This is a genomic window from Streptomyces sp. WAC06614, assembly GCF_003949795.1.
Lineage (GTDB): Bacteria > Actinomycetota > Actinomycetes > Streptomycetales > Streptomycetaceae > Streptomyces.
In genome coordinates this window covers 1-46609 of record NZ_RPRY01000018.1, presented here as the reverse complement: position 1 = coordinate 46609, position 46609 = coordinate 1, and the positions used below count along the sequence as shown (strand labels likewise).

Genomic DNA, 46609 nt, shown 5'->3' with positions numbered 1-46609 from the left:
GGGGCGGGCTCGTCGGTCGGCATGGCTCCGATTCTCGCCCCCGGCCCGCGAGCCGTTCCCGTACGGGGGCCAGAGCGCCCCGCAGCCGCCGCGGCAGGCGGAGCCGGAGCCGTACGGGGTCGGCGATCCGGCCCTCCCGGGCCGCCAGGAGGGCACGTTCGTCACGGTCGGTCAGCATCTTCGCGGTACTCCCTTGCCGATGGGGGCCAATACCGCGAGTCTGGAGTCCGATTGGCCTGGCCGGCAGAGCCAATCGGGGGAGGTTGGCATGGCGAACGGGCGAGTGGTCCATACGGCGGACAGGACGATCGGCAGCCGGCAGCTCGCCGCCCTGCTTCCGCCCCCGGTGCTGGCCCGCCCCGGCTACCGGGCCCTGGCCGAGGCGATCCGCACCCTGATCCTGGACGGCCGGGTCGCCCTGCACATCCGGCTCCCCGCCGAACGCGAGCTCGCCGAATGCCTCGGCGCCGGCCGGGCCACCGTCACGGGCGCCTACGACCTGCTGCGCGAGAGCGGCTACGCCCGCAGCCGGCGCGGCTCGGGCACCTTCACCGAACTGCCCGACGGACACCGCCCGGTCGGCGCCCACGCCCTGCTCGGCGCCGGCGGCAGCGGCGGTTTCCTGCCCGACGGGGACCCCGGCATCGACCTCGCCATCGCCGCCATGGGCGCCCCCGACGGCGCCCTCGCCGAGGCCCTGGCCCAGGCCGCGCCCCGGCTGCCGGCCGCCGCCCGTACCCCCGGCTACCTGCCCTTCGGCCTGCCCGACCTGCGGGCGGCCGTGGCCGAGCGGTTCACCCGGCGCGGCCTGCCCACCCGGCCCGAGCAGATCCTGGTCACCGCCGGCGCCCAGCAGGCCCTGACGCTGGTGGTGAGCCTGCTGTGCCGGGCCGGCGACCGGGTGGTCACCGAGAACCCGACCTACGCCAACGCCCTCGACGCCCTGCGCCACGCCCGGCTGCGCACGGCCCCCGTCGCCGTCACCGACGCCGGCTGGGACCTGGAGATCGCCGAGTCCACCCTGCGCCAGACCGTCCCGCGGCTGGCCTACGTCATCCCCGACTTCCAGAACCCCACCGGCGCCCTGATGCCCGAGGACCAGCGCCTGGCCCTGCTCGCCGCGACCCGCCGCACCGGCACCTGGCTGGTGGTGGACGAGACCCTCGCCGACATCGCCCTCGACGTGCCCGCACCCGCACCGCTGGCCGCCCTGGCCGCCCGCGGCGGCGCCGACCACGTCGTCACCATCGGCTCGCTGAGCAAGACCCACTGGGGCGGGCTCCGGGTCGGCTGGGTCCGGGCCACCGCCAAGCTCGTGGCCGAGCTGACCGCCGTACGGGCCGCCACCGACATGACCGGCTCCGTCCTGGACCAGCTCGTCGCCCTGCCGCTGCTCGACGGGCTGGAGCGGACCCTGCCGGCCCGGCTGGAGCAGCTCCGGGTGCAGCGGGCGGCCCTGATCGAGGCCCTGCAGCGGCACACCCCCGAGTGGTCGTGGACGGTGCCGCCCGGCGGGCTCTCGCTCTGGGTGGACCTCGGCGAGCCGGTCAGCTCCGCCCTGGCCGAACGCGCCGCCGCGGCCGGGGTGCACATCGGGCGCGGGGCCCGGTTCGGCGTGGACCCCGGCACCTTCGAGCACCGGCTGCGGATCCCGTACACCCTGCCGCCCGAGCGGCTGGACGAGGGCGTGCGGCGGCTGGCCGCCGCCTTCCACGACGGGGTCCCGCTGGCGCCGGCGGTGGACCGGCCGCACTGGGTCGCCTAGCCGCGGGGCGCGGGCCGCCCGGCCGCTACGGGGTGCGGATCAGGCGCCGGGCGCCCGCCGCCGCCACGGCCGCCGTACGGGACTCCACGCCGAGCTTGGCGTAGATGTGCACCAGGTGGGACTTCACCGTGGCCTGGCTCAGGAACAGCCGCTTGGAGATCTGCTGGTTCGACAGCCCGTCCGCGACGAGCTGGAGCACCTCCAGCTCCCGCTTGGTCAGCGCCTCGGCCGGGGTCCGCATCCGGTCCATCAGCCGCAGCGCCACCGCCGGGGCCAGCGCCGACTGCCCGGCCGCGGCCGTACGGACCGCCGCCGCCAGCTCCTCCGGCGGGGCGTCCTTGAGCAGGTAGCCGGAGGCCCCGGCCTCCACCGCGGCCAGGATGTCGGCATCGGTGTCGTACGTGGTCAGCACCAGCACCCGCGGACCGCCGGGCCGGGCGGTGATCGCGGCCGTGGCCTGCGAGCCGTGCATCCCGGCGCCGAACTGGAGGTCCATCAGGACCACGTCGACCTCTTCGGCGGCGGCCAGCTCCACCGCCCGCTCGGCGGTCGCGGCCTCCGCCACCACGGTGAAGCCGGGCTCGGTGTCCAGGACCGCGCGCAGGCCCGCCCGGACCACCGGGTGGTCGTCGGCGAGCAGCAGCCGGATCGTCATCGGGCCTCCTCCACGGGCAGCGGCAGGGTCACGGCCACGGCGGTGCCCTGGCCGGGGGCGGACTCCACGGTGAAGGTCCCGCCCAGGGACTCGGCGCGCGAGCGCATCGCCGGCAGGCCGAAGCCCCCGTCCGCGGCCGGGGTCCCGGCCGCGGCGACGGTGTGCGCCCGACGGGGGTCGAACCCGCGGCCGTCGTCCACGATGTCCAAGGTCACCGACGCGTCCATGAAGGTCAGGGTGATCTCGGCGCGGTCCGCCCGGGCGTGCCGCACCACGTTGGCCAGCGCCGACTGCGCGATCCGCAGCAGCGCCACCTCGTACGGGGTCGGCAGCTCGGCCGGGGTCCCGCTCAGCGAGAACCGTACGCGCGGCCCGGGCGCGCCCGCGCACAGCCGTTCCAGGGCCGCCGCGAGAGAGCCGTGCTCCAGGTCGGGCGGGGTGAGCGCCCGGACGAACCGGCGCGCCTCGGCGAGGTTCTCCTGGGCGGCCTCCCGGGCCCGCGCGATGTGCGCCAGCGCCGCCGCAGCCGCTCCGGGGCCGGGGCCGGTGCCCGGGGCGGGGTCCGCCGCCGGGCCGGGGCCCGGTGCCGCGGCGCTCGCCGTACGGTCCTCCGCCAGGGCCCGTTCGGCGGCCCGCAGCAGCAGCTGGATCGAGGACAGGCCCTGGGCGAGGGTGTCGTGGATCTCCCGGGCCAGCCGCTCCCGCTCGGCGAGGATGCCCGCGCCGCGCTCGGCGGCGGCCAGTTCCGCCCGCGTGGTGATCAGCTCCTCGATCAGCTCCCGGCGGCGCTCGCTCTCCCGGTACAGGGCCTGGTAGCCGAGCACGGTCGCGACCGCCACCGCCGCGCCCAGCAGCGGCCCGAGGAACGCCCCCGGGGTCACCGCCCCGCTGTGCCCGAGGAACCCGCCGATGGCCGCGCACGCGGTCAGCACCACGGCCGGCACGCCCCAGCGCAGCGGCAGCAGGTGCAGTTCGAGGAAGTACAGCGGGAAGGCGATCCACACGCCGTCCGGCGAGACCACCAGCAGCGCCACCCAGGCGGCGCCCACCGCGGCCAGCCACAGCGCGCCCGCCCGCGGCGAGCGGTGCACGGCCGGGGCCCGTACCCCGGCGGCGTAGACGAGGGCCACCAGCGCGGCGGTGGCCACCACCCGGCCCGCGCCGGGCGAGGAGTCGGCCAGGGCCCGCGCGGCGGCCAGGGCCAGCAGACCCAGCAGCAGCGCGTGCAGGCACAGCCGCAGGACGCGCGAGACGGGGGTGAGCGGTCGGGAGTGTCGGGGATCGAGGAGGGAAAGCATCGCCCGACCAGCGTAGGTCGGCCGCGGCCGGGCCCGGTCAACCGAAAGTTTGATGTCGGAATGCTCCCTTCGATCCGATCCTCGCTCCCGTGGCGCGATGCCCCCCGGCCGGGCCGGCGGCCAAGGTGGGGGCCATGTTCGTCGCATGGAGAGATCTACGGTTCGCCAAGGGCCGCTTCGCCCTGATGGGCGCGGTCGTCGTGCTGATCACGCTGCTGGTCGGCCTGCTGTCGGGACTGACGTCCGGGCTGGCGCGGGAGAACATCTCCGCCGTCACCGGGCTGCCCGCCACCCACCTGGCCTTCGCCGCCCCGGGCGGGGACCAGAAGGTGTCCTTCACCCAGTCCCAGGTGCCCGAGAGCGCCTGGGAGGCCTGGGCCAAGCAGCCCGGGGTGCGCTCGGCGCACCCGATCGGCATCCGCACCACCAACGCCGCCGCCGGCGAGCGCACCGCGGCCGTGTCCGTCTTCGGGGTGGAGCCGGCGGCGGGCCTGGCACCGCGCGGCCTCGCCCCGGGACAGGTCGTCCTGACCGAGAAGGCCGCCGACGAGCTCGGCGGCGCCAAGGCCGGCGGCACGGTCAGGATCGGCCCGCTGGACCTCACCGTCGCCGCGGTCTCGGGCACCGCCGCCTACAGCCACACCCCCGTGGTCTGGGCCGACCTGGGCGACTGGCAGCGGATCGGCAACCCCGGCGCCACGGGGACGACGGCCACCGTGATCGCCCTCGACGCCGACGGCACGGCCGACCTGGCCGCCGGGGACAAGGCCACCGCCACCCGGGCGCAGACCCTCGACGAGGCCCTCGGCGCCATAGGCTCCTACCAGGCCGAGAACGGCTCGCTCCAGCTGATGCGCGGTTTCCTCTTCGCCATCTCCGCCCTGGTCATAGGTGCCTTCTTCACCGTCTGGACCATCCAGCGCAGCCCGGACGTGGCCGTGCTCAAGGCGCTCGGCGCCTCCACCCCGTACCTGCTCAAGGACGCGCTCGGCCAGGCCGTGGTCATGCTGGCCGCGGGAACGGGCCTGGGGACCCTGCTGGCGGCCGGGCTCGGGGCGCTGATCAGCGGCGGCGACGTGCCGTTCGTCCTGGACGCGCCCACCGTGCTGGTCCCCGCCGCGGTGATGATCGCGCTCGGCGCGGTCGGGGCCGCCCTGTCCGTCCGGCGGATCACCGCCGTCGACCCTCTGACCGCCCTCGGGAGCGCCCGATGACCCTCCTCGTCGACGACGTCACCCTCACCTACCCCGACGGCGAGAGCCGGCTGACGGCCCTGGACGGGGTCCGTCTCCAGGTGCCCGCCGGGACCCTGACGGCGGTGGTCGGACCGTCCGGCTCCGGCAAGTCCAGCCTGCTCGCGGTCGCGGCCACCCTGGTCACCCCGGACTCCGGGCGGGTCGTGGTGGCCGGCCGGGACACCGCGCGGATGGGCGCCGCGGAGAAGTCGGCGCTGCGCCGCGAGCAGATCGGCATCGTCTTCCAGCAGCCCAACCTGCTCGCCTCGCTGACCGCCGCCGAGCAGCTCCAGGTGATGGCCCACCTCTCCGGCCGGCCCGCCCGGCAGGTGCGCCGGCGGGCCCTGGAGCTGCTGGACGCGGTGGGCCTGGCGGACAAGGCCGACAAGCGTCCGCACCAGCTCTCGGGCGGCCAGCGCCAGCGGGTGAACATCGCCCGGGCCCTGGTGAACGAGCCCTCCGTGCTGCTGGTGGACGAGCCCACCAGCGCCCTGGACCACGAGCGCGGCGCGGCCGTGCTGGACCTGCTGGTCGGCCTGACCCGGGAGCGGTCCACCGCCACCGTGCTGGTCACCCACGACCGGGCGCACCTGGAGCGGATGGACCGGACGGTGACGATGACCGACGGCCGGCTCACGGACCCGGTGGCCGCCGCCTGAGGCGGCCACCGGCCACGGCGAGAGCCCGGACCCCGTGGAGGGGGTCCGGGCTCTCGCCGTACGGTGCGTTCGGGGTCAGGCCGGGTTCTGGTTGGCCAGGGCCACCGACAGCTCGGCGGCGATCTCCTGGAGGATCGGCACGATGGTCTCGGTCGCGGCCTCGGTGACCCGGCCGGCCGGGCCGGAGATGGAGATGGCGGCGGCGGTCGGCGAGTTCGGCACGGAGACCGCGAGGCAGCGGACCCCTATCTCCTGCTCGTTGTCGTCGACGGCGTAGCCGGCCTTGCGGACCTGCTCCAGGGCGTCGAGGAAGCCCTCGGGGGTGGTGATGGTCTTCTCGGTCGCCGCGGGCATGCCGGTGCGCGCCAGCAGCGCCCGTACCTCGTCGGCGGGGGTGTGGGCCAGCAGCGCCTTGCCCACACCGGTGGAGTGGGGGAGCACCCGGCGGCCGACCTCGGTGAACATGCGCATGGAGTGCTTGGAGGGCACCTGGGCGACGTAGACGATCTCGTCGCCGTCGAGCAGGGCCATGTTCGCCGTCTCGCCGGTCTCCTCGACCAGGCGGGCCAGGTACGGCCGCGCCCAGGTGCCCAGCAGCCGGGACGCGGACTCGCCGAGCCGGATCAGCCGGGGGCCGAGGGAGTACCGTCGGTTGGGCTGCTGCCGTACGTACCCGCAGGCCACGAGCGTGCGCATGAGCCGGTGGATGGTGGGCAGGGGCAGGCCGCTGGCGGCGGAGAGCTCGCTCAGGCCGACCTCGCCCCCCGCGTCCGCCATCCGTTCGAGCAGATCGAAGGCGCGCTCGAGGGACTGGACGCCACCGCTGGCAGCGGTGGTCTTGGAGGCGGCGTCGGTGGTGCTGGCGCTGGACGTCGGCACGGCGCGGTCCTTTCGGTGCTGGCAGGCAAGGGAGCAGCCTACCCGGCCCCCGGCGGCGGCCCTAGTGTCGGGTCGCTGCCGTCGTCGCCGGTCAGAGGCGGTTTGTCCGGGTGCCGGACCTGGGCCGGAGGGGGACCGGCCGGGTTGCGGTGGTGGTACCTACATTCTGTGAAGCGAAATCATAATTCCATCCTGTGGAAACATCCAAGTGCACCGGCTGTGCGTCAGCGGTCCGTCCGGGTGCTCTTGACGGGCCCCGGATCGCCATGAAGACTCCGTCAACAGAACGTTGAATTTCGCTCTGTGGAAGTAGATCGGGAGGTTCCGGGTGTCCGACGTGGCAGTGGAACTGGTACTGCGCTCGACGCGCGTCATCACCCCCGAGGGCACGCGCGCCGCCTCGGTGGCCGTCGCCGCCGGGAAGATCGCGGCCGTGCTGCCGTACGAGGCCGAGGTGCCCGCCGGCGCCCGGCTGCAGGACTTCGGTGACGACGTGCTGCTCCCCGGTCTGGTCGACACCCACGTCCACGTGAACGACCCGGGCCGTACCGAGTGGGAAGGCTTCTGGACGGCCACCCGCGCAGCCGCGGCCGGCGGGATCACCACGATCCTCGACATGCCGCTCAACTCCCTGCCGCCCACCACCACCGTGGACCACCTGCGGATCAAGCAGGACGTGGCCCGCGAGAAGGCCCATGTGGACGTCGGCTTCTGGGGCGGCGCCCTGCCGGACAACGTCAAGGACCTGCACCCGCTGCACGACGCCGGCGTCTTCGGCTTCAAGTGCTTCCTGTCGCCCTCGGGCGTCGACGAGTTCCCCGAGCTCGACCAGGAGCAGCTCGCCGCGTCCCTCGCGGAGATCAGCGGCTTCGGCGGGCTGATGATCGTCCACGCCGAGGACCCGCACCACCTGGACTCCGCGCCGTCCGTACCGGGCCCGAAGTACGCCGACTTCCTCGCCTCCCGCCCGCGCGACGCCGAGAACACCGCGATCGAGAACCTGATCGCCCAGGCCAAGCGGCTGGACGCCCGCGTCCACGTGCTGCACCTGTCCTCCAGCGACGCGCTGCCGCTGATCGCCGCCGCGAAGGCCGAGGGCGTACGGATCACCGTCGAGTCCTGCCCGCACTACCTCACCCTGACCGCCGAGGAAGTGCCCGACGGCGCCAGCGAGTTCAAGTGCTGCCCGCCCATCCGCGAGGCCGCCAACCAGGACCTGCTCTGGGACGCGCTGGCCGACGGCACGATCGACTGCATCGTCTCCGACCACTCGCCGTCCACGGCGGACCTCAAGACCAGCGACTTCTCCACCGCCTGGGGCGGCATCTCCTCCCTCCAGCTCGGCCTGCCCGCCATCTGGACCGAGGCGCGCCGGCGCGGGCGCTCCCTGGAGGACGTCGTCGGCTGGATGTCCACCGCCCCCGCCCGCCTCGCGGGCCTGACGCAGAAGGGCGCCATCGAGGCCGGCCGCGACGCCGACTTCGCGGTCCTGGCGCCCGACGAGACCTTCACCGTGGACCCGGCCGAGCTCCACCACCGCAACCAGGTCACGGCCTACGCCGGCCGGACGCTGTACGGCGTCGTGAAGTCCACCTGGCTGCGCGGTACGCAGATCGCCGACCACGGCACCCCGTCCGAGCCCAGCGGCCTCCTCCTCGAAAGGCAGAACTGACAGTGCCGATCCCTTCCTTCACCGGCAACGCGAACCCGTACGGGGGCGGCGACCCGTACGCCGACTACCGCACGGCCGAGTTCCCGTTCTCGCACTTCGCGAACCTCGCCGCCCGTGAGCTCGGCGCCGGTGTGATCGCCGCCAACGACGAGTTCTTCGCCCAGCGCGAGAACCTGCTCGTCGCCGAGGCCGCACACTTCGACCCCGAGCACTTCGGCCACAAGGGCAAGGTCATGGACGGCTGGGAGACCCGCCGCCGGCGCGGTGTCTCCGCCGAGCAGCCCTGGCCGACCGCGGAGGACCACGACTGGGCCCTGGTACGCCTGGGCGCCCCCGGCGTCATCCGCGGCATCGTGGTCGACACCGCCCACTTCCGCGGCAACATGCCGCAGGCCGTGTCCGTCGAGGGGACCAACTGGGAGGGCGCCCTCGCGCCCACCCCCGAGGAGCTCCTCGGCGACGACGTGAAGTGGACGACCCTCGTCCCGCGCACCCCCGTCGGCGGCCACGCGGCCAACGGCTTCGAGGTGACCGTCGAGCAGCGCTTCACCCACCTGCGCGTCAACCAGCACCCCGACGGCGGCATCGCCCGCCTGCGCGTCCACGGCGAGGTCCTGCCGGACCCGCAGTGGCTCGCGGCCCTCGGCTCCTTCGACGTGGTGGCGCTGGAGAACGGCGGCGCCGTCCAGGACGCCTCCAACCGCTTCTACTCCCCGCCGACCAACACCATCAACCCGGGCCGCTCCCGCAAGATGGACGACGGCTGGGAGACCGCCCGCCGCCGTGACCGGGGCAACGACTGGATCCGCTACCAGCTCGTCGCCGAGTCCGAGATCCGCGCGGTCGAGATCGACACCGCCTACCTCAAGGGCAACTCGGCCGGCTGGGCCTCGCTGTCGGTGAAGACGGGCGAGGAGGGCGAGTGGACGGAGTTCCTGCCGCGCACCCGCCTGCAGCCCGACACCAACCACCGGTTCGTGCTGGACGCTCCGGCGGTCGGCACCCACGTCCGGATCGACATCTTCCCGGACGGCGGCTTCTCCCGGCTGCGCCTGTTCGGCTCCCTGACGGAGGCCGGTACGGCCGCGCTGACCGCCCGTCACCAGGAGCTCGGCGGCTGACACCGGTCCGACGACGTCCCCGGGAACCGACATTCCCGGGGTCCGGTCACGGGCGGCGCGACACCCGCCCGTGACCCCCGCGGGTGACCGGACGCACCACCGGCCACCCCGGACAGCCCGTGGGGCCCACCGCGCGCACGCGCGCGGTGGGCCCCGTCGGCGCTGCTACGCCGCGTGCCCGCCGTCGACGGCGAACTCGGCCCCGGTGACGTACGCCGACCCGTCCCCCGCCAGGAACGCCACCACGGCGGCGACCTCCTCGGGACGACCGAACCGGCCCAGCGCCGTCATCGCGCTCTGCGGTCCGGCGAAGGGCCCGTCGGCCGGGTTCATGTCGGTGTCCACCGGGCCCGGCAGGACCAGGTTCGCGGTGATCCCCCGCTCGCCCAGCTCCCGGGCCAGGGCCCGGTTGAGCCCGCCGAGCGCCGCCTTGCTCATCGCGTAGAGCGTGCCGCCCGGGCCGGGGACCCGCTGGGCCATGCAGCTGCCGACGGTGACGATCCGGCCGCCCCGCCCCATCCGGGCGGCCGCCGCCTGCGAGGCCAGGAAGACCCCGCGCACGTTCACCGAGAGCACCCGGTCCACATCGGCCGGGGTGATCGACTCCAGGGGGCCGACGAGGCCGACGCCCGCGTTGTTGACCAGGACGTCCAGCCCGCCCAGGGCCTCGGCCGCGCGGTCCACGGCACCGGCGGCCTCCGCCGGGTCGCCGGAGTCCGCCCGGAGGGCGACGCCCCGCCGGCCGGCCGCCTCGATCGCGCGGACCACGTCCTGGGCCGCCGCCTCCCGGGACGCGTAGGTGATCGCCACATCGGCCCCGGCCTCGGCCAGCCGCACGGCGATCGCCGCGCCGATGCCCCGGCTGCCCCCCGTCACCAGTACCGCCTTGCCGTCCATCGTTCCTCCGTACGTCGAACCATCGGGTTGCGACGTCCATCCCATACGCCGGGCGCATCCGGTGCTGGCGGGAATCCGCCCCCGCGTTCGTGCGTGGCGCACCGATGAGCCGCCGCGGCTCGGGGAGTCTGCACCAGGGAAAGGCCCGCGAAGGAAACGGAAGAAGAGGAGGCGGCGCCATGGGCAAGCTGACCCTGACCACCTTTGTCACCCTCGACGGCGTGATGCAGGCCCCGGGCGGACCGCAGGAGGACCCCAGCGAGGGCTTCACCTACGGCGGCTGGCAGGTCCCGCTCCTGGACGACGAGGGCGGGGCCTGCGTGACCGAGATCTTCGACCGCGCCCGGGCCTTCCTGCTGGGCCGGCGCACCTACGAGATCTTCGCCGGCTACTGGCCCGCCCACGAGGACCCCGCCGACCCGATCGCGCACCGCCTCAACACCCTGCCCAAGTACGTGGCCTCGACCACGCTCCAGGACCCGGCCTGGGGGCCCGTCACGGTCCTGGACGGCGAACTCCAGGCCGAGGTCACCCGGGTCAAGGACGCCCTCGACGGCGAGCTCCAGGTGTGGGGCAGCGGACAACTGGCCCAGTACCTCCTCGCGCGCGACCTGATCGACGAGTTCTGCCTGTTCGTGCACCCGGTCTTCCTCGGCAAGGGTCGCCGTCTCTTCCCCACCGGCGGCCTGCCCACCGCCTGCGATCTCGTGGCCTCCCACATCACCTCGGGCGGCACGGCCGTCCTCACCTACCGGCCGTCCGGCCGGGCGACGTTCGGGTCCTTTCCGGACTGAACGCCTGTCCGAATCCCGACCCCGCCGCAGGGACGCCGTCCTACGCTGAACGCCGGACACGGGGGAAAGGGCAAGGAGACCGATGCCGAACCTGGACATCAGCAGCCACGGGGACGACTTCACGGCGGATCCGTACCCGTACTACGCCAAGTTGCGCGCGGCCGGCCCCGTGCACCGCGTCGCCCTGGAGAACGGCGACCTGGTCTGGCTGGTCGTCGGCCACGAGGCCTGCCGCGAGGCCCTCAACCACCCCGGCCTCTCCAAGGACTGGCAGGCCTCGGAGTACTTCGGCGACGTGGTCGCCAGCGCCGTCAACAACCACATGCTGGAGTCCGACCCGCCCCGGCACACCCGGCTGCGCCGGCTCGTATCCCGCGAGTTCACCGCCCGCCGGGTCGAGGCCATGCGCCCGCGCGTCCAGCAGATCACCGACGAGCTGCTCGAGGGGATGGCCGCCGAAGGTGCCCGCCGCACCGATCTGATCCGGTCGCTCGCCTTCCCGCTGCCGATGACCGTGATCTGCGAGCTGCTCGGCGTCCCCGACCTCGACCGGGAGCAGTTCCGCCGCTGGTCCAACGAGGTGGTCGCGCCCTCCAGCACGGCCGCCTCCTCCGAGGCACTGGCGGCCGTGGCGGGCTACCTCGCCGAACTGATCGAGGACAAGCGGCGCCGCCCCGGCGAGGACCTGATGAGCGCGCTGATCCGGACCAGGGACGAGGGCGGCGACCGGCTCGGCCACGAGGAACTGGTCGGCATGGCCTTCCTGCTGCTCGTCGCCGGCCACGAGACCACGGTCAACCTCATCGGCAACGGGGTGCGCGCCCTGCTCGACCATCCCGACCAGCTCGCCGCCCTGCGCGCCGACTGGGGCCTGCTCGACGGCGCCGTCGAGGAGATGCTGCGCTACGACGGCCCGGTGGAGAACTCCACCTACCGCTTCGCCCGCGAGGACACCGAGATCGCCGGGGTGCGGATCGCGGCCGGTGACGCGGTGCTGGTCTCGCTGGCCGGGGCCGGCCGCGACCCGGGCCGGTTCCCGGAACCGGACACCTTCGACATCCGGCGCGCCCCGCAGGGCCACCTCGCCTTCGGCCACGGCATCCACTTCTGCCTGGGCGCCCCGCTGGCCCGGCTGGAGGGCCGGATCGCGGTCCGCTCCCTGCTGACGCGCTTTCCCGGGCTGGCCGCGGACCCGGAGGGCGGCCGGCCGGAATGGATCCCCGGCACCCTGATCCGGGGCGCGAAGCAGCTCCCGGTGCGCTGGTAGCCGCCGGTGCCAGGACCGGACCACCTCGGCAGACCCGTCCCGGGCCCCGGCTCAGCTCCCGCCGGCCCGCGCCGCGGGGGTCGTCGGCCCGCCCGGTACGGCGTCCAGCGTGACCTCGCGCCGCTCCCGGCGGGAGGTCTCGCAGGCCTCGGCGATCCGCAGCGCGGCCAGGGCCTCCCGCCCGTCGCACGGGTTCTCGCCCTCGCCGCGGACCAGCCGGACGAACGCCGCCAGCTCCGCCTGGTACGCGGGACCGAACCGCTCCAGGAAACCGGTCCACGGCCTGCTCGCCGGGGGCGGCCCGTGCGGCTCGGTCGAGGCGATCGGCGTCCGGTCGTCCAGCCCGGCCGAGACCTGGTCCAGCTCTCCGGCCAGCTCCATCCGGACGTCGTAGCCGGCCCCGTTGCAGCGGGTGCCGGTGCAGGTCACCAGGGTCCCGTCGGTCAGCGTCAGCACCGCCGCCCCCGTGTCCACGTCCCCGGCCGCGCGGAACTGCGGCGGCCCGGCGTCCGAACCGGTCGCGTACACCCGGACGACCTCCCGCCCGGTCACCCAGCGGACCATGTCGAAGTCGTGCACCAGGCAGTCCCGGAACAGCCCGCCCGAGCCGGGCAGGTACCCGGCCGGCGGCGGCGCGGGATCGGCCGTCATCGTGCGCACGGTGTGCAGCCGGCCGAGCGCCCCGGAACGCACCAGCTCACGGGCGGTGCGGTAGCCCGCGTCGAACCGGCGCATGAAGCCCACCTGGAGCGTGCCGCCCAGCGACTCGACCTCGCGCAGCACCGCCAGGGTCCCGGCCAGGTCCGGGGCCAGCGGTTTCTCGCAGAACACCGGCAGCCCCGCCCGTACGGCCCGGACCACCAGTTCCGGGTGGCCCGCCGTCGCGCAGGCCACGACCAGCGCGTCCACCCCCCACGTGAACACCTGGTCCACGGCCGGCGCCGCGGTGGCCCCCAGCCGCTCGGCGAGCCGCGCGGCCCGCGCCGGGTCGGCGTCGGCGAGCACCAGCGAGCCGGCCTGGGGATGACGGCTGAGCGCAGCGGCGTGGAACGAGCCGATCCGGCCGGTTCCGACGATCCCGATGCGCATGCACTCAACGTGACCCCGTACGGGTCCGCTGTCAATCTGCCCGGACCTGCCCGGCCGTGCCCCGATGACCCTGCAAGGTCCACTGTGGCGGATACTGGGCGGCTGAAACCTGAAATGACCAGGTTGTGACGACGAGTGATCGGCGAAGCGAAGGGATGGCACACCGACGTGTCTAGGGTTCGGACAGGAGCGCGCTGGGCGGGGGCCGTGGTCGCCGCGGCGCTGGCCGTGTCCCTCGCGGGATGCAGCAGTACGGGCGGCAAGCGCGCCGAGGAGCGTGCGAAGGCCGCCGAGGGGCGCCCGGCCGTGTCCACCCCGCGCTGGACCTTCGCCATGATCACGCATGCGGGCGACGGGGACACGTTCTGGGACATCGTCCAGAACGGCGCCAAGGAGGCCGCGAAGAAGGACAACATCAACTTCATCTACTCCCACGACGACCAGGGCCAGGCCCAGGCCCAGCTCGTCCAGAACGCCATCGACCAGCGCGTCGACGGCATCATCGTCAGCCTGGCCAAGCCCGAGGCCCTCAAGGACGTCGTCGGCAAGGCCGTCAAGGCCGGCATCCCCGTGGTCACCGTGAACTCCGGCGCCGCCCAGTCCCAGGCCTACGGCGCGCTGACCCACATCGGGCAGGACGAGGAGATCGCCGGCGAGGCCGTCGGCACCGAGCTCAACAAGCGCGGGCGCACCAAGGCGGTCTGCGTGCTGCACGAGTCCGGCAACGTCGGCCACGAGCAGCGCTGCGCCGGTGCGAAGAAGACCTTCGGCGGCGCCCTGGAGAACCTCTACGTCGAGGGCACCAACATGCCCTCGGTCCAGGCCGCGATCCAGGCCAAGCTCCAGGCCGACCCGGCCGTGGACGCCGTGGTCACGCTCGGCGCCCCGTTCGCCGCCACGGCCGTCAAGGCCAAGGACGCCGCGGGCAGCAAGGCCGAGGTCGACACGTTCGACCTGAACCCGTCCGTGCTCCAGGGCCTCAAGGCCGACCAGCTCGGCTTCGCCGTCGACCAGCAGCCCTACCTCCAGGGCTACGAGGCCGTGGACCTGCTGTGGCTCTACCGCTACAACGCCGACACCCTCGGCGGCGGCCGGCCCGTGCTGACCGGCCCGCAGATCGTCACCAAGGAGCAGGCGGCGCAGCTGGAGCCCTACATCAAGCGGGTGACCCGGTGACCGCGGCCGGCGTACCGGCCGACGAACGCCTCGCCCCCACCCATCTGGTGCGCCGCCTGCTCGGCCGGCCGGAGCTCGGGGCCGTCGTGGGCGCCGTGGCCGTCTTCGTGTTCTTCTCCTTCGCCGCCGACAGCTTCCTGCGGGCCGCGAGCCTGAGCACCATCCTCTACTCCGCCTCCACCATCGGGATCATGGCCGTCCCGGTGGCGCTGCTGATGATCGGCGGCGAGTTCGACCTCTCGGCGGGGGTGATGGTCACCACCTCGGCGCTGTTCAGCTCGATGTTCAGCTACCAGCTCACCGCCAACGTCTGGGTCGGCGTCGCCGTCTCCCTGCTGGTCACCCTCGGCCTGGGCTTCTTCAACGGGTTCATGCTCACCCGCACCAAGCTGCCCAGCTTCATCATCACCCTCGGCACCTTCCTGATGCTGACCGGCCTGAACCTCGGCTTCACCAAGCTGATCAGCGGCGGGGTCTCCACCAAGTCCATCGGCGACATGGAGGGCTTCTCCTCGGCCCGGGCCGTGTTCGCCTCCCAGTGGGACGTCGGCGGGGTCACCCTGAAGGTCACCGTCCTGTGGTGGCTGGCCCTGGTCGCCGTCGCCACCTGGATCCTGCTGCGCACCCGCGCCGGCAACTGGATCTTCGCCGTGGGCGGCAACGACGCCGCGGCCCGCGCGGTCGGCGTCCCCGTGGTCAAGACCCGGATCGGCCTCTACATGGGCGTCGGCCTGTGCGCCTGGATCTCCGGCCAGCACATCCTGTTCAGCTACGACGTCGTCCAGTCGGGCGAAGGCGTCGGCAACGAGTTCCTCTACATCATCGCGGCCGTCATCGGCGGCTGTCTGATGACCGGCGGCTACGGCTCCGCGATCGGCTCCGCCGTGGGCGCCTTCATCTTCGGCATGACCAGCAACGGCATCGTGTACGCCCAGTGGAACCCGGACTGGTTCAAGTTCTTCCTCGGCGCGATGCTGCTGCTGGCCACCCTGCTCAACGCATGGGTGCGCAGGCGGGCGGAGGAGACCCGATGACGGCGCTCGTGAAGCTGACCGACGTCAGCAAGTACTACGGCAACATCCGCGCCCTGGAAGGGGTCTCCCTGGAGGTCTCGGCCGGGGAGATCACCTGTGTCCTCGGCGACAACGGCGCCGGCAAGTCCACCCTGATCAAGATCATCGCCGGCCTCCACCAGCACGACGAGGGCACCTTCGAGATCGAGGGCGAGGAGACCGTCCTCGCCAACCCCCGCGCCGCCCTGGACCGCGGCATCGCCACCGTCTACCAGGACCTGGCCGTGGTCCCGCTGATGCCGGTCTGGCGCAACTTCTTCCTCGGCTCCGAGCCCACCACCGGCCGCGGCCCCTTCCGCCGCCTGGACGTGGCCCGCATGCGCGGGACCACCCGGTCCGAGCTGCTGCGCATGGGCATCGACCTGCGCGACGTCGACCAGCCCATCGGCACCCTCTCCGGCGGCGAACGCCAGTGCGTGGCCATCGCCCGCGCCGTGTACTTCGGCGCCAAGGTGCTGGTCCTGGACGAGCCCACGGCCGCGCTCGGGGTGAAGCAGTCGGGGGTGGTGCTCAAGTACGTCGCCGCCGCCCGCGACGCCGGCCTCGGCGTGGTCCTCATCACCCACAACCCGCACCACGCCCACCTGGTCGGCGACCGTTTCGTGCTGCTCAAGCGCGGGACCATGGCCGGCAGCCACACCCGGGACTCGATCACCCTGGACGAGCTGACGCGCCAGATGGCCGGCGGCTCCGAGCTCGACGAGCTGAGCCACGAACTGGCCCGGGTGGCACAATCGCCCCAGGACACCCCGCCCGCCGCCCGGGGCCACCGGCCCGGGGCCACCGACCGCACCCGTAGGGACGACACGACTCGATGAGCACGTACCGGGACTTCACGCTCGCCCGCCGGGGCTCGGCGCGCGGCACCGTCCTGCGGACGACCATCGGGACCCGTGAGCGCCGCTCGCACCTGACGGCCCCGCGGGTCCCGACCGTCGGCATCGACATCGGCGGCACCAAGGTGATGGCCGGCGTGGTCGACGCCGACGGGGTCATCCTGGAGAAGCTGCGCACCGAGACCCCGGACAAGTCCAAGAGCCCGAAGGTGGTCGAGGACACCATCGTCGAGCTGGTCCTCGACCTCTCCGACCGGCACGACGTCCACGCCGTGGGCATCGGCGCGGCCGGCTGGGTCGACGCCGACCGCTCCCGGGTGCTCTTCGCCCCCCACCTGGCCTGGCGCGACGAGCCGCTGCGCGACGCCCTGCAGTCCCGGCTCGCGGTCCCGGTCATGGTGGACAACGATGCCAACACCGCCGCCTGGGCCGAGTGGCGCTTCGGCGCCGGCCGGGGCGAGGACCACCTGGTCATGATCACCCTGGGTACCGGCATCGGCGGGGCCATCCTGGAGGACGGCCAGGTCAAGCGGGGCCGGTTCGGCGTCGCCGGGGAGTTCGGCCACATGCAGGTGGTCCCCGGCGGACACCGCTGCCCCTGCGGCAACCGCGGCTGCTGGGAGCAGTACAGCTCCGGCAACGCCCTGGTCCGCGAGGCCAAGGAGCTGGCGCTGGCGGACTCGCCGGTCGCCCACAACATTCTCGCCCGGGTCGGCGGCACCATCCCGGAGATCACCGGGCCGCTGATCACCGAGCTGGCCCGTGAGGGCGACGCCATGTGCGTGGAGCTGCTGGAGGACATCGGTCAGTGGCTGGGCGTCGGCATCGCCAACCTGGCCGCCGCCCTCGACCCGTCCTGCTTCGTCATCGGCGGCGGCGTCAGCGCCGCCGACGACCTCCTGATCGGCCCGGCCCGGGACGCCTTCCGCCGCCATCTCACCGGCCGCGGCTACCGCCCCGAGGCCCGGATCGCCAAGGCGCAGCTGGGCCCCGAGGCGGGCATGGTCGGCGCCGCGGACCTGGCGCGGCTGGTCGCCCGGCGCTTCCGGCGGGCCAAGCGGCGGCGCGTCGAGCGGTACGAGCGGTACGCTCAACTGGGCCGGCGCGACATCCCCGGCCGCCCCGAGGACCAGGAACCGCAGTGAACCCGCCCCCCACCCTGCCCCGCCAGGCGTCCGCCTCCGACGGCGACAGCGCCGGCCCGCCCCCCGAGGACCGCCGGCACGTCGTCCGGCGCCGCTGGCTGACCGCGATCATCATCGTGCTGCTGATCGGCGTACCGGCCGGCTACCTCTTCGTCTCCGCCCAGCAGAGCCGGGAGAGCGGGCGCGACAAGGCGGCCAAGGTGGGGGCCACGCACGTCCGGCCCGGCTGGCCCTCGCGGGTGCAGCGCAGCATCTACGAGGTGCCGATCCCGGACAAGGCCTGGCGGGTGGGGTACCTGGAGACCAACAACTGGCACACCAGCCGGCTCTACGTGCAGTTCGCCGTGACCCCGGCGGACCTCGACGCCTTCCTCGCCTCCTACGGCGTCGCCCGCGACGACCTGACCCGCGGGGTCACCGTCAGCCCCCGGGACACCGAGGTGGCCGGCTGGCACTGGGACACCAAGAACGCCTGGTACGGCACCACGCACGACCAGCCCGACCCCCGGCCCGCCCAGGACATCACGGTGGACCTCAGCGATCCCGAGCACCCGAAGGTCTACGTGGTGTCCACGGCCACGCCGTAGCCTTGGATCATGAAGCTCACCAAGCGGCTCCACTCCTGTGTCCAGCTGGAGAAGGACGGGCGCGTCCTCGTCGTCGACCCCGGCGTGTTCAGCGAGCCGGACGCCGGTCTCGGCGCGGACGTCCTGCTGGTCACCCACGAGCACCCCGACCACTTCGACGAGGGCCGGCTGCGGGCCGCCCTCGACGCGAACCCGGCCGCCGGGCTGTGGACCCTGCGCAGCGTCGCGGACCGGCTCTCCGCCGCCTACCCGGGCCGGGTGCACACCGTCGGCCACGGTGACGCCTTCACCGCCGCCGGCTTCGAGGTGCAGGTGCACGGCGAGCTGCACGCGGTGATCCACCCCGACATGCCGCGCGTGACCAACGTCGGCTTCCTGGTCGAGCGTTCCCTCTTCCACCCCGGGGACGCGCTGACCGTGCCGGACGCACCGGTGGAGACGCTGATGCTCCCCGTGCACGCGCCGTGGAGCAAGGTCGGCGAGGTGATCGACTACGTCCGCGAGGTCAAGCCGGCCCGTGCGATCGACATCCACGACGCCTACCTCGCCGACATCGCCCGGCCGATCTACGACCACTCCCTGGAGCTGCTGGGCGGGGCCCCGCACGCCCGGCTGGCCGCGGGGGAGGCCGCCGACGTCTGACGCCACCGGCCAGCGGCGTCCGGCCGCGGGGCGCCGCGGCTGTCGGTGCCGGGCGGTAGGTTGGAGGACATGCGTATCGCCACGTTCAACGTCAACTCCATCACCGCCCGGCTGCCCCGTCTGCTCACCTGGCTGGAGTCCTCCGGCACGGACGTCCTGTGCATGCAGGAGACCAAGTGCTCCGCCGAGCAGTTCCCCCACGACGCGCTGCGCGAGCTGGGCTACGAGGCCGCGGTCAATGCCACCGGCCGGTGGAACGGCGTGGCCCTGCTGTCCCGGGTCGGCCTGGAGGACGTGGTCACGGGCCTGCCCGGCGGGCCCGACTACGAGGGCGTGCAGGAGCCCCGCGCGATCTCGGCCACCTGTGGCGGGGTGCGCCTGTGGTCGGTCTACGTGCCCAACGGCCGCGAGGTCGAGCACGATCACTACGGCTACAAGCTGGACTGGTTCAAGGCGCTGACCGCGGCCGTCGCCGAGGACGCGGCGGGGGAGCGGCCCTTCGCGGTGCTCGGTGACTACAACGTGGCCCCCACCGACGAGGACGTGTTCGACCCGGCCGTGTTCGCCGGCCTGACCCATGTCACCCCGGCCGAGCGGGCCGCGCTGGAGGCCCTGCGCGCCGCCGGCCTCCAGGACGTGGTGCCCCGCCCGCTGAAGTACGACCGCCCGTACACGTACTGGGACTACCGCCAGCTCGCCTTCCCCAAGAACCGGGGCATGCGCATCGACCTGGTGTACGGCAACCAGGCGTTCGCCGCCGCGGTCAAGGACGCGTACGTCGACCGGGAGGAGCGCAAGGGCAAGGGGGCCTCCGACCACGCGCCGGTCGTTGTCGATCTGGACGTGTGATGCCACGCTGGACGGTATGAACATCCCCTTCCTGGACAACTGGCTGCACCGGCACGAGACAGGACAGGGCGCGGCGCTGGCCGCCGCGCTGGCGGACGATCCCGAGGGCGTCGCGGAGATGTTCGCGGAGTGCGAGATGCTACGGGTCCAGGCCCGCGCGGCCGGGCTGGAACTCGACGGGACCCCGGCCTCGTTGGAGGCCCTGGACCAGCTCATGCCGCGTTGGCGCCGGGACCCGGAGGCGGCGCCCTGGCTGGGCAACGACGCCGGTTTCTACCTGGGCACGGTGGTGGTCCGGACCGTGCCGGGTGCCCACTGGCAGGTCTGGCCCAACGGTCAGCCGGTGATCGTCCTGGCGTCGGGCCGCGAGCTGAACGTGGTGGAGTCGGGGGTGTCCTGGGCGATGACCGGGTCCCCCGAGCTCTCCCAGGCCTATGCCGAGGCGTCCGAGGGCTGATCGTCTTTATGTCCCTTTTAGGCGTGTCGAGGTGAAGTGCCCTTCCGGGCTGGATAGTTTGCGCTGACTCGACACGAGCTACAAGTGGGGCAGCGTATGGCCGTCGATCCGTTGATCGAGCTCCGGAACGTCAACAAGCACTACGGGCAGCTGCACGTCCTGAAGGACATCGACCTCACCGTCGACCGTGGCGAGGTCGTGGTGATCATCGGCCCCTCCGGCTCCGGCAAGTCCACGCTGTGCCGGACGATCAACCGGCTGGAGACCGTCGAGTCGGGCACCATCCTGCTCGACGGCCGGCCGCTGCCGGCCGAGGGCAAGGAGCTCGCGGCCCTGCGCGCCGAGGTCGGGATGGTCTTCCAGTCCTTCAACCTCTTCGCGCACAAGACCGTCCTGGCCAATGTCTCCCTCGCCCAGATCAAGGTCAGGAAGCGCGGCCGGGAGGAGGCGGACAAGCGCTCCCGCGAGCTGCTCCAGCGGGTGGGCCTGGCCGACCAGGCCGAGAAGTACCCCGCCCAGCTCTCCGGCGGCCAGCAGCAGCGCGTGGCCATCGCCCGCGCCCTGGCCATGAACCCCAAGGCGCTGCTCTTCGACGAGCCCACCTCCGCCCTCGACCCCGAGATGATCAACGAGGTGCTGGAGGTCATGCAGCAGCTCGCCCGGGAGGGGATGACCATGGTCGTGGTCACCCACGAGATGGGCTTCGCCCGCTCCGCCGCCCACCGCGTGGTCTTCATGGCCGACGGCAGGATCGTCGAGGACCGCACGCCCGAGGCCTTCTTCACCGCTCCCGAGAGCGAGCGGGCCAAGGACTTCCTGTCCAAGATCCTCAAGCACTAGAGGGGCGCCGCGCCATGCACCACCTCCGCGGCGTCCGCCGCATCCTCGCGCTCGTCCTGCTGCTGCTCCTGGGCCTGGCCGTGGCCGGCTGCGGCAAGCCCGGCAGCCCGCCGGTCAAGGGCCCCCAGCCCGAGGACCTGCCGACGTACCACGTCGCCACCGGCTTCACCCTGCCCGACTCGCCCACCTGGGAGCGGGCGAGGAAGCGCGGCCGGCTGATCATCGGGGTCAAGGAGGACCAGCCCTATCTCGGGGAGAAGGACCCGGCCTCCGGCCGCTACTCCGGCTTCGACATCGAGATCGCCAAGATGCTGGCGGCCTCCCTCGGCTTCGACCCCGCCACCCAGGTCGAGTTCCGCACGATCGCCTCCGCCAACCGCGAGACGGCCCTGCAGAACGGCCAGATCGACTACTACGTCGGCACCTACACCATCAACGACAAGCGCAAGAAGCAGGTCGGCTTCGCCGGTCCCTACTACCTGGCCGGCCAGTCCCTGCTGGTCCGCAAGGACGAGAAGGACATCAAGGGCCCCGAGGACCTCAAGGGCAAGAAGGTCTGCTCGGCCACCGGCTCCACCCCGTACCAGCGGATGCAGCAGGAGCACCCGGAGGCGGTGCTGGTCTCCTACGACACCTACAGCGTGTGCGTGGACAACCTGCTCACGTACCAGGTCGACGCCGTCACCACCGACGACACCATCCTCCTCGGCTACGCCGCCAAGGTGCCCGACGCGCTCAAGGTGGTGGGCAAGCCCTTCTCCACCGAGCCCTACGGCATCGGCGTGCCCCGCGGGGACACCGCCCTGCGCCTCGCCCTCGACGACGCCCTCGCCGCGCACGAGAAGAACGGCGACTGGAAGAAGGCCTACGACGCCACGCTCGGGCTGTCCGGCAACCCGGCCCCGCAACCGCCCGCCATCGACCGCTACCCGGCGAGCTGAGGGGAGCCCGTACCCGCATGTACGTCCTGACCGAGAACTTCCCGCTGTACTGGCAGGGCTTCCTCGGCACGGTCGAACTGACCGTGTACGCCTCCCTGCTCGCCCTCGTCCTGGGCTTCGTCATGGCCTCCTTCCGGGTCGCCCCCATCGGCTCCCTGCGGGTCCTCGGCACCGTCTGGGTGACCGTGCTGCGCAACACCCCGCTGACCCTGCTGTTCTTCGCGGTCGTGCTGGGCCTGCCCCGCTTCGGCCTGGTCCTGCCCTTCGAGCTGTTCGCCGTGCTGGCCCTGGGCTGCTACACCTCGGCCTTCATCTGCGAGGCGCTGCGCGCGGGCATCAACACCGTGCCCAAGGGGCAGGGCGAGGCGGCCCGGTCGCTGGGGCTGTCCTTCACCCAGACCCTGGGCGACGTGGTGCTCCCGCAGGCCTTCCGCTCGGTCATCCCGCCGATCGGCTCGACCCTGATCGCGCTCGCCAAGAACTCCGCCATCGCGGGCGCCTTCAGCGTCACCGAGCTGCTGGGCACCTACAAGACCCTCAACGAGCTGGGCTACAACATCGTCTGGACCTTCGTCTGGATCGCGGTGGGCTACCTGATCATCACCCTGTCCATCAGCGCGCTGTTCAACGTGCTGGAGAAGCGCTACGGAGTCGCCCGGTGACCGTCCACTCCCTGCACGGGGACCTCCGGTCGACCGCGCTCTACGACCTCCCCGGGCCCCGGGCCCGCCGCCGCCACCTGCTCTACGGGCTCGTCTCGACCGTGCTGGTCCTGGCCCTGGCCGGCTGGATCGTCTACCTGCTCGTCGACACCGGGCAGTTCGCCGCCGCCAAGTGGAACCCGTTCACCTACGAGGGCATCCAGCGGCTGCTGCTGCACGGCCTGGGCAACACCCTCAAGGCCTTCGCCTACGCCTCGGTGCTCTCGCTGGTGCTCGGGGCGGTGCTGGCCACGGGGCGGCTCTCGGTGCACCGGCCGGTGCGCTGGCTGGCCACGCTGTTCGTGGAGTTCTTCCGTGCCATGCCGGTGCTGGTGATGATCTTCTTCATCTTCGTGGCGCTGAAGGTCCAGCCGCTGCCCGCCCTGGTCGCGGGGCTGACCCTGTACAACGGCTCGGTGCTGGCAGAGGTCTTCCGCACCGGCATCAACGCCGTGGACCGGGGCCAGCGCGAGGCCGCGTACGCGCTCGGCATGCGCAAGACCCAGGTGATGAGCTTCGTGCTGGCCCCGCAGGCGGTCCGGGCGATGCTGCCGGCGATCATCAGCCAGCTCGTGGTGGCGCTCAAGGACACCTCGCTCGGCTTCCTGATCACCTACGAGGAGTTCCTGCACGCCGGCAAGCTGATCGCCTCGAACCTCGACTACGACCTGCCCTTCATCCCCGTGGTCATGGTGATCGCGCCGATCTACATCGGCATGTGCATGCTGCTGTCCTGGTTCGCGACCTGGGTGGCGCGCAGAGAACGGCGCAGCCTGAAGACCAGGGCGGTGGAGGTCGCCCCGGCCGAACCCGGGACGGTGCTGCCGGGACAGCTGTAGCCGCACCGAGCGGCCCCACCCGGCAGCAGCCGGAGATCACTGCTCGCGCAGCGGCACCGAGAGGTACGAGGGATCGGCGCGCGGCGAGGAGAAGGTCAGCTGTGCGCCGGTGGGGTTGTGCTCGATGTACAGGGGGTCCACGGTGTCGATCACCAGGGCGAGCCGGTGTCCGGCCGGCACGTCGTACGCCGTGGAGAACAGCTCCAGGTCCACCCCGAAGGCCTGCCCCGGGGCCTTGCCGTGGAAGGTGTACGGGGCGTTGCTGACCAGCTTGCCGATACCGAGGGGGCCGACGTCGTAGAGGTAGGCGACGAAGGTGCCGTCGCCGTGGGTGGGGGTGACGGTGGTGTGCAGCGTCACCGTGCCGCGGATCCGGCGCGCCGCGTCGTACCGTTCGGACTGCCAGACGGCGGCGAAGGCCCGCGGCAGCAGCGGGACGGACGCGGTCGGCGGGGCCTTGACGAACTGGTCGAGGGCGGCGGACAGCAGCAGGACGCCGCCGTTGGCGCCGGAGTCGACGTTCGCCCAGAGGTGCTCGGAGTCGTTCAGCGCCAGCTTCTCGGTGCCGGCCGCGCCGACCGACTTCCAGTCCGGGTAGCCCTCGTAGCCGTCGGAGGTGCGGGACTTGAGCTGAACCGGCTGCTCGCGGTCGATGCCGTTGGCCACGCCCCCCAGGTGGTGGTCGAACCAGCGGCGGGCGTTGGTCCAGGTGTCGTCGGGCAGGCCGAAGAGGCCCAGGCCCTCGGCGGTGGCGTGGTCGCCGGGGCGGAACTCCAGCCGCTTGGGGCCGGTCAGCCGCTCGTAGAAGGCCGCGTACTGGTTGGGCGGGAAGATGGTGTCGCCCCAGGCGTTGCCGAGCATCACGGCCGCGCCGCCCGCGTTGATCCGGTCGACCTGCGCGGCCGGGGAGCGCAGCCGGCCCCAGGCGATCATCTCGTCCTCCTTGTCCAGCCGGGAGGCGAGGAAGTCGCCCAGCACCTGACGGAGTTCGGGGCCGGGCCGGCCGGTCAGGGCGCCGGAGACGCCGAGCAGGCCGGCGGCCTGGAGGTGCTGGGTGCGCCCGGAGTAGATCGACTCGATCAGGTCCGCCCAGCCGCTCAGGGCGACCACGGCCTTGATCCGGTGGTCCTGCCCGGCCGCCTGGAGGCTGATCCCGGCGCCGTAGCTGACCCCGCCGACGCCGATCCGGGCGGGGTCGGCCGGGGTCCGGGCCAGGGCCCAGTCGATGACGGCGGAGACGTCGGCGACGTCCGGGGGCCCGGCCACCTCGATCTGCCCGCCGGAGAGCCAGAACCCCCGCGAGGTGTAACTGACCACGACGTAGCCGGAGTCGGCGAGCTGCTTGGCCTGGGCGACGTACTCGATCTGCGGCATCGCCCAGCTCGTGGGCAGGACGATCAGCGGGTAGGTCCGGCCGGGAGCGGCACCGGCCGGGGTCCAGACGTTGCCCTTGAGGGTGATGCCGCCGGAGCCGGGGATGTCGTGGAAGGTGATGCCGGAGGCCTGCCCGGCCTGCCCGGCCTGCTCCGTCTGCTCGGCCGGCGGCGTCGCCGCCCGGGCCTGGTGGGGGGCCAGGCCCAGGGTGGCGACGGCGAGTACGGCTGCCACGGCCGCGGCGGTGGTGGTGCGGTCCATCGGTCGCTCCTCGTGTGCGCCGGGTCGAGAAAGTGACCCGACGGTAACGGGAGGGACTTACCGCAGGTAACCCATCGGTAAGTTACGCGGTGGTAACGATCCTGGGCGGGCTCAGCCGGTCTGCGGGGCGCCGTTCAGGGCGCTCTTGGCCTTCCACTGGTCCCAGGTCAGGTTCCACTCGCCGTAGCCGTTGCCGATCTCCGCCTGGCCCTTGGAGCCCTCGCCGGTCACCTCGACCAGGTCCCCGATCTGGGCCTCGGCGAACAGCTCCTTGGCGTCGGCGTCGCTCATCCCGACGCAGCCCGAGCTGGAGTTGACGCGGCCGAAGTTGCCGGTGTTCCAGGGGGCGGCATGGATGTACATGCCGGACCAGGTCACCCGCATCGAGTAGTCGACCATCTTGTCGTAGGAGTCGCCCAGGCCCACCGTCTGGGAGTCCATCCGGATGGTGCCCTCCTTGGTCATCAGCACCATCTTCCCGGACCAGGAGGCCTTCTTGCCGCCGGGCGTACCCGCCGACACCGGGATCGTCCGGACCGTCCTGCCGTCCTCGACCACCGACATCTTCTTGGTGTCGAGGTCGACCTCCAGCCGGCGGTCCTTGCCTATCTTGAACTCGGTGTTGTAGTCGCGGGCGAACAGGCCGCTGCCCGAGTCCACGCCGTTCAGGTTCATCTGCACCTTCACCTCGGTGCCCGGCTTCCAGTACTCCTTGGGCCGCCAGTCCACCCGGTCGTTGCCGGTGTAGTCCTTGAACCAGCCCCAGGAGCCCTCGGTGTTGTTCGAGGTGGTCACCTTGAGCTGCTTCTCCACCTCGGCCTTGTTCTTCACCGGGTTGTCGAAGACCAGGGAGATCGGCTGGGCGATGCCCACCGTGCCACCGCTGGCCTTGCCCGGGACGATCGTGACCTTGTTCACCTTGTCCGCGGCCGTCGTCCTGAACTGCGTCGAGGCGCTCTGGCTGTCGGTGTTCTGCGCCTCGACCTTGTACTCGGAACCCGGCGCCGCATTGCGCTCGGAGGTCCAGGTGCGACCGTCGTCGGATATCTTGCCCGGCAGCTCACCGCCCTTGGCGTCGGTCACCTTGACCTGTGCGAGCTTGCCGTCGGCGAGGGTCACCTTCACGGGCTCGCCGGCCTTGACCTGGTCGCCCGCGAGGTTCACCGAGATGGCCATGTCCTTCTTCTTCGCCTCACCGCCCTTGGCGTCACCACCGCCCGGGCTCCCCGAACCGCCCGAGCAGGCGGTCAGGGCGGCGGCCAGCAACGCCGCGCCCGCCACGGCGGCATGGCGGCGGCCCGCCTGAAGGGACCGGCGACGCGGACGTGCGGTACGGCGTGTGCGGCTCAACGAAAACCCTCCCGAGTAATGACCGTTCGCAAAGGAGGATGCGAACGCCTCGACCTTAGGTTGCGTTCCGCGCCCGAAAACATGGCAACGGGGCTTGTGACGAGTACCGCAGCGAAACGGTCATCGTCCGGTCACAAACGCCGCTCGGCTTGGTCATCGTCCGCTGTGAAACTCCTGGTCATTCCCGTTCGGAACCATCGGAAGGTCTCCATGCCGTGTGTGCGCTGCTCGTGAACCCCGCCCCCCAGGACCAGGCCCCGGACCCCAGCCGGCCGGGGCGGCTCACCGTGCGCACGCTGACCGCGGAGGACTGGCTGGACTTCCTCGGCCGGCACCGCGGGGCGAGTTTCCTGCAATACCCGTCCTGGGCCGGAGTGAAGGACCTCTGGCGCTCGGAAAGGGTCGGATGGCACGTGCCCGGCGGTGAACTCGTCGGCGGCGCTCTCGTTCTCTACCGCCAATTTCCGGGCACCCGCAAATACTTCGCCTATCTCCCGGAAGGCCCCGTCGCCGACTGGTCCGACCCCGATCTCGACCGCTGGCTGGACCCCCTGCTGCGGCACCTGCGCGCGGCCGGCGCCTTCGCCGTCCGCATCGGCCCCTCCCCGGTCTACCGCCGCTGGGACGCGGCCACCCTCAAGGCCGCCACCGGCCCCGGCCGACAGCTCTCCGACGTTCTCGCCACCGAGGTCGACCCCCTGGGCGCCGCCCTCGCCGACCGGCTGCGCAGCCGCGGCTGGACCCGTTGCGGCGGCGAGTCCGACGGCGACGCCCAGCCCCGGCACGTCTTCCGCGTCCCGCTGACCGGCCGCACCCTGGACGACCTGTGGTCGGGCCTGAACCAGGAATGGCGCCGCAACGTCCGCAAGGCCGCCAAGGCCGGCGTGGAGACCGCCATCGGCACCGCCGCCGACCTGCCCGAGTTCTACCGGCTGCTGTGCCTGACCGAGGAGCGCGACGGCTTCCGGCTCGGCCGGTCCCTGGCGTACTACCAGCAGCAGTACGAGGTGCTGAACGCCGAACAGCCCGGCCGGATGCGGCTCTACCTGGCACGCCACGAGGGCGAGATCCTCGCCGCCCACACCATGATCGTGGCCGGCGCCCGGGTCTGGTACCAGACCGGCGCCTCCGCCGACCACCGCCGCGAGGTGCGCCCCAGCAACGCCCTGCAGTGGCGCATGCTCAAGGACGCCCACGCCCTCGGCGCCGACGAGTACGACATGCGCGGGGTACCCTCCACACTCGACCCCGCCGAACGCTCCTTCGGACTGCTGCGCTGGAAGCTCGGTACCGGTGGAGACGTCGTGGAAACGCTCGGCGAGTGGGAGACACCGATGCACGGATACGCCAACCAGACCCTCTACAAGGCCTTCCAGGCGTACCTGGCCCGCCGGTGAGCGCCACCGCCACCGCCCCGGACACCTCGGAGCAGCCCTCCGGGACGGCACCGCGGAAGCCCTCCGTGCTGCGCAGCGGCGCCCTCATGGCCGCCGGCTCGATCGTCTCCCGCGCCACCGGCTTCCTGCGCTCCGCGGTGGTCGTCGCCGCCCTCGGCACCGGACTGCTCGGCGACACCTACGCGGTGGCCAACACCGTCCCCAACATCCTGTACATGCTTCTCATCGGCGGCGCCCTCAACGCCGTCTTCGTCCCCGAACTGGTCCGCGCCGCCAAGGAGCACGCCGACGGCGGCCGGGCGTACACCGACCGGCTGCTGACCGCCTGCACCGCCGCCCTGCTCGTGCTCACGGCCACCGCGGTCCTCGCCGCCCCGCTGATCGTCGAGGCGTACACCCCCTACGACGGTGCCCGCGCGAGCACCACGGTGGCGCTGGCCCGCTACTGCCTGCCACAGATCCTCTTCTACGGGCTGTTCACCCTGCTCGGCCAAGTGCTCAACGCGCGCGGCCGGTTCGGCGCGATGATGTGGACCCCGGTCCTGAACAACCTCGTCGTCATCGCCGTCTTCGGACTCTTCCTCCACGTCGCCCACGGCTCGCCCGACGGTCTGACCGCCTCCGGCACGGCCCTGCTCGGCATCGGCACCACCACCGGCATCGTCGTCCAGGCCCTCGCCCTGGTCCCCTCGCTGCGCGCCGCCGGATTCCGCTGGCGGCCCCGCTTCGACTGGCACGGCAGCGGCCTGGCCCGGCCGCTGCGCAACGCGGGCTGGCTGGTGCTGCTCGTCCTGACCAACCAGATCGCCTACTGGGTGGTGACCCGGCTGTCCACCACCACCGGGGAGCACGCCGCCGCGGCCGGCGTGGCCGGCGGCGCGGGCTACACCGCCTACAGCAACGCCTACCAGCTGTGGATCGTCCCCCAAGGGATCGTCACCGTCTCGCTGGTCACCGCCCTGATGCCGCGGATGAGCGCCGCCGCCACCGACGGCGACCTCGCCGCCGTCCGCCGCGACGTCTCCTCCGCCCTGCGCACCAGCGCCGCCCTGGTGCTGCCCGCCGCCTGCGTCTTCGCCGCCCTCGCCCCCTGGGTGACCGGCAGCGTCTACGGGTACGGGCGCACGGGCGCGGCCGACGTCACCGTCATGGCCGGGATGCTCGCGGCCTTCGCGCCGGGCCTGGTCGCCTTCTCCGCCCAGTACGTCCTCTCCCGCGCCTTCTACGCCCTCTCCGACACCCGGACCCCGTTCTTCCTGAACCTCGTCGTCGCCGGCCTCAACGCGGGCCTGTCCGCCACCGCGTACCTGGTGCTGCCCCCGCGCTGGGCCGTCACCGGCATGGCCGCGGCCTCCTCCGTCGCCTTCACCGCGGGCGCCGCCCTCACCGCGTACACCCTGGCCCGGCGGCTGGGCCCGCGCGCGGCCGCCACCCGCGCCGAGCGCCGGGCCACCGCCCTGCGCACCCACCTGCGCCTGCTGCTCGCCTGTCTGCCCGCCGGGGCGGCCGGTCACCTGGCCGCCCGGGCCGCCGCGCCCGCCGGGGACTTCGCCGCGGTGGGCGCGGGAACCGCCGCCCTGCTGTTGATCGTCGTCCTCCTCGCCCGGCCCCTGCGGCTGACCGAGATCACCGACCTGCTGGACTCCCTGCGCCGCCGCGCCGGCCGATAGACGCATCGGCCGATAGGGGGAGGAAAGCCCTGGAACCACCTGGAATACTGACCCGATGCCACGCGTACTGCTGATCGAGGACGACCCCTCCGTACGGGAAGGGGTCTGTCTGGGCCTGCGCCGCCGTGGCCATGACGTGCGCGCCGCCGAGACCGGCGAGGAGGGCCTGGAGCTGCTCGCGGCCGTCCGGCCCGACCTCGTCCTGCTGGACCTGATGCTGCCCGGCATCAACGGCGTGCAGGTCTGCCGGCGCATCCGCGAGACCAGCCAGGTCCCGATCATCATGCTCACCGCACGCGGCGACGACTTCGACATCGTCGTGGGCCTGGAGGCCGGCGCCGACGACTACATCGTCAAACCCGCCCGCACCGAGGTCATCGAGGCCCGCATCAAGGCCGTCCTGCGCCGCCTCGCCACCCCGGTGGGCCGGCCCGAGATCGAGTTCCACGGCGAACTCGCCGTCGACCGGGCGGGCCTGACCGTCGCCCGCAACGGCGAGCGGGTGGCCCTGGCCCCCAGCGAGATCAAGCTGCTGCTGCACCTGTCCGCCTCCCCGGAACAGGTCTTCAGCCGCCAGCAGCTCCTGGAGTACGTCTGGGAGCACAGCTACCACGCCGACGCCCGCCTGGTGGACGCCTGCGTCCGCCGGCTGCGCAGCAAGATCGGCGACCCGGCCGGCAACCCCCGCTACATACAGACCGTGCGGGGCTTCGGCTACCGCTTCGGCCCGCTGTGAGCCGGGCCCGGTGACCCCGTGAGACGCATCAGGGCGATATCCCCGTGGGGCCTGCGCACCCGACTGATCGCCGCGTTCCTGCTGGTCGCGGCGATCAGCGCGGTCGGCACGGCGGCCCTGACCTACCGGCAGGCGCGCACCGCCATCCTCACCCAGAGCCAGGACACCGCCGTCGCGAGCCTGCGGGACCAGGTGGGGGAGCAGCACCTCCAACTGCCCATGGACCAGCAGCAGCTCGAACGCGTGGTGATGGAGCTCGGCAAGCGCGGCAAACCGCACGCCTGGCAGATCTACGGCGAGTACGGCAGCCTGCGCGCCGGATCCAACACCGACGGGCCGGCCGCTTCCCCGCTCATCACCGACGACATGCGCAGCCGCCTGGGCGGCGTACCGCACGGGGCCTTCCAGCGGGTCATCGGCCAGAGCGGCGCGCCGTACGTGGTCGTCGGGATGCCCGCCACCTTCGTGCAGAACGGCGTGGGGCAGCCCACCGGCGTCGTCTTCTACGCCGTCATGCCCCTGGTCACCGAGCAGCAGACGGTCAAACTGCTGGTCGATGCCGCCCGCAACGGAGCCCTGCCGGGGCTGGCCATCGCCGTGGTGCCCGCCCTGCTGGCCGCGCGCAGCGTGCTGCGCCCCGTACGGGACCTGCGCAAGGCCGCCCAGCGGATGGGCCGGGGCGAGCTGGACGCCCGGATCGAGGTCCGCGGCGCGGACGAACTCGCCGGGCTCGCCCGCACCTTCAACGAGACCGCCGGGGCGCTGGAGCACTCCGTCGAGGAGCTCCGGCAGGCCGAGGCCCGGGCCCGGCGGTTCGCCTCCGACGTCTCGCACGAGCTGCGCACCCCGCTGGCCGGCATGCTGGCCGTCACCGAGGTGCTGGACGAGGACGCCGGGCAGCTCGACCCGGACACCGCCCGCGCCCTGCGGCTCATCAGCAGCGAGACCGGCAAACTCGCCGTCCTCGTCGAGGACCTGATGGAGATCTCCCGCTTCGACGCACGCGCCGCCGAACTCAACCTGGACGACGTCGATCTCGCCGAGGCCGTCCGCAAGACCCTCGAACGCCGGCGCTGGGACGACGACCGGGTGGTCACCGACCTGCCCGACGGAGTCCGGGCCCGGCTGGACTCGCGCCGCTTCGACGTGGTGCTCGCCAACCTCGTCGGCAACGCCCTCAAGCACGGCGGCGCCCCGGTCCGGGTGTCCGTACGCACCGAGACCCGGGTCGGCGGCGACTGGCTGACCCTCCAGGTCGCCGACAGCGGCCCCGGCATCGCCCCCGAGGTGCTGCCGCACATCTTCGACCGCTTCTACAAGGCCGACGCGGCCCGCACCCGGTCCGCCGGCTCCGGACTCGGGCTCGCGATCACCAGGGAGAACGTCCACCTGCACGGCGGGACCGTCCGCGCGGCCGCCGCGCCGGCCGGCGGCGCCGTGTTCACGGTGGAGATGCCGCTGGAGGCCGGGGCATGAGGACTGCCGTGCGTACGTGGCGCACCGGGGCCGGTGCGGCCGCCGTGCTCGCCCTGGGCGGGGTGCTGCTCACCGCGGGCTGCGGCATCAAACCCACCGGAGTGGTCGAGAGCGGCCAGCCGGCGCAGGTCCCCGTGGTCATGTCCCCCTACGCCACCCAGGTGTACTTCCTCTCGCCCACCGGAGGACTGGTGCCCGTGCCGGAGTCCGGCTACCCGCCGTCCCCGCCGGTGGACGTCCTCGGGCGGCTGCTGCGCGGGCCCGGCGAGGCCGCACGCGCCGCCGGGCTGCACACCGAGCTGCCCGCGCTCACCGGGCCCCAGGAGGGCGGTCCGGCCTGGAGCGCCGGGCCCCAGGTGGGCGGTCCGTCCTGGAGCGTGGAGTACGACGGGAACGCCGAGGTGACGGTCCGGGTGCCGTTCGCGGTGCGCCCGCTGAGCACCGGCGCCCGGCTGCAGCTCGTGTGCACCGCGGCCCACACCACCGGCCGCTCCGCCTTCGACGTGGAGGTCACCCTCCTCGGCCCGGACGGCGCCCTCCCCGCCGCCCACTGCCCCAGGGGATGACCCCGGCGGGGCGGCCCCGCGCGGCCTTGCGGGGGGCGGACCCCGGCCGTCACTGTGGCCGCATGGACCGCACCGTGGACGTGCCCGACGTGTTCGACCCCCGGCTGTACGCCGAGGGACTGCCGCACGAGCGGTACCGGGTGCTGCGCGACCGGCACCCGGTCGCCTGGCAGGACGAGCCGGAGCTGCTCGGCTGGCCCGCCGGTCCCGGTTTCTGGGCGGTGACGCGGCACGCCGACGTGGTCCGGGTGCTGCGCGACCACCGCACGTACTCCTCGTACGTGGGCGCCACCCAGATCCGCGACCCCGACCCGGCCGACCTGCCGTTCATCCGCCGCACCATGCTCAACCAGGACCCTCCGGCCCACGGCCGGCTGCGCCGGCTGGCCGCCCGGGCCTTCACCCCCGCCCGGGTCGACGCCTTCGCCGGCCGGGTCCGCGAGCGGGCCCGGACGCTGCTGGCCGGTGCCCGCGACGGCGCCGAGGACGGCGTCGCCGACCTCGTGCGCACGGTCACCGACGAGTACGCCCTGCTGAACCTCACCGACCTGCTGGGCGTCCCGGCGGCCGACCGGGGCCTGCTGCTGGACTGGACCGTCCGGATCATCGGCTACCAGGACCCCGAGGACGCCCCCGCACCGGCCCGCGGCCCCGACGGCAGGCCGCTGAACCCCCGCTCCCCGGCCCTGCTCGGCGAGATGTTCGGCTACGCCCGCGAGCTGGCCGCGGCCAAGCTCCGCACCCCCGGCGAGGACCTGATGACCGCCCTGGCCCACGCCGGGCTCGCCGACGGCGAGCTGGAGATGTTCTTCTTCCTGCTCACCGTCGCCGGCAACGACACCGTCCGCAGCGCCGCTCCCGGCGGCCTGCTCGCCCTGGCCGAGCACCCGGACGTCTACCGGGAGTTCGCCGCCGGCCGGCACACCGTGGACGGCGCCGTGGAGGAGCTCCTGCGCGTCCACCCGCCCGTGCTCAGCTTCCGCCGGACCGCCGCCACCGACACCGAACTGGCCGGCCGGCCGATCCGCGCCGGGGACAAGGTGGTCGTCTTCCACGCCGCCGCCAACCACGACGAACGGGTCTTCCCCGACCCCGGACGCCTGGACCTGGCCCGCAGCCCCAACCCGCACGTCTCGTTCGGCGACGGCCCGCACGTCTGCCTCGGCGCCCATTTCGCCCGGCTCCAGCTGCGGATCCTGCACCAGGAGTGGCGGGCCGCCATGCCCGCCCCGGAGCTGGCCGGACCACCCCGCAGGCTGGTGTCCAACTTCATCAACGGCGTCACACGGCTGCCGCTGCGGGTGTCCGCGCCGCGGCCGTGACATCGGCCACCAGCTCGGTCACGTCCGGCCCGTAGGCCCGGGAGTTGACCACCTTGAGCACCAGGGCGAACGGCCGGTCCTTGTACGTGGCGGCCAGCCGCTCGTGGTGCCGGGCCAGGTACCGGGCGGCGGCCTGGTTGCTCACCGCGGTCTGCCCGGCCAGCAGGAACACCGGCCGGGCGCCCTCCCGGGTCGTCAGCCGGGCCAGCAGCACGTGCTCCACGGTGCCCTTGTCCCAGCGGTACGTCTCCCCGCCCACCGTGATCGCCCCCCGCTCCGGGCCCGGCTCGCTCCCGGTGTCGACGCGCACCCCCGGCAGCATCGAACTCAGATGGGCGGCGGTACGGGCGTTGGAGGCCGGGCCGCCGACACAGAACTCGCCGCGCTCGCCGAAGCCCTGCCGGGCGTCCTCGTGGGTGACGATCTGCACGGACGCACCACAGTCCTTGATCAGCGCGGAGATCTCCAGCAGCGCGAACGCGTCGTTGCGGTGCACCGACCGCTCGGACTCACCCATGTGCCGGCCCACCACGAACAGACAGTCCGAGCCGGTCGGCAACCCGAAGAACGCCTGCTTGCGGCGGAGTTTGCGGCGCCACAGATACGTCCGGCCGAACCAGCCGAAGCCGCCGCTCACGGCGGTGGCTATCACCCCGAGCACGATGTTGCGCACGTCGTCGTTCATGCGGCGGATCGTATCGGCGTCGACGCGCCGCTGACGTGGGCGGTGCGGTGAAGTTACAGTGCCGCTTCCAGCTCCCGAGAAGGTCCTCGCCCGGAGGTACGGATGCGTCGTCCCGCCGCACGTCAGTTAGCCCTCGTCGCGCTCGTCGGGGCGCTCGTGTCCACCGGCGCCGCCGCCCCGCCCTCGGACGCCGCCCGGACCCCAGCCAAGGAGCCCGTCGCCGCCGGCTACGGCGGGGCCGTCGCCAGCGTCGACGCCGACGCCTCCGCGGCCGGCATCGCGGTGCTGCGCTCCGGCGGGAACGCCGTGGACGCCGCGATCGCCACCGCCGCCGCACTGGGCGTCACCGAGCCCTACTCCGCCGGCATCGGCGGGGGCGGCTACTTCGTCTACTACGACGCGGCCACCCGTCGGGTGCACACCGTGGACGGCCGCGAGACCGCGCCCGCCTCCGCCACCGAGACCCTCTTCCAGGAGAACGGCGTCCCCATCCCGTTCGCCGAAGGCATGACCAGCGGCCGTTCCGTCGGTGTCCCCGGTACGCCGGCCACCTGGCGCACCGCCCTGGACGCCTGGGGCTCGCAGCCCCTGGACCGGCTGCTGCGGCCCGCCGTGAAGCTGGCCCGGGACGGCTTCACCGTCGACGCCACCTTCCGTGCGCAGACCCAGGCCAACCAGGACCGGTTCAAGGACTTCCCGGACACCGCCAAGCTGTTCCTGCCGGGCGGTCAGCTCCCCGTCGTGGGCTCCACGTTCAAGAATCCCGACCTCGCCGACACCTACACCGAGCTGGCCCGCAAGGGCACCGCCGCCCTCTACCGGGGACCCATCGCCGACGACATCGTCCGCGCGGTCCGCACGCCCCCGGTGGACCCGGCCGCCACCCGCCTCGTCCGGCCGGGCGACCTGACCGCCGCCGACCTGCGGGCGTACTCCACCAAGCGGCAGGAGCCCACCCGGGTCGGCTACCGCGGCCTGGACGTCTACAGCATGGCCCCGTCCTCCTCGGGCGGCACCACCGTCGGCGAGGCCCTCAACATCCTGGAGGGCACCGACCTGTCGCAGCTCTCCGAGGCGCAGTACCTGCACCGGTTCATCGAGGCGTCCCGGATCTCCTTCGCCGACCGGGGCCGCTGGGTCGGTGACCCGGCCGCCCAGGACGTGCCCACCCGGCAGCTGCTCTCCCAGGCGTTCGCCGACAGCCGCGCCTGCCTGATCTCCCCGGACAAGGCGCTGACCAGCCCGGTCGCCCCCGGCGACCCGCGCCACCCGGCGCCCTGCGCCACCGGCGGGCAGGCCGCCCCCACCACCTACGAGGGCGAGAACACCACCCACCTCACGGTCGCCGACCGCTGGGGCAACGTGGTCTCCTACACCCTCACCATCGAATCCACCGGCGGCAGCGCCATCACCGTCCCCGGCCGGGGCTTCCTGCTCAACAACGAGCTGACCGACTTCTCCTTCGCCCCGGCCGCCCCCGGCGTGCCGGACCCGAACCTGCCCGGACCGGGCAAGCGGCCCCGCTCGTCGATGTCGCCGACGATCGTCCTGGAGCACGGCCGGCCCGTGCTCGCGGTCGGCTCGCCGGGCGGCGCCACCATCATCACCACGGTGCTCCAGACGCTGACCGGCCACCTCGACCGCGGCCTGCCCCTGGTCGAGGCGATCGCCGCGCCGCGGGCCAGCCAGCGCAACCAGACCACCACCGAGCTGGAGCCGGGGCTGTGGAACAGCCCGCTGCGCGGCCAACTGGAGGCCCTGGGCCAGGGCTTCCGGCAGAACCCCGAGATCGGCGCCGCCACCGGCGTCCAGCGGCTCCCGGACGGGCGCTGGCTGGCCGCCGCCGAGAAGACCCGCCGGGGCGGGGGCTCGGCCATGGTGGTGCACCCGTACGGCAGGCCGTAGTGGGTGGGCGTTCCCGGGGGTGCGGCCGGCCCGCCGCGGCCCCCGGGCGGCGCCCTCAGGGCAGCGGGACGCCGCGGGCGCTGACCCAGAGCTCGTACCACTCCTCGTGGGTCAGCTCCGGCTCCCGTACGGCCGCGTCCCGGCAGGCGCGGATGCGCTCCGGGCGGGTGGTGCCGACGACCGGGGCGATGCCCGCCGGGTGACGCATCAGCCACCACAGCAGCACCGTCTCGGGCGTGGTGCCCTTCTGCCCGGCCAGACTCGCCACGAGGGCGGCGGTGGCGTGCTCGGCCTGCGTCCGCTGCCGCCCGGTGAACCGGCCCTGGGCCAGCGCGCCCCACGCCTGGAGGCGTATGCCGTGCTCGCGGCAGTGCTCCAGGGTGCCGAACGGGAACCCGTTGGCCGTGGCCTGCGCGGTGTTGAGCAGGACCCCCGCCTCGACCCAGTCGCGCCGGTGCAGGCTCATCTCCAGCTGGTTCGCCACCAGGGGCACCTCCAGCCGGGCCTGGAGCGCGGCGATCTGCGGCGCGGCCATGTTGGACACGCCGAAGTGCCGTACGAGGCCCTGCCGGTGCAGGTCGGTCAGGGCGGCCGCGATCTCGTCGGGGTCGGCCAGCGGGTCGGGGCGGTGCAGGAGCAGGACGTCGATGACGTCGGTGCGCAGCCGGGTCAGGCTCTCCTCCACCCGCTGCCTGATGCTCCCGGCCCGCAGGTCGTACCTCCCGGGGAGGGTGCCGTCGGCCAGGCGGATCCCGCACTTGGTCTGGAGCGTGATCCGCTCGCGCAGCCCCGGGGTGCGGGCCAGCACCTCGCCGAAGACCGCCTCGGACGTGCCGTGGCGGTAGATGTCGGCGTGATCGAAGGCGGTGATCCCGCTGTCCAGCGCGGCCTCGACCGCGGCCTGCGCCGCGTCGAGGTCGGCGGGACCGTACGGCTCCCCGCCCCAGCCGCCGCCCAGCCCCATGCACCCGTAGAGCACCCGCCCGGCGCCCTGCTCCTGGCCCTTGTCGTCCGTCACGGGGCCAGCCTAGGGGCGGTGGGGCGGTGGGGCCGACCGCCGCGTCCCGACGGCTTCGCGGCCGAACGGCCCAATCGGCGATGGGTTCCGCGGCGGGCGGGGGAGGGTGAGGGTGTGTCAGCACCGAACACCGTCCAACGCCTCGGCTTCGGCCTCCTCGGCTCGCTGCTCGCCGGCGGCCTGCTGCTCTCCGCCTGCGTGACCCCCGAGGGCCGCACCCACACCCGCGGCAAGGCCGTGCTGCGCCACCCGGACGGCGGCGGACCGGCCCGGCTCCGCGACCGTGCCGCGGACCGGTCGAGCCGCGCTGGAAGACCCGGATGCGGCCTGGGTGGGCCCCGGGCGCGGGGGCTAGGGTTGCGGCCATGACTCTGGAGGAACTGGGCCGCGGCAGATACGTCAGCCTCACCACGTACCGCAAGGACGGCACCCCGGTCGCCACCCCGGTGTGGGTGGTGGCCGAGGCGGGCGAGCTGTTCATCTGGACCCGCACCGACACCTGGAAGGTCAAGCGGATCCGCAACGACGCACGGGTCACCGTCGCGGCGTGCGACATCCGCGGCCGGCTGCTCCCGGGAACGCCGGTCCTGGAGGGGCGGGCGCGGCTGCTGGACGACAGCGGGCTGCGCCGGGTGCGGCAGCTGATGTCGCGGAAGTACCGGTGGCTGTTCTGGGCCGTGGACATCCCGGCCACCCTCGCCCGGCGCGGCAAGCGGCCGCACACCGCGATCGCCGTCAAGGTTTGAGGCTCCCGTAGTCCGCGCGTAACACACGTGCGGTGCAATAGCCGTCCATGGAGACGGCGATGAGCGAACTGGCCGCGTATCTACGCGGATTGACGGCGCAGCTCGACCCCGGCGCCGGGTGGTACGGCGCCTTCCTGAGCCGGGACCCGGACGGGATGCGCGCCTGCCTGGACGGCACGGCCGTGGTGCCGTGGGACGTGCTCGAATCGCTGCTCCAGGACCTGGCGGTGGTCCGGGGGGCGGACGCGGCCGCGGAGCGCACCCGGTGGGCCGCGCCGCTGCGGCGGGCGGCGGTCGCCGGGTACGACCGCCGGCCGGGCGGCGCCGAGGAACTGCACGCCCAGCTCGCGGCGGCCTCGGCGGAACGGGCCGCGGCCGAGACCGCCGTACGCGCCCTGACCGCCCGCCTCGCCGCGTCGGCCCCGCCGTGGCCGGGGGCCTCGTACGACACGGGGACGGACCCCGCGCTCCTGACCCACGAGCTCTCCTGGACCCGCGACGACCTGGCCCGCGCCACCTCCCGCTGCACCGACCTGGCCACCCGGCTGACCACCCTCGCCCGCACCCCGGCCACGCCCGGGGAGCCGGCCGCCCCCGCCGGGGGGCCGGCCGCCGCCGGGACCGCCGCCCCGCCCGAAGGCCCCCGGGGCACGGCCGAGCTGGTGGCCGAGCTGGGCGCGCTGCGCGCGCAGGGGCGCAGCGGGGAGGCGCATGCCGTGCTCTGCGAGGCCGCCGGTTGGCCCGCCCCGCGGCTGCCCGCCCTCGCGCGGGAACTGGAGCGCGGCGGATTGGCCGCGGACTGGGCGACCCTGCTGTGGGAGGCCGGTTCCCTGCCGCTGGAGCGGGTGACCGCGGCGGCCGCCGCGCTCGCCGCGGCGGGCCGGGCCCGTGACCAGCGGCTGCTGCTGCGCCAGGCCGCCGCCCGGACCGGCGACGAGATCGCCGACGCCGCCCTGGGCCTGGCCACCGTAGGGCGGGAGGCCGAGGCCGAGGCCCTGCTGGCCGCGTTCGTCCGCGACCGCACCCCGGTCGAGGCGGCCCGACTCGCCCGCCGCGCGCCCGACTGGTTCACGCCACGCCTGCTCGCCGCCGCCCACGCCGTGTCCGACGTACGGCACCGGGAGCTCCGGCACGCGCTCCGCATGGTCAAGGCCTGACCGCAACCGACCGCCAGGGGCGGGAACTTGATCGATTGGGCCAACCGTGCGCGGTGGTCTTGCCCCACGGTGTGACGGGGCTTACGGTCACGTACCTACGCATTCCGTCTACGTGCGTAGAGGCCCGGCGTCCGTCGCAAGGAGCAGCTCATGGCCCACATCGTCCGCGCCGCGCTGGTCCAGGCCACCTGGACCGGCGACACCGAATCGATGATCGCCAAACATGAGGAGCACGCCCGCAGAGCCGCTGCCCAGGGCGCGCAGATCATCGGGTTCCAGGAGGTGTTCAACGCCCCCTACTTCTGCCAGGTCCAGGAACCCGAGCACTACCGCTGGGCCGAGCCCGTTCCCGACGGCCCGACCGTGCGCCGGATGCAGGACCTCGCCCGTGAGACCGGCATGGTGATCGTCGTACCGGTCTTCGAGATCGAGAGCCAGGGCTTCTACTACAACACCGCCGCCGTGATCGACGCCGACGGCAGCTACCTGGGCAAGTACCGCAAGCACCACATCCCCCAGGTCAAGGGCTTCTGGGAGAAGTACTACTTCCGCCCGGGCAACATCGGCTGGCCGGTCTTCGACACCGCCGTCGGCAAGGTCGGCGTCTACATCTGCTACGACCGCCACTTCCCGGAGGGCTGGCGCCAGTTGGGCCTGGCCGGTGCCCAGCTCGTCTACAACCCCTCCGCCACCCACCGCGGCCTGTCCGCCCACCTGTGGCAGCTCGAACAGCCCGCCGCCGCCGTCGCCAACGAGTACTTCGTCGCCGCGATCAACCGCGTGGGCCAGGAGGAGTACGGCGACAACGACTTCTACGGCACCAGCTACTTCGTCGACCCGCGCGGCAAGTTCGTCGGCGAGGTGGCCAGCGACAAGGAGGAGGAACTCCTGGTCCGCGACCTCGACCTCGACCTGATCGACGAGGTCCGCACCCAGTGGGCCTTCTACCGCGACCGCCGCCCCGACGCCTACGGAGGACTCGTCCAGCCGTGACCGACCCCACCCCGCTGCTCAGCCGCCACCGTCAGGTCCTGCCCGACTGGCTGGCCCTGTACTACGACCGCCCCCTGGAGATCACGCACGGCGAGGGCCGCCACGTCTGGGACGCCGAGGGCAACCGCTACCTCGACTTCTTCGGCGGCATCCTCACCACCATGACCGCCCACGCCCTGCCCGAGGTCACCAAGGCGGTCGCCGACCAGGCCGGGCGCCTCATCCACTCCTCCACGCTCTACCTCAACCGGCCGATGGTCGAACTGGCCGAGCGGATCGCCGCCCTGTCCGGCATCCCCGACGCCCGGGTGTTCTTCACCACCTCCGGCACCGAGGCCAACGACACCGCCCTGCTGCTGGCCACCGCCTACCGCCGGTCCAACCAGATCCTGGCGATGCGCAACAGCTACCACGGCCGGTCGTTCACCACCGTCGGCATCACCGGCAACCGCAACTGGTCCGCCACCAGCCTCTCCCCGCTCCAGACGTACTACGTCCACGGCGCCGTCCGCGGCCGCGGCCCCTTCGCGCACCTGGACGACGCCGCGTTCACCGCGGCCGCCGTCGCCGACCTCGAGGACGTCCTCGGCCAGGCCCGCGGCGGGGTCGCCGCGCTGATCGCCGAGCCGGTCCAGGGCGTCGGCGGCTTCACCTCCCCGCCCGACGGCCTCTACGCCGCCTTCCGCGAGGTCCTCGACCGGCACGGCATCCTGTGGATCAGCGACGAGGTGCAGACCGGCTGGGGCCGCACCGGCGACCACTTCTGGGGCTGGCAGGCCCACGCCCAGAACGGGCCGCCGGACCTGCTCACCTTCGCCAAGGGCATCGGCAACGGCATGTCGGTGGGCGGCGTCGTCGCCCGCGCCGAGATCATGAACTGCATCGACACCAACTCCATCTCCACCTTCGGCGGCTCCCCGGTCACCATGGCCGCGGCCGGCGCCAACCTCGCCCACCTGCTCGACCACGACCTCCAGGGCAACGCCCGCCGCGTCGGCGGCCTGCTGCTGGAACGGTTGCGCGCGGTCTGCGCCGGCGTCCCCGCCGTCCGCGAGGTCCGCGGCCGTGGCCTGATGGCCGGCATCGAACTGACCCGGCCCGGCACCGACCGGGCCGACCCGGAAGCGGCCGCCGCCGTCCTGGAGGCGGCCCGCGAGGGCGGCCTGCTCATCGGCAAGGGCGGCGGCCACGACACCGCCGTCCTGCGCATCGCCCCGCCGCTGTCCCTCACCGTCACCGAGGCGGAGGAGGGGGCCCGGATCCTGGCCCAGGCCCTGCGCACCATCACCTGATCCCCGGGGGAGCCGCACCATGACCTTCCGCACCCTGATCCGCGGCGGTCTCGTCGTCACCGCCTCCGACGAGCTGCACGCGGACGTCCTGATCGAGGACGGCCGCGTCGCCGCCCTGGCGGCGCACGGCTCGGCCGCGGCCGAGGCCTGGACGGCCGACCGTACGTTCGACGCCACCGGGAAGTACGTGATCCCGGGCGGCGTCGACGCCCACACCCACATGGAGCTGCCGTTCGGCGGCACCTTCGCCTCCGACACCTTCGAGACCGGCACCCGGGCCGCCGCCTGGGGCGGCACCACCACCATCGTGGACTTCGCCGTGCAGAGCGCGGGCCGGTCCCTGCGGGAAGGCCTGGACGCCTGGTACGCGAAGGCCGATGGGAATTGCGCGGTCGATTACGCATTCCACATGATCGTTTCGGACGTGACGGAGCAGACCCTGAAAGAAATGGACGCACTCGTCGAAGAAGGCGTGAGTTCGTTCAAATTGTTCATGGCCTATCCGGGCGTCTTCTACTCCGACGACGGCCGGATCCTGCGCGCGATGCAAAGGGCTTCCCACAACGGTGGCCTGATCATGATGCATGCCGAGAACGGCATCGCCATCGACGTCCTCGTCAAACAGGCCCTGGCCCGCGGCGAGACCGACCCCCGCCACCACGGCGAGGTCCGCCACGTCCTGCTGGAGGCCGAGGCCACCCACCGGGCCATCCAGCTCGCCCGTGTCGCCGGCGCCCCGCTGTACGTCGTCCACGTCTCGGCCGAGGAGGCCGTGGCCGAACTGGCGGCCGCCCGGGACAAGGGCCTGCCGGTCTTCGGCGAGACCTGCCCGCAGTACCTGTTCCTGTCCACCGACAACCTGGCCGAACCGGACTTCCAGGGGGCCAAGTACGTCTGCTCCACCCCGCTCCGGCCCCGCGAGCACCAGGCGGCCCTGTGGCGGGGGCTGCGGACCGACGACCTCCAGGTGGTCTCCACCGACCACTGCCCGTTCTGCTTCAAGGGCCAGAAGGAACTGGGCCGCGGCGACTTCTCCAAGATCCCCAACGGGCTGCCGGGCGTGGAGAACCGGATGGACCTCCTGCACCAGGCCGTCGTGGACGGGCACATCAGCCGCCGCCGCTGGATCGAGATCGCCTGCGCGACCCCGGCCCGGATGTTCGGCCTCTACCCCCGCAAGGGCACCATCGCGCCGGGCTCCGACGCCGACATCGTCCTCTACGACCCGCACGCCGAGCAGGTCCTCTCCGCCGCCACGCACCACATGAACGTCGACTACTCGGCGTACGAGGGCCGGCGGATCACCGGCCGCGTCGACACCGTCCTCTCGCGCGGCGAACCCGTCGTCGAGGCCCGGCAGTACACCGGCCGGGCCGGGCACGGCTCCTTCGTCCACCGCTCCACGTGCCAGTACCTGTAAGTGAGGAACGCCATGGACTTCGGCCTCGTGCTCCAGACCGACCCGCCCGCCTCCCAGGTCGTCAGCCTGATGAAGCGCGCGGAACGCAACGGCTTCCGCTACGGGTGGACCTTCGACTCCGCCGTGCTGTGGCAGGAACCCTTCGTCATCTACAGCCAGATCCTCGCCCACACGCAGAAGCTGCACGTCGGCCCCATGGTGACCAACCCCGGCACCCGCACCTGGGAGGTCACCGCCTCCACCTTCGCCACCCTCAACGACATGTACGGCAACCGCACCGTCTGCGGGATCGGCCGCGGCGACTCCGCGATGCGGGTGGCCGGCCGGCGGCCCAACACCCTGGCCCGGCTGGGCGAGGCCATGGAGGTCATCCGGGACCTCGCCGAGGGCCGCGAGGCGGTCGTCGACGGCAACCCGATCCGCATCCCGTGGATCAAGGAGGGCAGGCTCCCGGTCTGGATGGCCGCGTACGGGCCGAAGGCCCTCGCCCTGGCCGGGGAGAAGGCGGACGGGTTCATCCTCCAGCTCGCCGACCCCTACCTCACCGAGTGGATGGTGCGGGCGGTCCGGGAGTCCGCCGCCCGGGCCGGGCGCGACCCGGACGCCCTCACCATCTGCGTGGCCGCCCCCGCGTACGTGACCGCCGACGACTCGCCCGCGGCCCTCGCCCACGCCCGCGAGCAGTGCCGCTGGTTCGGCGGCATGGTCGGCAACCACGTCGCCGACCTGGTGAGCCGGTACGGCGAGCACTCGGACATGGTCCCGGACGCCCTCACCGAGTACATCAAGGCCCGCGAGGGCTACGACTACAGCCATCACGGCCGGGCCGGGAATCCGTCCACCGACTTCGTCCCGGACGAGATCGTCGACCGCTTCTGCCTGCTGGGCCCCGCCGAGGCGCACATCGCCAAGCTGCGCGCCCTGCGCGACCTCGGCGTCGACCAGTTCGCCGTCTACGACATGCACGACGCGAAGGAGTCCACCATCGACGCGTACGGCACGCAGATCATCCCCGTACTGAACGGCTGAGCGCCGCCGCCCCTCGCCCGCCGGGCGGTCTGCGCCTCACACGGTGAACCGCACGGCCTCCAGCCAGAGGCTGTCGCTGAGGGTGCCGCCGAAGATGTAGTTGCCGGCGGCCTGGCCGAGGGGCTTGTCGCAGGCCAGGCCGCCCCAGCCGTGGGTGCGGATGTGGGCGTTCTGGCAGACCGCGCCGTCACCGACGTTGATGACGAAGCCCAGCATGTACGGGTAGTCCTTGTCGGTGCTGCCGATGTACAGGTCGATGCCGTCGGCGGCGCTGTTCCACGGGGTCTTCCAGTGCTCCTTGTGCACGTAGGCGTTCGCGGCCGTGCCCTTGGTGCCCGACGTGGCGATGTTCAGGGCCTTGAGCCGCTTGGCCTGCCCGGTGGTGCCGGCCGTGGCGCCGTCGCACACCGGCTTCTGCCAGCCGCTGCCCTCCACGAACGCCCGGTAGCAGATGTGCCGCCCGGGCTGCCGGGCGGCGAGCCGGGACACCGCGCCGGCCGCGGTGTCCGGGGCGACGGCCGGCGGCTCGGGGGCGGCCTGCGGGGCCACCTGGTTCACGGGCGGTGCCCCCCGGCTCGGGGCGGCCGGCGCGGCCGGCTCCGTGGGCGGCTGCTCGGCCTTCGGTGCGGTCTGCGGCGTGGGCTGCACCACGGGCTGCTGGGACGGCGTCGGGGCCGGAGCGGTCACCGAGGGCGGAGCCGGCACCTCGGTGGGCTCGGACACCCGGTCGGGCATCTCGCGTACGGCGGCCGTCTCGTGCGTGGCGCCGAAGTCCAGGGCGCCGCTGCCGGCCAGCGTCAAGGACAGGGCCACCGGGACGGAGGCGGCGGCGGCCACGCCCAAGGTGGTCCACACCCTGCGGCCGGGTGCCAGGCCGCGGGGCCCACGGGTCGGCCGGCGGTGGAACGCGGCGGCGAAGTCGGGCGCGGGCCGGGCGGGTTCGGGTGACTTCCTGGGCTGCGGGTTCATCGGATCCTTCAGGCTCCAGTCGGGAGGGTCACGGCGGGTGCGGCTCTTCCCCCTGCGGGGTGGGGAGGGTACATCGGCGGACCGGTCCGGCCAGGGTAACCGCTGCCCCGCTCCGGGAACCGGGGGCAAGATCGGTCAAATGGCGCTCGGCGCCCCTGACCTGGCACGCATCATTTCGGACGGTACGAAATTCTGAGGTTCTCCTGAGCCCGAAGCCAGGATTTCTGTTCTATGTTGACTGCGTGTCACCGAGGAACTGACCTCGCGGGAACGGGATTTCCATGTCCTGTTGCGCCGCCTTCCACTGCATTGTGGAGCACTCATGATCGCTGCACATGGCACTGCCGGTTCCGCCCCTTTCGTCCCCGCGGCCGAGCGCCACCGGGCGCAATTGATGAAGTACGCGAACCGCCTGACCCACGGGGACCGCCACCGCGCGGAGGACATCGTCCAGGAGACCCTCCTGAGGGCCTGGCGGCGCCCTCCGGCCACCGCGGCCGGCGACGACGAACGCCTGCTGGCCTGGCTGTACGCCGTGGCCCGCAACCTGTCCGTCGACATGTACCGCCGGGACCGCTCGGTGCCGGTGGGAGCCCTGCCGTTGCAGCTCCTCAACCGCCCGACGGACGGCGACCTCGCCGACCAGGTGGTCACCGGCCAGCTGGTCCGCACGGCGCTGGGCCGGCTCTCGGACGAGCACCGGGAGGTCATCGTCCGGGTCCACCTGTGCGACCGCACCGGCGACCAGGCCGCGCAGGAGATCGGGGTGCCGCCGGGCACCGTCAAGTCCCGTACGCACTACGCCCTGCGGGCCCTGCGGCGGGAGCTGGCGGCGTGACCAACGTCGACCCGGTCAGATGGTTCCTCGACCACCGCGAGGCGATCATGCGGTGGGCCGTCGTGCTCGGCATCGCCCTGCTGGTCCTCCTGCTGGTCCGGCACTTCGCGATGAAGCTGGGCGGCTGGGCGGCGGCCGGGCGCAAGGTGCGGCGGGAGGCGGCGGTCACGGCCGCCGCGTTCGCCTCGCCCGTGCGGGCGTGGCTGCGCTACCGGCGGGTGCTGCGGATGCTCGTACGGCGGCTCGGGGACCCGGAGAGCTGGCGCGACGCCGAACGCGCCCTGGCCGCGGCCCGGTCGGCGGCCGCGCCGGCCGTGCCGTACGCGGCACTGGTCGGCGACGTCGGAATCACCGTGCTGCTGGCCGGCCGGTCCGTGCCGGGGCCGCCGGAGCCGTGGGAGGCCGAGCCGGACCTGCCCGGGCAGTGGACCGCGCTCCGGGCGGAACTGCCGATGGTGGTGCCCGAGGCGGGGCTGAACCGGCCGGTCCTGATCGCGATCGGCGGCGAGGACGCGGCCGCCGGCCGCTGCGCCTTCCTCGACACGGCGTCGGGGCCGCCGGCCCTGGCGCTGGACGGGGACCGGCGGGCGGGCGCGGCGCTGCTGCCCGCGCTGGCCGCGCAGTTGGGGGTGCGGCTGCCCGGCGGCCAGGTCGTGGTCGCCGAGGGAGTGCTGCCGGGCTTCCCGGGCGAACCGGTGCGCGAGGCGTACCGCACGGCGAAGGACACCCCGCCGAGGCTGGGCGTCGCCCCGTTCCTGGTGACCCCCGAACTGCCGGACCCGCTGCCGCCGGAGCTGGCCGGGCCGCCGGGGGAGGTCCCGCCGATGCGGGTGGTCGTCCGCGGTCCGGGGCGTGGTTACGTCCGCCGCCTGTTCGCCGACCGGCACGGCCAACTGTGCCTGCCGGGCACGCCGTTGCTGCTGATGGCGCACGCGCTGCCGCGGGCGGTGGCGCGGACCCTGAAGCGGATCCCGCCGGTGCACCCGCC

Annotated in this window: 45 protein-coding genes; 35 read left to right on the top strand and 10 right to left on the bottom strand. The window is 73.3% G+C overall.

Annotation, left to right across the window (positions count from 1 at the left end; translation table 11 throughout):
- The first annotated feature begins 268 nt into the window (after positions 1 to 268).
- Positions 269 to 1765: a PLP-dependent aminotransferase family protein gene (locus EF918_RS04455; protein ID WP_125641004.1), complete on the top strand. Its 1497-nt coding sequence runs from the start codon at positions 269 to 271 to the stop codon at positions 1763 to 1765.
- A 25-nt stretch (positions 1766 to 1790) separates the two neighbouring features.
- Here EF918_RS04455 and EF918_RS04450 read toward each other — a convergent pair whose 3' ends face one another.
- Together EF918_RS04450 and EF918_RS04445 are read right to left on the bottom strand one after the other, a co-directional pair.
- Entirely contained in the window at positions 1791 to 2420 is a 630-nt protein-coding gene (locus EF918_RS04450) for a response regulator transcription factor (RefSeq protein ID WP_125641001.1), read from the bottom strand.
- Positions 2417 to 3718: a sensor histidine kinase gene (locus EF918_RS04445; protein ID WP_125640998.1), complete on the bottom strand. Its 1302-nt coding sequence runs from the start codon at positions 3716 to 3718 to the stop codon at positions 2417 to 2419. The genes EF918_RS04450 and EF918_RS04445 overlap by 4 nt, the downstream gene beginning before the upstream one ends.
- A gap of 134 nt (positions 3719 to 3852) precedes the next feature.
- Here EF918_RS04445 and EF918_RS04440 point away from each other — a divergent pair, with 134 nt between their 5' ends.
- Both EF918_RS04440 and EF918_RS04435 read left to right on the top strand, forming a co-directional pair.
- A complete protein-coding gene (locus tag EF918_RS04440) occupies positions 3853 to 4932 on the top strand; it encodes an ABC transporter permease (RefSeq protein ID WP_125640995.1) in 1080 nt (359 codons plus the stop codon).
- Complete coding sequence (locus EF918_RS04435) at positions 4929 to 5612, top strand: ABC transporter ATP-binding protein (protein WP_125640992.1); 684 nt, start codon at positions 4929 to 4931, stop codon at positions 5610 to 5612. Before EF918_RS04440 ends, EF918_RS04435 begins: the two co-directional genes overlap by 4 nt.
- Before the next feature lie 75 nt (positions 5613 to 5687).
- Here the strand turns inward: EF918_RS04435 and EF918_RS04430 are convergent, their stop codons facing one another.
- A complete protein-coding gene (locus tag EF918_RS04430; protein ID WP_125640989.1) occupies positions 5688 to 6491 on the bottom strand; it encodes an IclR family transcriptional regulator in 804 nt (267 codons plus the stop codon).
- 328 nt (positions 6492 to 6819) lie between these two features.
- Here EF918_RS04430 and allB point away from each other — a divergent pair, with 328 nt between their 5' ends.
- Together allB and alc are read left to right on the top strand one after the other, a co-directional pair.
- Positions 6820 to 8163, top strand: coding sequence for an allantoinase AllB (gene allB, locus EF918_RS04425; RefSeq protein ID WP_125640986.1), 1344 nt, complete (start codon positions 6820 to 6822; stop codon positions 8161 to 8163).
- 2 nt (positions 8164 to 8165) lie between these two features.
- Positions 8166 to 9284 carry an allantoicase gene (gene alc, locus EF918_RS04420; protein ID WP_125640983.1) on the top strand — a complete coding sequence of 373 codons (1119 nt, stop codon included), beginning with the start codon at positions 8166 to 8168 and terminating at the stop codon, positions 9282 to 9284.
- A gap of 165 nt (positions 9285 to 9449) precedes the next feature.
- Here alc and EF918_RS04415 read toward each other — a convergent pair whose 3' ends face one another.
- On the bottom strand, positions 9450 to 10181 hold the full coding sequence (locus tag EF918_RS04415; protein ID WP_125640980.1) for a 3-oxoacyl-ACP reductase family protein: 732 nt from the start codon (positions 10179 to 10181) through the stop codon (positions 9450 to 9452).
- A 179-nt stretch (positions 10182 to 10360) separates the two neighbouring features.
- On the opposite strand from EF918_RS04415, the gene EF918_RS04410 reads away from it, so the two are divergent.
- Both EF918_RS04410 and EF918_RS04405 read left to right on the top strand, forming a co-directional pair.
- A complete protein-coding gene (locus tag EF918_RS04410) occupies positions 10361 to 10975 on the top strand; it encodes a dihydrofolate reductase family protein (protein WP_125640977.1) in 615 nt (204 codons plus the stop codon).
- A gap of 82 nt (positions 10976 to 11057) precedes the next feature.
- Positions 11058 to 12242, top strand: coding sequence for a cytochrome P450 (locus EF918_RS04405; RefSeq protein ID WP_125640973.1), 1185 nt, complete (start codon positions 11058 to 11060; stop codon positions 12240 to 12242).
- Between the two features lie 51 nt (positions 12243 to 12293).
- On the opposite strand, the gene EF918_RS04400 is transcribed toward EF918_RS04405, so the two are convergent.
- The gene (locus tag EF918_RS04400) at positions 12294 to 13331 is read right to left on the bottom strand and encodes a Gfo/Idh/MocA family oxidoreductase (RefSeq protein WP_125640970.1); all 1038 of its coding nucleotides are present in this window, start codon (positions 13329 to 13331) and stop codon (positions 12294 to 12296) included.
- 168 nt (positions 13332 to 13499) lie between these two features.
- On the opposite strand from EF918_RS04400, the gene EF918_RS04395 reads away from it, so the two are divergent.
- From EF918_RS04395 to EF918_RS04340, 12 genes are all read left to right on the top strand, one after another.
- On the top strand, positions 13500 to 14507 hold the full coding sequence (locus EF918_RS04395) for a sugar ABC transporter substrate-binding protein (RefSeq protein WP_125640967.1): 1008 nt from the start codon (positions 13500 to 13502) through the stop codon (positions 14505 to 14507).
- Complete coding sequence (locus tag EF918_RS04390; protein WP_125640964.1) at positions 14504 to 15541, top strand: ABC transporter permease; 1038 nt, start codon at positions 14504 to 14506, stop codon at positions 15539 to 15541. The genes EF918_RS04395 and EF918_RS04390 overlap by 4 nt, the downstream gene beginning before the upstream one ends.
- Entirely contained in the window at positions 15538 to 16398 is an 861-nt protein-coding gene (locus EF918_RS04385) for an ATP-binding cassette domain-containing protein (RefSeq protein WP_260609770.1), read from the top strand. The genes EF918_RS04390 and EF918_RS04385 overlap by 4 nt, the downstream gene beginning before the upstream one ends.
- Positions 16395 to 17561 (top strand): ROK family glucokinase, encoded by a 1167-nt coding sequence (locus EF918_RS04380; protein ID WP_125640960.1) that lies wholly within the window; start codon positions 16395 to 16397, stop codon positions 17559 to 17561. Before EF918_RS04385 ends, EF918_RS04380 begins: the two co-directional genes overlap by 4 nt.
- Entirely contained in the window at positions 17558 to 18148 is a 591-nt protein-coding gene (locus EF918_RS04375) for a hypothetical protein (protein WP_260609769.1), read from the top strand. Before EF918_RS04380 ends, EF918_RS04375 begins: the two co-directional genes overlap by 4 nt.
- 9 nt (positions 18149 to 18157) lie before the next feature.
- Complete coding sequence (locus tag EF918_RS04370) at positions 18158 to 18790, top strand: MBL fold metallo-hydrolase (RefSeq protein WP_125640956.1); 633 nt, start codon at positions 18158 to 18160, stop codon at positions 18788 to 18790.
- Between the two features lie 69 nt (positions 18791 to 18859).
- Positions 18860 to 19639 carry an exodeoxyribonuclease III gene (locus tag EF918_RS04365; protein ID WP_125640928.1) on the top strand — a complete coding sequence of 260 codons (780 nt, stop codon included), beginning with the start codon at positions 18860 to 18862 and terminating at the stop codon, positions 19637 to 19639.
- Positions 19640 to 19655: 16 nt separating this feature from the next.
- Positions 19656 to 20096, top strand: a complete 441-nt coding sequence (locus tag EF918_RS04360; RefSeq protein ID WP_125640924.1) for a DUF6278 family protein — start codon at positions 19656 to 19658, stop codon at positions 20094 to 20096.
- A 96-nt stretch (positions 20097 to 20192) separates the two neighbouring features.
- Positions 20193 to 20936, top strand: coding sequence for an amino acid ABC transporter ATP-binding protein (locus tag EF918_RS04355; RefSeq protein ID WP_125640921.1), 744 nt, complete (start codon positions 20193 to 20195; stop codon positions 20934 to 20936).
- 14 nt (positions 20937 to 20950) lie between these two features.
- The gene (locus EF918_RS04350; protein ID WP_125640917.1) at positions 20951 to 21877 is read left to right on the top strand and encodes a glutamate ABC transporter substrate-binding protein; all 927 of its coding nucleotides are present in this window, start codon (positions 20951 to 20953) and stop codon (positions 21875 to 21877) included.
- 17 nt (positions 21878 to 21894) lie between these two features.
- The gene (locus tag EF918_RS04345) at positions 21895 to 22539 is read left to right on the top strand and encodes an amino acid ABC transporter permease (protein WP_125640914.1); all 645 of its coding nucleotides are present in this window, start codon (positions 21895 to 21897) and stop codon (positions 22537 to 22539) included.
- Positions 22536 to 23417: an amino acid ABC transporter permease gene (locus tag EF918_RS04340; protein ID WP_125640911.1), complete on the top strand. Its 882-nt coding sequence runs from the start codon at positions 22536 to 22538 to the stop codon at positions 23415 to 23417. The genes EF918_RS04345 and EF918_RS04340 overlap by 4 nt, the downstream gene beginning before the upstream one ends.
- Before the next feature lie 36 nt (positions 23418 to 23453).
- Here EF918_RS04340 and EF918_RS04335 read toward each other — a convergent pair whose 3' ends face one another.
- Positions 23454 to 25052 carry an alpha/beta fold hydrolase gene (locus EF918_RS04335; RefSeq protein ID WP_125640908.1) on the bottom strand — a complete coding sequence of 533 codons (1599 nt, stop codon included), beginning with the start codon at positions 25050 to 25052 and terminating at the stop codon, positions 23454 to 23456.
- 111 nt (positions 25053 to 25163) lie between these two features.
- Positions 25164 to 26333, bottom strand: coding sequence for an Ig-like domain-containing protein (locus EF918_RS04330; RefSeq protein ID WP_125640905.1), 1170 nt, complete (start codon positions 26331 to 26333; stop codon positions 25164 to 25166).
- Positions 26334 to 26689: 356 nt separating this feature from the next.
- On the opposite strand from EF918_RS04330, the gene EF918_RS04325 reads away from it, so the two are divergent.
- The 6 genes from EF918_RS04325 to EF918_RS04300 all read left to right on the top strand — a co-directional run bounded on the left by EF918_RS04325 (position 26690) and on the right by EF918_RS04300 (position 33569).
- A complete protein-coding gene (locus EF918_RS04325) occupies positions 26690 to 27799 on the top strand; it encodes a peptidoglycan bridge formation glycyltransferase FemA/FemB family protein (protein WP_125641016.1) in 1110 nt (369 codons plus the stop codon).
- Complete coding sequence (gene murJ, locus EF918_RS04320) at positions 27796 to 29469, top strand: murein biosynthesis integral membrane protein MurJ (protein ID WP_125640902.1); 1674 nt, start codon at positions 27796 to 27798, stop codon at positions 29467 to 29469. The genes EF918_RS04325 and murJ overlap by 4 nt, the downstream gene beginning before the upstream one ends.
- A 55-nt stretch (positions 29470 to 29524) precedes the next feature.
- Positions 29525 to 30205: a response regulator transcription factor gene (locus EF918_RS04315; protein ID WP_125640899.1), complete on the top strand. Its 681-nt coding sequence runs from the start codon at positions 29525 to 29527 to the stop codon at positions 30203 to 30205.
- A gap of 18 nt (positions 30206 to 30223) precedes the next feature.
- Complete coding sequence (locus EF918_RS04310; RefSeq protein WP_260609765.1) at positions 30224 to 31681, top strand: HAMP domain-containing sensor histidine kinase; 1458 nt, start codon at positions 30224 to 30226, stop codon at positions 31679 to 31681.
- Entirely contained in the window at positions 31678 to 32247 is a 570-nt protein-coding gene (locus EF918_RS04305; protein WP_125640896.1) for a hypothetical protein, read from the top strand. Before EF918_RS04310 ends, EF918_RS04305 begins: the two co-directional genes overlap by 4 nt.
- Before the next feature lie 62 nt (positions 32248 to 32309).
- Positions 32310 to 33569 (top strand): cytochrome P450, encoded by a 1260-nt coding sequence (locus tag EF918_RS04300; RefSeq protein WP_260609763.1) that lies wholly within the window; start codon positions 32310 to 32312, stop codon positions 33567 to 33569.
- Here EF918_RS04300 and EF918_RS04295 read toward each other — a convergent pair.
- A complete protein-coding gene (locus tag EF918_RS04295) occupies positions 33529 to 34254 on the bottom strand; it encodes a hypothetical protein (protein WP_125640890.1) in 726 nt (241 codons plus the stop codon). The genes EF918_RS04300 and EF918_RS04295 overlap by 41 nt on opposite strands.
- Positions 34255 to 34356: 102 nt before the next feature.
- Here EF918_RS04295 and ggt point away from each other — a divergent pair, with 102 nt between their 5' ends.
- A complete protein-coding gene (gene ggt, locus EF918_RS04290) occupies positions 34357 to 36159 on the top strand; it encodes a gamma-glutamyltransferase (protein WP_125640887.1) in 1803 nt (600 codons plus the stop codon).
- Between the two features lie 55 nt (positions 36160 to 36214).
- Here ggt and EF918_RS04285 read toward each other — a convergent pair whose 3' ends face one another.
- Positions 36215 to 37177, bottom strand: coding sequence for an aldo/keto reductase family oxidoreductase (locus EF918_RS04285; protein ID WP_260609761.1), 963 nt, complete (start codon positions 37175 to 37177; stop codon positions 36215 to 36217).
- 114 nt (positions 37178 to 37291) lie between these two features.
- Between EF918_RS04285 and EF918_RS04280 the strand changes: the two genes are divergently transcribed.
- The 7 genes from EF918_RS04280 (at position 37292) to EF918_RS04250 (ending at position 43814) form a co-directional block, all read left to right on the top strand.
- Positions 37292 to 37546 (top strand): hypothetical protein, encoded by a 255-nt coding sequence (locus tag EF918_RS04280; protein ID WP_125640884.1) that lies wholly within the window; start codon positions 37292 to 37294, stop codon positions 37544 to 37546.
- Entirely contained in the window at positions 37543 to 37923 is a 381-nt protein-coding gene (locus EF918_RS04275) for a PPOX class F420-dependent oxidoreductase (protein ID WP_125640881.1), read from the top strand. Before EF918_RS04280 ends, EF918_RS04275 begins: the two co-directional genes overlap by 4 nt.
- Positions 37924 to 37982: 59 nt before the next feature.
- Positions 37983 to 39080, top strand: coding sequence for a hypothetical protein (locus EF918_RS04270; RefSeq protein WP_125640878.1), 1098 nt, complete (start codon positions 37983 to 37985; stop codon positions 39078 to 39080).
- Positions 39081 to 39230: 150 nt separating this feature from the next.
- Entirely contained in the window at positions 39231 to 40073 is an 843-nt protein-coding gene (locus EF918_RS04265) for a nitrilase-related carbon-nitrogen hydrolase (RefSeq protein ID WP_125640875.1), read from the top strand.
- Positions 40070 to 41365 carry an aspartate aminotransferase family protein gene (locus tag EF918_RS04260; RefSeq protein ID WP_260609759.1) on the top strand — a complete coding sequence of 432 codons (1296 nt, stop codon included), beginning with the start codon at positions 40070 to 40072 and terminating at the stop codon, positions 41363 to 41365. The genes EF918_RS04265 and EF918_RS04260 overlap by 4 nt, the downstream gene beginning before the upstream one ends.
- Positions 41366 to 41384: 19 nt before the next feature.
- Positions 41385 to 42785 carry a dihydropyrimidinase gene (gene hydA / locus EF918_RS04255; RefSeq protein WP_125640872.1) on the top strand — a complete coding sequence of 467 codons (1401 nt, stop codon included), beginning with the start codon at positions 41385 to 41387 and terminating at the stop codon, positions 42783 to 42785.
- A gap of 12 nt (positions 42786 to 42797) precedes the next feature.
- On the top strand, positions 42798 to 43814 hold the full coding sequence (locus tag EF918_RS04250; RefSeq protein WP_125640869.1) for a TIGR03842 family LLM class F420-dependent oxidoreductase: 1017 nt from the start codon (positions 42798 to 42800) through the stop codon (positions 43812 to 43814).
- Positions 43815 to 43850: 36 nt separating this feature from the next.
- Here EF918_RS04250 and EF918_RS04245 read toward each other — a convergent pair whose 3' ends face one another.
- Positions 43851 to 44783, bottom strand: coding sequence for a hypothetical protein (locus EF918_RS04245; protein WP_125640866.1), 933 nt, complete (start codon positions 44781 to 44783; stop codon positions 43851 to 43853).
- Positions 44784 to 45105: 322 nt separating this feature from the next.
- On the opposite strand from EF918_RS04245, the gene EF918_RS04240 reads away from it, so the two are divergent.
- Positions 45106 to 45621 carry a sigma-70 family RNA polymerase sigma factor gene (locus EF918_RS04240; RefSeq protein WP_125640863.1) on the top strand — a complete coding sequence of 172 codons (516 nt, stop codon included), beginning with the start codon at positions 45106 to 45108 and terminating at the stop codon, positions 45619 to 45621.
- Positions 45618 to 46609, top strand: a 992-nt coding sequence (locus tag EF918_RS04235; RefSeq protein ID WP_125640860.1) for a hypothetical protein, incomplete at its 3' end; no start/stop codon positions are given. The genes EF918_RS04240 and EF918_RS04235, both read left to right, overlap by 4 nt.

Coding starts and splice junctions, on each gene's coding strand:
- EF918_RS04455 (WP_125641004.1), top strand. CDS start 269: ATGGCGAACGGGCGAGTGGTCCATACGGCGGACAGGACGATCGGCAGC.
- EF918_RS04450 (WP_125641001.1), bottom strand. CDS start 2,420: ATGACGATCCGGCTGCTGCTCGCCGACGACCACCCGGTGGTCCGGGCG.
- EF918_RS04445 (WP_125640998.1), bottom strand. CDS start 3,718: ATGCTTTCCCTCCTCGATCCCCGACACTCCCGACCGCTCACCCCCGTC.
- EF918_RS04440 (WP_125640995.1), top strand. CDS start 3,853: ATGTTCGTCGCATGGAGAGATCTACGGTTCGCCAAGGGCCGCTTCGCC.
- EF918_RS04435 (WP_125640992.1), top strand. CDS start 4,929: ATGACCCTCCTCGTCGACGACGTCACCCTCACCTACCCCGACGGCGAG.
- EF918_RS04415 (WP_125640980.1), bottom strand. CDS start 10,181: ATGGACGGCAAGGCGGTACTGGTGACGGGGGGCAGCCGGGGCATCGGC.
- EF918_RS04410 (WP_125640977.1), top strand. CDS start 10,361: ATGGGCAAGCTGACCCTGACCACCTTTGTCACCCTCGACGGCGTGATG.
- EF918_RS04405 (WP_125640973.1), top strand. CDS start 11,058: ATGCCGAACCTGGACATCAGCAGCCACGGGGACGACTTCACGGCGGAT.
- EF918_RS04400 (WP_125640970.1), bottom strand. CDS start 13,331: ATGCGCATCGGGATCGTCGGAACCGGCCGGATCGGCTCGTTCCACGCC.
- EF918_RS04385 (WP_260609770.1), top strand. CDS start 15,538: ATGACGGCGCTCGTGAAGCTGACCGACGTCAGCAAGTACTACGGCAAC.
- EF918_RS04380 (WP_125640960.1), top strand. CDS start 16,395: ATGAGCACGTACCGGGACTTCACGCTCGCCCGCCGGGGCTCGGCGCGC.
- EF918_RS04370 (WP_125640956.1), top strand. CDS start 18,158: ATGAAGCTCACCAAGCGGCTCCACTCCTGTGTCCAGCTGGAGAAGGAC.
- EF918_RS04365 (WP_125640928.1), top strand. CDS start 18,860: ATGCGTATCGCCACGTTCAACGTCAACTCCATCACCGCCCGGCTGCCC.
- EF918_RS04360 (WP_125640924.1), top strand. CDS start 19,656: ATGAACATCCCCTTCCTGGACAACTGGCTGCACCGGCACGAGACAGGA.
- EF918_RS04355 (WP_125640921.1), top strand. CDS start 20,193: ATGGCCGTCGATCCGTTGATCGAGCTCCGGAACGTCAACAAGCACTAC.
- EF918_RS04350 (WP_125640917.1), top strand. CDS start 20,951: ATGCACCACCTCCGCGGCGTCCGCCGCATCCTCGCGCTCGTCCTGCTG.
- EF918_RS04345 (WP_125640914.1), top strand. CDS start 21,895: ATGTACGTCCTGACCGAGAACTTCCCGCTGTACTGGCAGGGCTTCCTC.
- EF918_RS04335 (WP_125640908.1), bottom strand. CDS start 25,052: ATGGACCGCACCACCACCGCCGCGGCCGTGGCAGCCGTACTCGCCGTC.
- EF918_RS04315 (WP_125640899.1), top strand. CDS start 29,525: ATGCCACGCGTACTGCTGATCGAGGACGACCCCTCCGTACGGGAAGGG.
- EF918_RS04305 (WP_125640896.1), top strand. CDS start 31,678: ATGAGGACTGCCGTGCGTACGTGGCGCACCGGGGCCGGTGCGGCCGCC.
- EF918_RS04300 (WP_260609763.1), top strand. CDS start 32,310: ATGGACCGCACCGTGGACGTGCCCGACGTGTTCGACCCCCGGCTGTAC.
- EF918_RS04295 (WP_125640890.1), bottom strand. CDS start 34,254: ATGAACGACGACGTGCGCAACATCGTGCTCGGGGTGATAGCCACCGCC.
- ggt (WP_125640887.1), top strand. CDS start 34,357: ATGCGTCGTCCCGCCGCACGTCAGTTAGCCCTCGTCGCGCTCGTCGGG.
- EF918_RS04275 (WP_125640881.1), top strand. CDS start 37,543: ATGACTCTGGAGGAACTGGGCCGCGGCAGATACGTCAGCCTCACCACG.
- EF918_RS04270 (WP_125640878.1), top strand. CDS start 37,983: ATGAGCGAACTGGCCGCGTATCTACGCGGATTGACGGCGCAGCTCGAC.
- EF918_RS04265 (WP_125640875.1), top strand. CDS start 39,231: ATGGCCCACATCGTCCGCGCCGCGCTGGTCCAGGCCACCTGGACCGGC.
- hydA (WP_125640872.1), top strand. CDS start 41,385: ATGACCTTCCGCACCCTGATCCGCGGCGGTCTCGTCGTCACCGCCTCC.
- EF918_RS04250 (WP_125640869.1), top strand. CDS start 42,798: ATGGACTTCGGCCTCGTGCTCCAGACCGACCCGCCCGCCTCCCAGGTC.
- EF918_RS04245 (WP_125640866.1), bottom strand. CDS start 44,783: ATGAACCCGCAGCCCAGGAAGTCACCCGAACCCGCCCGGCCCGCGCCC.
- EF918_RS04240 (WP_125640863.1), top strand. CDS start 45,106: ATGATCGCTGCACATGGCACTGCCGGTTCCGCCCCTTTCGTCCCCGCG.